This is a genomic window from Nisaea denitrificans DSM 18348, assembly GCF_000426505.1.
GTDB lineage: Bacteria > Pseudomonadota > Alphaproteobacteria > Thalassobaculales > Thalassobaculaceae > Nisaea > Nisaea denitrificans.
This window is the reverse complement of sequence record NZ_KE384531.1, coordinates 415,519-473,189: the sequence shown is the minus strand read 5'-3', so window position 1 is coordinate 473,189 and position 57,671 is coordinate 415,519. Positions and strand designations below refer to the sequence as shown.

Genomic DNA, 57,671 nt, shown 5'->3' with positions numbered 1-57,671 from the left:
CTATTCATATGGGGGGCCCGGCCGCCAAAGCCGGGCCCTGCCGGAACCTGCGAGCCTTCCCATGCAGCTGATATTGAACGGCATCAATCATCGCTATGGCAGTATGCCGGTTCTGAGCGATATCGACCTCGAAATCCCCGCCGGTGAAATCGTCTGTATCGTAGGACCTTCCGGCTGCGGGAAATCGACCCTGTTGCGCCTGATCGGCGGCCTGGAACGCCCGGACGAAGGCGCGGTACTTGAGCATGGCGCCCCACCGGCCGACAGCCTCAACCCGCTGACCTATATATTCCAGGATTTCGCCCTGCTGCCCTGGCGCAGTGTCGCAGGAAACATCTCCCTCGCTCTCGAAGATCACGGGCTCGGCAAGGCAAAGACCGACGCCATCATCGATGACGTGCTGGCCCGCACCAAGCTCTCCGACTTCAAGACCGCTCTGCCCCGCCAGCTTTCCGGTGGCATGAAGCAGCGTGTGGCCATCGCCCGTGCCCTCGCCGTCCGCCCTGCGGTCCTGCTGATGGACGAGCCGCTCTCGGCTCTGGACAGTCAGACCCGCGAGCTGCTGATGGACGATCTCGTCGGCCTCTGGTCGAAGACGCCATTCACCGCTGTCTATGTCACCCACAACCTGAACGAAGCGGTCCGGCTCGGTCACAAGATCGTGGTGCTGTCCCGCCGCCCGGGACGTATCCGGGAGGTTGTCTCCATCGACATGCCGCTTGCCGAACGTGCCGACCGCGTGGGCGAGCTCGCTTCAAAGCAGGAACAGCTCTGGTCCCTGATCCGGGACGAAGCCGCTGCCGCCGACATGGAGCTGATCGATGCCTGAGAACCCCACTTCTCAACCCGTTCCGTTCCGGGGTGGCGGCTTCAACCCGCGCCCACGCGCTTTGATCGGTCTTGCCGTCATGGTGGTCCTGATCGCCGTCTGGGAGACCGGCTGCCGGACCGGCATCATTCATCCGCTTGTCCTGCCCGCCCCGAGCGAGGCTGCCACGGCCTTCATGGAACTGGTCGACAGCGGCTTGCTCTGGACGCATCTCGGCGCCTCGCTCTCGCGTCTGGTGATCGGCTGGACCGCGGGAACCATTCTCGGCATCACGGTTGGCTTCGCGATCGGGCTGTTCTCCCTCGCCCGGGCCGGAATGGTGCCGCTGGTGGCCGCGATCTTCCCGATACCGAAAATCGCGCTGCTGCCGCTCTTCATCATCTGGTTCGGCATCGGCGAGGGCTCGAAGGTCGCCACGATCCTGTTCGGCACTTTCTTCCCGACCGTGGTCGCGACCTATGGCGGGGTGGATAATGTCGACCGGGGCCTTATTCGCATGGGCCAGTCCTTCGGGCTGTCCTGGGTCTCCATCGTCCGCAAGATCATTCTGCCCGGCGCTTTGCCCGCAATCCTGCCGGGCTTCCGGATTTCCGCCGCCATCGCCATCGTGCTTCTGGTGGCGGCCGAGATGATCGGCGCGGAATTCGGTGTCGGGGCTTATATCCTGATGGCCGGCAGCCTGATGGCGATGGACCAGCTCATCGCCGGTGTCGCCATTCTCTCGACAATCGGCCTTACCGTGTCCTGGATCATCGGCCGGGCGGAAAAAGCGTTGCTGCGATGGCGGGTTTGAGCCGTCAGGGCGATACCGTTCCGTTCAGGCGCCAGTCGTAGCTGTCATCCGCGATCCGCGAAATCCCGGTCAACGCCCCGGCAAGTTCCCCCTGCGCATACGCTTTCAGATGCGCGATGACACCAGCGTCGTTCCCTCCGAAATCAACGTCGAACCAGTCGTAGATACTGGAGACATAAAGCTTCCCGTCTTCAATCCGGGCGCCACGCGGATGGTTGATGAAAGCGATTGCCGCTTCCTCCAGGAAAGCTTCCGCATTCTCCGCCGTCATGGCGCGCGTATGCAGGTTCGGGCAGCCGAGAGAAGCGCAGTTCACCGCATAGTGGATGCGCGGATCGCTCCAGATGGGGCGCAGGATGCGGTGCTCGATATCGTCGAGCGAGACCGCTTCGCCTTCCACCGTGACCAACTTCTTCCCCCACGGCCCGTCGGCGAAAAAACCGGGTGATATGTCGATGTCACGGATCGAGGCAACCGGGTAATGCTCAAGCACCACGCGAACGGTCAGCGCGTTGTAGAGATTGACCCAGAGCGGCAGTTGTTCGGCCTGTGAGAGGGATCGCACAGGCACCGCGGCGAGAGCATCGATATAACCGTCAAGCGCCTTCCGGTCCGCCGTCGTGACCTCGTCGTAGGCGACGCGGTTCACACCGTCGCTTCCGGGCCGGACATATTGTCCAAGAAACCGATCCCAACCCGCATGATCCATAGTGATAGCGCTGGCCGGATCATGCGCCGCCCAGACATCCCACAGCGCGGCTTTCGGCGCCGCGCCGGCCGGCATAATCCAGACAGCCACAACGACAAGCAGCGCAGCAACCCGCGTCAGAAAACTCATGTCCGCACACTCCGTTCAAGCATTCGCGTCAGCACCGCTGGATTCAGGAGACAATGTGCGTATGGTATTGCCTCGCGGCAATGTCCCGCGCCCTCATCCTTCTTCACGTCGCCGTAAGATGCCTGGCGCGAAGCACAAGAAACGACAGACTGAAAAGACCATCGCAATGGACCAGATCTCCCTTCGCGGCTCCGCCTATGAGCTCGGATACGGCCTTGGAAAACAAGCGGCAACAGCCATCGCCGAGGCATCCTTCGCCACACCGCAATTCCGGGCGCTTGAACCATGGCTCGGCTCGAAGCGTCTGAAAGGCCTCGAAGCCGCCGCCCGAAACGCCTTTCCGGAATATGTCCGGGAAATAGAAGGCATCGCGGACGGAGCGGCCCAGCCATTCGAGAGCGTCTTTCTCTGGAATTGCCGGGGCGACCTTCGGGATCTGGTGCGCAGCGACGAGGATGCCTGCACCAGTTTGATGCTGCCACCGGAAGGCGATCGTCCAGCGACCCTCGCCCACAACGAGGATGGTGCGCCGGAACTGGCGGGACAGGGTTTCATTGCCCATTTCGAGCCCGAGACCGGCCCCGCTTTCTCCGCTTACTGCTACCCGGGCATGCTGCCGGGTCACGCCTTTGGCTGGAACGCGGCGGGCATCGTCCAGACCATCAACAATATCCGCCCGCATGACCTGACCGTCGGCATCCCCCGGCATGTCATCACCCGCGCGGTGTTGTCCGCCACGACACTTGAGCAGGTGCTGGAAATCGTCGGACGCGACGACCGGGCCTCCGGTTTCCACCACAATTTCGCGGACGGCAGCGGACGGATGATTTCAGTCGAAGCCCCGGCAAGCGGGATGGTCGCTCTGGAAGTGACTGCGCCGCATGCTCACGCCAACCATCTGGTCCGCCCCGCTCTCGCGACGATCGACCAAACCGTCTCGGATTCCTCCCGGCAGCGGCAGACCCGCGCGGACGCAATGCTGCTCGCCGGAGAGCGCGATGCTCTGACAATCCTGTTCGACCGCACGGTCCAGGAATTCCCGATCCTGTGCCGCGGAGAGCATGATGCGAGCGACAGCTACACGCTCGCGACCTTCTCATGCACTTTCGGCGCGGCTGGCATGGAATGGGCGGTACATCACGGACCGGACCGCAATCCGGTGGCCTCCGGCACCGTCTCCTGACAAATAGCCACACTATGGAAAACCGGTAACCGCATGCGCCTCGACAAACCCATAGCTCTGCTCGCCGTCGCGGAAACCATTGTCTGGGCCGGTCTCTATTACATCTTCCCGGCCCTGCTTGTGCATTGGGAGGCCGATCTCGGCTGGTCGAAGACAGAGCTGACCGGCGCCTTCACCGCCTCCATCGCCATGAGCGCGCTCTGCTCTCCCATCGTTGGCAATCTGGTCGACCGGGGACATGGGGCTGCGGTTCTCAGCGGCGGAACGCTGATCGGCGGCATCCTGATCGCCCTGCTCTCCCTGGTCGACAGTCTGCCCGTCTTCTACGCCGTCTGGTGCGGGCTCGGCATGGCCATGTCCGCCTGCCTTTACGAGCCCTGCTTCATGCTGGTCACCCGGACCCGGGGCATCTCCGCGAAGCGCGGTATTACACTCATCACGCTGGCGGCCGGGTTTGCCGGCACCGTGTCCTTTCCAAGCGCGCATGCCCTTGTCGCTTACGCTGACTGGCACCTCGCGGTTCAGGTTGCGGGCGCCGCCGTCTGCCTTGTCGCACTGCCGCTGATGATCGCAGGGACGCGCGAGCTGGAACGCACCAGAACGACCCATGTGCCCCCGCCAGCAGCGAGCTCCGGCGCACACGCTGCCGTACAGCCGAAGAAATCAGCTTTCCTCGCCAACCCGACCTTCTGGCTCCTCGCCATCGGCTTCTCCCTGATGGCGATTTCCCATGGCGTGGTCATCAACCACCTGCTGCCACTGCTGAAGGAACGGGGTGTCGATGCCGCCATCGCCGTCGCGGCCGCATCAATGATCGGCCCGATGCAGGTGCTCGGCCGGGTGGTAATGATGGCGGTCGAGCGCTACATCTCGAACTTCGTTGCCATGTGTTACTGCTTCCTCGCCGTTTCCGTTGCCTGCGTTCTGCTGATCGGCGCCGGGTCCTGGCCGATCCTGCTTGTCGGGTTCGTCTTCCTGCAGGGCAGCGGCTACGGGCTGACGAGCATCATGAAACCGGTCGTCACCCGGGAGATCATGGGCGAGATGAATTTCGGGTCCATCGCCGGCGCCATGGCGCTGCCCTATCTCGCCTGTTTCGCCGCCGCACCGTTCCTCGGCTCACTGTTCTGGGAGATCGGCGGCTACGACTTCGCACTCGAAGTCGTCGTCGGCACCTCGATCATTGGGTTTTTCTGCTACCTGCGGGCGGCCATGCGGGCCGGGAAAACAGCGTAACCATAAGATAACGCTGACAGGACTTGACCTCTGCCGCAGGGGCGATAGAACCGACGGGACCATCCGCCGAACAGCCGGGAATGTGGCCATGGAGACCGGGACTGTGAGACCCTTGATCGGACCCTTTCCGGCTTGGCTGGTTCCAGCCGGACTCGCCGCTTTCGCCTCATCCATGCTCGGTGGCGCGTTTGCCTTCCAGTATGTCGGCGGCCTCGCCCCCTGCGTCCTCTGCCTCTATCAGCGCTATCCGCACGCGGCCGCTATCGTTCTCGGCCTTCTGGCCCTCGCTTTCGTTAACCGCATCCCAAAAGTCTCACAGTGGCTCTGCGTACTGGGAGGCCTGGCCCTGCTCACAAGCGCCGGGATCGGATTTTTCCATGTCGGTGTCGAGTATCTCTGGTGGGAAGGCACAGCCGAATGCGGCGCGACCTCAATGCCGGACAGTCTGGAAGCGTTGAAGGCGCAGCTCATGAACCAGCCGATCGTCCGCTGCACGGACATTGCCTGGGAAATGTTCGGCATTTCGATGGCCGGGTACAACTTCCTGCTTTCCGCCATCGCTGGCTGCGTTGCCATCTTACTCAGCCTGCCGCGCCGGACCTGATCATGAAAACTGGTGCAAGCGTTCCAACGGCAGAACGCACATCCTGGTTCGACATTCTGATTATTTTCCTGAAGCTTGGCTGCACCAGCTTCGGCGGGCCGGTCGCCCATATCGGCTATTTCCGTACCGAGTTCGTCGAACGCCGCAAATGGTTCGATGACGGGGCCTATTCGGAGTTGGTGGCGCTCTGCCAGTTTCTGCCCGGCCCTGCCAGCAGTCAGGTCGGTTTCGCAATTGGCCTGCTGCGCGGCGGTGTCCCCGGTGCGCTGGCCGCCTGGATCGGCTTTACCCTGCCGTCGGCCGCTCTGCTGATTGCTTTCGCCTATGGCGTCACTGTCGCGGGTGGAGCGGAAGGCCAGGGCTGGCTGCACGGTTTGAAACTGGTTGCCGTCGCCGTGGTGGCGCAGGCCGCATTGCAGATGGGACGCTCGCTCTGCCCCGATGCACCCCGCGCGACCCTCGCCGTCTGTGCCGCCGCCTTCATGCTCATGGCGGCCCCGGCCTATGGCCAGTTGCTTGTGATCCTTGTCGGCGCCATTGCCGGGTTGCTGTTGCCAAAATCCGGTGATGGCCCGCCGGCCGGGACCGCCATGAAACCGGGGATCGGCACGAAGACCGCGTTGACGCTGTTCGCAATATTCGCCGCACTGCTTGTCGGTCTGCCGTTACTGGCCGCACAATCAGGACATCCGCTGCTCCAGCTCACAGACATTTTCTACCGGGTCGGCGCGCTTGTTTTCGGTGGCGGCCATATCGTCCTGCCGATGCTGCAGGCCGAAATCGTACCGCCGGGCATTATCGGCAACGATGCATTTCTGGCAGGCTATGGCATGGCGCAGGCTGTGCCGGGGCCGCTCTTCACCTTTGCCGCCTATCTCGGCGCCGTTATCGCCCCGCCCGGCAGCGAGATCGCCTATGCCGGAGCTGCGCTGCTCGCAATCTTCTTCTCCAGCTTCCTGCTGGTCCCCGCCGCCCTTCCCTTCTGGGCAAAACTGAGAGGCAACAGCAAGGCGCATGCGGCCCTGCGCGGCGTCAATGCCGCTGTTGTCGGCCTGATCCTGGCGGCGCTTTACGATCCGATTTTCACCGGTGCCGTTACATCGCCGGCAGACTTCGCACTCGTCGCGGCAGCCTATCTCGCGCTGACGGGCTGGAAACTGCCGCCGTGGCTGGTTGTGCTGCTCGGTGCGCTTGTGGGGTGGGGTTTGGGCGATCTTGCAGGCTGGCTCGGCTAGATCCCGGACCGACGATCAGAAACCCGGGCGGTTTTCGAACTCGTCCTGATCCAGCTCGCTATCCCAATAGAGATAATCGCGCCAGCTTTCATGCAGATAGTTTGGCGGGAAGGCCCGGCCGTTTTCCTGTAGCAAATAAGTCGACGGCTGCACCGGCTTCACGATCGGCATATAGCCGCGCGGCGTCGGCATCTTGTTGCCCTTGTGCAGATTACAGGCACCGCAGGCCGTCACGACGTTTTCCCAACTGGTCCTACCGCCGCGAGAACGCGGGATCACGTGATCGAAGGTCAGTTCCTGGGTCGGGAACCTTGTGTCGCAATACTGGCAGCTGAACCGGTCCCGCAAGAACACATTGAACCGGGTGAAGGCCGGGCGCCTGGACTGGGGAACGAACTCCTTCAGCGCTATCACGCTCGGCAGCTTCATCTCGAAGCTCGGCGAGCGCACCACGTGATCGTACTCGGAGAGGATATTAACCCGGTCCAGGAACACCGCCTTGACGACGTCCTGCCAGGACCAGAGAGACAGAGGGAAGTAGCTGAGCGGTCTGAAATCAGCGTTCAGGACAAGGGCCGGAGAGGGATGAGCAGCTGATAGGGCGTTCACGCGTTTCTCTCCGTCCTGCCGAGGGATTACCGACTAGGAAACTGACGGGGGCGCGCCAAGCCCGGCCACAATATGTTGTGGGGTATAACGATGTTCATTTCTCGTCGACCTCAGTTTCCAACGTCTTGTGCTTCAAGAGCACCCGCTTGATATCAATATATTGTTACGGTTTTTCGAACTTGTCACCGGCGAATTTTCCGGCCTCTTCCCGGATCGCGGGAAAGCCTTGTCGCCTGTCGTTATTGAGGTAGTACCCGCTGCAGGAAGGCAAGTCCCCGGGCAAGCCCTTCCTCGTCGATGCCATGGCCGAGACCGGGCCGGGAGAGCGATTCGACCTCGATACCGACCGCCTGCAATGCCGCCTCCGCGGCCGGCATTGCCGCATGCGGTACAATCTCATCGGCCAATCCGTGGATCAGCGAGACAGGCGGCTTTCCAACACCTTCGTCAGCCAGCAACCCACCTGCGACAAGAGCACCGGAATAGCCGACCACACCGGCGGGTGCCTGTTTCAGGCGGGGTGCCAGGTGCAGGGACATCATGGTTCCCTGGGAAAACCCGACCAGCGCCAGACGGTCCCAACCGAGCCCGGTCCGGGCCAGCTCACCGGCCAGGAAATTCTCCAGGATCGGTGCGGCCTGCCGCACGCCTTCAAGCATCACCTCTTCCGTCCGCACCTGCAGACTGAACCATTGCCGGCCGAACGGTGCCATGTCGCAGGGGTACGGTGCGTTCGGCGAGACGAACTCGACATGCGGCAAATGCAGCGCCCAGACCGGCGCGAGGCCGATCAGGTCGTTACCGTCGGCGCCAAGTCCATGCAACAACACCACCAGTGCCGTCGGGGCCTCTCCGCTCGCAGCCACCATACGCGGCCCATCAAGTTCGGTCATCTCAGTCTCCCATGCTCCGTCGCGGGAGACCGGTTTCGCTCCCTCACCTGCTACGCTACCTATATCAGGAATGGCTCCTCGCCAAGTTTTGGAGACACACTCTGTCCGTTCCATCCATTTCGCCATCGCCGACGGGAACTGTCACCCGTTTCGCGCCCTCTCCGACAGGCGACCTGCATCTGGGTCATGCCTATTCGGCCCTGTTCGCGGCGGATCTCGCTGCACGCGAAGGCGGCACCTTCCTTTTGCGGATCGAGGACATAGACATCACCCGTTGCCGTCCGGAACATGAAGCGGCAAACCTCGAGGATCTCCGCTGGCTCGGCCTGTCCTGGCCGGAGCCGGTGCGCCGCCAGTCAGAACATTTCGGGTTTTACCAGACGGCCCTCGACCGATTGGAAGAGATGGGGCTGCTCTATCGTTGCTTTCTGTCACGACGCGAGTTGAACGAGACGCTCTCGGCGCCGCACGGCGCTCCGACGGAGGCTCCCACGGACACCGACAAGCTGCTCACCGAAGCCGAACGCCAGCGGCGCTTCGAGGCGGGTGCGCCCTTCGCTCTTCGCTTGCGGATGGCGCATGCGCTTGAACGGACTGGCCCGCTCGTCTGGACGGACAGGAAGCGGGGCGTGCAACAGGCCCGCCCGGAAATGTTCGGCGATGTGGTGCTTGCCCGCCGGGATATTCCGACGAGCTATCATCTCGCGGTGACGCTGGACGACGCGCTGCAGGGCATCACGCTGGTCACCCGGGCCGAGGATCTGCTGGACGCGACCCACATTCACCGGCTGCTGCAGGCCCTGCTCGACCTGCCCACACCCGACTACCAGCATCACGGGTTACTGCGGGACGAAGACGGCAAACGGCTCGCCAAGCGGCACCAGTCCATCGCCATACGGGATTTGCGTGCCGCAGGGCACAGCCCCGGGGAAGTGTGCGCAATGGCCCGGAACCAGGGCTCGGACTGACGCCCGTTCGGAACCTCCGAATGGTTGAATAGGCCCCTTGTCGCAGGCCGGCACCGTGAGATTAAATTGCAGTAACGCAAAAAAACAATCACACGGGAGGAAGAGATGGCTCAGTCCAGACTGGCGGAGCAGACGCTCGACATCAGACCGATCGCCGGCGCCATGGGTGCGGAAATTCATGGCGTGGATGCATCTCGGGAGCTTGATGAGGTCACCGTCGCAGCCGTCCGCAAGGCCCTGCTCGATCACCTGGTGATTTTCCTTCCGGCCCAGACATTGAGCCCGGAACAGCAACTCCGCTTCGCCCGCCGCTTCGGAGAGCCATTGATCTATCCCTTCGCGAAAGGCCTGGACGATTTCCCAGAGATCACACCGATCCTGAAAAAAGAAGACGATCAGTTCAATTTCGGCGGGGTCTGGCACTCGGACACGGTCTACCAGGAGAACCCGCCGATGGGCACGATGCTCTATGCGCGGGAACTTCCGCCCTTCGGCGGCGATACCCTCTTCGCCAACCAGTATCTGGCCTATGAAACCTTGTCCGACGGCATGAAAGCGCTGCTCGCCCCTTTGAAAGCCATCAACATTTCAGGCAAACGCAAGGTGCAAAGAACGCGAACGCACATGATGGACCGCGCCTCGGCAGGACTGACGGGAGACGAGTTCGAATCATGTCATCCGGTGATCCGGACGCACCCCGAGACCGGGCGAAAAGCACTCTATGTAAATGTCGCCCATACGGTCCGGTTCGAGGGCATGACCGAAGAGGAAAGCGCTCCCATTCTGGAGTTCCTGTTCGAGCACCAGATCCAGCCCGAATTCACCTGCCGGTTCCGCTGGTCGGAGGGCGCTGTCGCCTTCTGGGACAACCGTGCGGCGATGCACTATCCAGTGAACGATTATCATGGATATAGGCGTCTTATGCACCGGATCACACTCGCTGGCGACCGTCCGTTCCAATAAAGCAATAGCTTAGGTAATTGCCACCCCAAACTAGATAAAATTTCACTAAACCCACCACTAAATCATGTAGCGCCGCCAACCAATTACACTTAGTCTTGTGATGTGGCGGCGAAGAATTAGCTGTCGGTACCATGCTCAAAATGGGGGAGGGCATGGCCGATTTTGTTCAGATAAATCATCCGGGAACGACCACATTGCCTCATCCGACCCTCCGGGGCCTAGGAGACTTGGAAAAGGACTCAGAACAGCCGTTCGCCGGCTATGTGGGCGGCGTGAGCCAAACCGATCTGCCGATTCCGATCGACGCAGTGCCGGATCCCCTTGTCGTTTTCGATGCCGAGGGCATCATTCGCGGCGCGAACCGGCTATTGAGCCAACTACTCGATTACAACGCGTCCGAGCTTATCGGCCAGCCGGTGGAAATTCTCTATCCCGATGCGGATCGTTCCGCGCACCGCTCGGTACGTCAGACCTTTCTGTCCCAGGCGGCAGAGCCGGCGCAGACAATGCGGCGAGAGGTTTTTGCCCGCAAGCGCAACGGCGCGCTGATTCCGATCGAACTGTCGATGATGCTGGTGCCGACGACGGTTGGCGTCATGTTCACGGCAAGCATGCGGGACGGATCCCGCCATGTCGAAATCGAGAAGGCCCTGACCGAAGCGGCGGACGAGGCTGATGCCGCCAACGTCGCCAAGAGCCGGTTCCTCGGCACCATGAGCCATGAGTTGCGCACGCCACTGAACGCGATCATCGGTTTTTCCGAGATGATCCAGCATGAAACGCTGGGCCCGCTGCCACATGAGAAATATGCGGACTATGTCCAGACCATCGGCGTTTCCGCACGCCACCTGCTTGACCTGATCAACGAGTTGATCGATCTGTCGCTGATCGAGGACAACAGCCTCCGTCTCAAGCTCGAGCCCTCGGACATCAAGGAAATTCTGGAAGAGTGCCAGGCGGTCATAGAACCGAAGTCCCGCTCGCAAAGCCTTAAAATGCGACTCCTTCTGCCACAAGGGCCGGTCGCGCATCCGGTCGATCCGCAACGGTTGCGGCAAGTGGTGCTTAACCTTCTCAGTAACGCTATCAAGTTCACGGATTCCGGCGGCACCATCAGCCTTGCCCTGAGCAAGGACTCCACCGGCATGAAGGTGCAGGTTTCCGATACCGGCACGGGTATCGCACCATCGGTTCTGGAGAACATATTCGATCTCTATGTTCGCTCGGAGACCGACCGCAACGTCACCGCCGGCGGGCTCGGCATCGGGCTTCATGTCTCGAAACGGCTGACGGAAGCCATGGGCGGCTCCATCAACATCACAAGCACCCTCGGAGAAGGCACCGCGGTCACCCTCTCCTTCCCGCCGAAAGCCGCCATTCCAGCGAACGAGCGTTAACTAGTTCATGACAAGCCTCCGCATCCCTGCCTGTTTCATTCGAGGTGGCTCCAGCAAGGGGGTGTTCTTCTCACTGGAAGATCTGCCGCCGGACCGATCCTTCTGGGATCCCCTGTTTCTGTCCGTCATCGGCAGCCCCGATCCCTATGGGCGCCAGCTCAACGGCATGGGCGGCGGGGTTTCGTCCGTGTCGAAAGTAGCCGTGATCTCGCCAAGCGATCGGGACGATGCCGATCTCGATTTTACCTTCGGACAGGTGGCCGTTGGCAATCCGCTGGTGGATTACAGCTCGAACTGTGGAAACCTGTCTTCCGCCGTCGGGCCCTTCGCGCTGGAACGCGGCCTGATCCGGCTCGCCGACGGCCAGCGCTCCGTCCGTGTCTACAACACCAACACCGACAAGATCCTGATTGCCCATTTCGCCGTCGAGGACGGTCTTGCGACCGAAACCGGCGCTTTCGCCATCCCCGGTGTCGCCGGCACAGGCGCCCCGATCCGGCTCGAATTCCTCGATCCCGCAGGCGCTGGAACCGGCAGCCTGCTTCCGACCGGCAACCTGACGGACCAAATCAGGACCAACGACGGCCGGAGTTTCGATGCGACGCTGATGGATGTCGGAAACCCGTCAGTCTTCATCGACGCAGCAGCTGTCGGCCGCACCGCGAATGAGTCCATCGCGGAACTCGAAGCCGACCGGGCGCTGATGGACCTGCTTGATGAATTAAGGCGCAAGGCTGCCGTCATGATGGGGCTGGCCGAGGACGAAGCATCCGCGCCCGCCGCCGTTCCCAAGATCGCCATCGTCGGCGCGCCGCAAGCTGCCCGCGACCTCGCCGGTAACATGATCGATCCGGAGATGGCCGACCTGGCCGTCCGGATGCTGTCCATGGAGAATGTCCACCGGGTTTTGCCCCTGACCGGCGCCATGTGCACCGGCGTCGCCTGCCGATTGTCCGGTACCGTTCCCGCGGCACTGACGAAGATACCGGACGGGGATGTTCGCCTCGCCAATCCATCGGGCATCCTGCCGGTCGGCGCGGACGTGACCGCGAATGACGGCCCCTCGGTCCGCTCCGTCACGGTCGTGCGCACGGCACGCCTGCTGATGAACGGTGAGGTAGCTGTACCGATCTAGCCCCAACCGTTAGCGGTTCAGTGCAATCAGGATCACAGAGCCACAGACCACCAGCACCGCAGCAGCAATCCGCAGCGTCAGAACTTCGCGCCGGAAGACGATCAGGCTCAGCATCATGCTGAAGATCGGCGAAGCGGCAATGATCGGCACCACCGTCACGACTTTACCAATCAGCAGCGCTTGGTTGAGGCAGACAACCGCGCTTCCGAAGGTCAGCCCCGCCAGCGCAAACCAGCGCGGGCCCGACGCGTTCCAGGTGAAAGGCACATCGGCCTTCTTCACGAACCGGGCCCCCGTTGCGACAACCGCCGAAACGGTAAAGCCGACGACCGTGGCGAAATAGGGATCGGGAATGAATTCCATACCCACCTTGGAAAGCACATGCGCGGCCGAACGGATCGCCGCGGCGGCGACCGGGAACAACAGCGCCCAGACCGGCCAGGAAACCTCCGTCATTTTACCCCGGCGGGACAGCATGACGACGGCCACAACGATGCCAACCGTGCCAAGCGCAGTTTGCCAGGTCAGCACCTCACCAAGAACGAGAATACCGAGGGCGAGACCGAACAACGGTGATGTCGACGACAGGGTGGATGACAGGGTCGGGCCGAGATAGCGGATCCCGACGACCGAAAAGTTCGCGGAAAGTGCCGGCCGGAAGATGCCGACAGCCATGAAAATCAGTACCGCCGGATGCGCCCATGCAGACCAGTCCATGAAGAACGGCGCGGCGCACCAGCACATCAAGGCTGAGGTGCTGATCGAAATCGCGGTGCCGGTCCGGGAGTCGACCGTTTTCACGCCAAGATTCTGCAACTGCCCGCCGATGGCAAACAGGAACGCCGCGAACAGCGCGAGAAGTAGAGGCGTGTATTCAGACATCCGGAAAGCCCGCTGCAAAGGATTGGCAACGGGTCTGGTATTCCGTGCCTGAACACTGATTCTGCTAGAAACTCCCCCTCGTCGGTAGCCCTATTCCACGCACTGATCTATGCTAGATCGCGGCGCCAATGCTGAGCTGTCAGGGACTGGCCATAGACCTGTTCGTCTTCTTCTGCATAAAGCGTGAACCCGGCCACCTCATAGACCCGGCGGGCTGCGGTCAGCATGCTGTAGGTCGAGAGCACCATCTCCCGATAACCGCGCGAACGGGCAAAGTCGATACAGGCTCCGACAAGCTTGTGCCCGAGTCCCAGCCCGCGTGCGGCCGGCTCGACATAGACGATCCTGAGACGCGCCGTTTCCGGCCCGTCGCGCACCACAGCCGCTGATCCGGCGACCCGATCATCCACCTCTGCGATCCAGAGACAATCATCGTCCGGATTGTAGCGCTCGAGAAACTCGCGTCCGATTTTCAGCAGCGTCAGCTCAAAACCGCCGTCCCAACCGTATTCCTGCTCATAAAGCATGGCTTGCCGGGCAAGCGCCCAGGACAGCTCGCCGACCCGATGCGGCCGGATCACCGGCACCGGGTTTCCGACGGCACTCTCACCACCGAGCAAGTGCTCAGCCTTGCGCAAGGTGGAGACCAGATCTCGTCGCGCGTCCTGCCCCAGCGGCGCCAGCACAGCGGAAACCTCCGCACGCGATTTTGCCTGAAGTGCTTCAAGAGCGCTGCTTCCGACCTCGGTCAGCGCAAGGACATGGCGCCGCCGGTCCATATCGGATACCGACCGGGTGAGGATACCGCGACGCTTCAGGCCATTCAGAAGGCGGCTGAGATACCCCGGATCGAGCCCCAACATATCCGCCAGATCGCGGGCACTCATCCCGTCGCAATGGCCAAGCTCGAAAATCACACGGGCTTCCGGCAGCGAGAATTCGCTCTCCAGCAGACGGTCCGCCAGGACATTGATCCTGCCGGTATAAAAACGGGAAAAGTGGCGGACAGCCTCCACCGGGTCATGCGTATCAGTCACCATGTTCCTCCCTGATGAGGGAACATGGTGACCACATTAAAGGCCAAAAGCAATCAACTGATTGCCAAAAGCAACTATCTTGCTTTTGGCGCCCGCTGAGAGAAGCGTTTCTCAAATACGCCTTCAGCGATCCGGTTCTTCATCATCTCAAGGCTGCCGCCGGCGATTTGCCAGCCGCGCGTCCGGCGCCAGCAATATTCCACCAGACTTTCCTCCGTGTAACCGAGGGCGCCCAGCACCTGCATGGCGTCATTTGCGGCCCGGAAACCCGCCTCATTGCAAAGAAACTTGGCGATAGCCGTGTCATAGGCGGACGGCAGTCGTTCGGCAGCTTCCGTCGCGACTTTGTAGAGCATGAGCTGGGCCGCCTCGATCTGGGCTGCAGCTTCCGCGAACTTCCACTGAATGCCCTGAAAGTCCGCCAACTCCCGGCCGAACTGTTTGCGTGTCAGGGCATGTTCCCGGGCAATCTCGAACGCGTGCCGGCCAAAGGCCAGCGCCCGGGCGGAGTTGCCGATCCGCTCGATGTTGAAAGCCGCGATCTGCTTGCGGAACCCGCCCTCGCCGAGCAACACATTCTCCGCTGGAACGTAGACATCCTCGAAATAGAGCTGGCACCAGTGTTCGCCGCCGACATAGCGCACCGGCTTGCCCATTGTGAAGCCGTCCTGCCCGCGCTCAAGGATCACCGACCCAATCCCATCCAGCCCCGGCCCGAAGCGCACATAGATCAGGAAAATTCCCGCTTCCGGGCTGTGGGTGGAAAAGACCTTCGTGCCGTTGACCCGGAAGCCGTCTCCGTCCGGCGTGGCCGACGTGACGAGATCGGTCGCGGCGGAACCTGCTTCCGGCTCGGACATTCCGAGTGAGATCGCCATCTCACCGGCCAGAAGCTTGCCCAGCCACTTCTCCTTGTGAGCGGGGCTGGCATATTCAGCGAAGGTGCGGATAGGGCCGAAATTACCAGCCTGGATGACATCGGCGCTGCGTGGGCAAATCTCGGAGACGGCCTGAATAGCAAGCACCGCGTCCATCACCGAGCCGCCCTGCCCGCCGTCGGCTTCGTCGAACGTGATCCCCATCAAGCCTTGCCCGGCCATCAGTTTCGCCACATCGAACGGGAAACTCTCTTCATGGGCCCGGGCGAGCGCGCCCTCCTGCAGGTGACGCTCCGCAAAACCGCGCACGGCATCCTGGAAGAGACGCTGCTCCTCACTCAAATTGAAATCCAAAACTTCCTCCTGTAAGGCGCGGTTATTCCGCTGCTGATTTTGCCGCAATTTCGCCGAATGGCAGATCGGACAGGGATGCCAGGGCATCGGTCCGCCAGAGCGCATCCCGCAATGGCTTGGCCGCCGTGCCCAGCACGCCGCCGGTCAATTCAAAGAATTTCTCATCCAGCTCCGCGTCACTAAGCGGCAAATCGGGATCTCCCTTACGGGTCCGCGCATAATGGCTGAAACGCTGGCCATCCGCGGTCTCGATCGTGACTTTTGCTGAGCGCCGGCGCGGGAAGGCCGCATCGCATTCAGGGTCGACCGTATGCTCGACCTTCGCCGCGATGTCGCGGATCACCGGGTCGGCAAGCGCCTCCGGAGAGAAGGCCGCGATCCGGACCGCACCGGTCGCGATGACCGCGCCGAGGCAATACGGCAGAGAGAACTTCGCTTCGAAAGCCGTTTTGGGATCGGCATTGCCACAGATCTCAAGCGACTTCTGATAGGAACCAGCTTCGATCCGGCGGATCGACTCTGCCGTGAGGTTATTCGCGGTGACGATTTCCCTCACAGCATCGACCGCCGCATGAACATGCCCGCAAGCAGCGTGGTTCTTCTGCGTGGTCCGCTCGATGGTCCAGTCGGAACCAAGCCCCTCAACAGCGGCCTCCCAGTCCACATCCCGGCTCATCGCCGCTCCGAACCCGGCGGCGCCTTCCAGAATATCGAGCGCGCCGGTGATGCCGGCTTTTGCCATCCGCGCCGCCAGCACGCCGCCTTCCGACGCCCGGCCGGCATGCAATGGCTTGCTCATGGCCTCAGCCCGGAAAGCCTGCTGCAATCCGGCCGCCATGGTCCCCGCAGAGGCAAGCGCATGCGCCGCCTCGGAAGCGGTCAGGCCGAGCAGGACGGACGCAGACGCCGTGCCACCGAAATACCCGATGGTCGCCGTTGTGTGCCAGTAATCGTAATGCGCCGGATTGACCGCTGCGGCGATCCGGTTGGAGACTTCGTATCCGGCAACGACCGCACGGAGAAAAAGCGCGCCATCCGCTCCGGTTTCCTCGGCAAGCGCAAGCGCAGCGGGAATGACGGCAACGCCGGGATGATAGAGCCCGTCCCGGTAAATATCGTCGAACTCAACCGTGTGAGAGCCAGCACCATTGATCAGGGCCGCGGCCCGCGCTGTCGCGAACCTCCCAGACGGGATCAGCCGCGCGCGCCCACGATCAAGATCCTCAGGCACCGCATCGGGCAGCAACGTCGCCGGCGGCAGCACGCCTCCCGGAACGGCCGCCGCAAACCAGTCGAGGACACAACGTTTTGCATGATGTTGTGCCGTCTCCGGCACGGGCATGCCGCTCATCGCGGCAATGAAGTCTCCGTATGTTTCGGTCGGGCTCTTGTCGGCCATTCCGCTTCTCCCTTTTAAAACAGCTTCAGCAGCCGAGCTTGTCGGCAACGCCCTCCATCGACTCCGCGATGACATCGAAATCGTGCTCGGCTTTGAAATCGACCGTCTGCTCCGGTCCGTACTCCGTCGGCCGCGCAATGAAAGCCGTTTTCAGCCCGAGTGCGCGGGCAGCGACCAAGTCGCTGTTGTGGGCAGCGACCATCATGCATTCCTCTGGAGCGAGGCGCAGCATGCGGCACCCGGCGAGGTATGTTTCAGGGTCCGGCTTGTAGCTCTGCGCGATCTCGGCCCCGAGAATCATGTCCCAGGGCAGTCCGCCATGCTTCGCCATGTCGACCATAAGCTTCACGTTACCGTTCGACATGGTCGCCAGAATGAATTTGGTCTTCAGCCGGGTCAGCCCCGGCACGCTGTCAGGCCAAGGGTTAAGACGATGCCAAACCATATTAAGATGCTCGACGTCGGCGTCGCTCAGGTCCGCGACCCCAAACTCCTCCAGCACCTCGATAAGGTTTTCCCTGTGCAATATGTCGAGGTCAATGAAACCGCGCTCACCACTGCGTATCCGCGCCATTGCCGGGACGTAACGCCGCCTCCAGGAGAGCGCGAAGGCCTGCCCGTCCAGCCCCAGGCCCTTTTCATCAGAAAAGCGGTCTACTTCCGCCGCAATGCTATTCCGCCAATCGACAACGGTCCCAAAAACATCAAAAAAAAGCGCTTTAACCACCGTCATTTTGTTTCCATTCCCTCGACATGTTCCCGTAGTCCGGAAAAGCACGTCCCGTTATGCAGTGTTTCCTTGACCGGAAATCGAAAGGCGGGACAATGATATTCAGTTCGATCAGCTGAAAGACCGGAAAACAACGGTTAGCAGACTGACGAAAGGGTAGGCGAACGGAGGAACTTCAGACAACGGTCCAATTGGTAATGAGTCCGTTCTTCGCTAGGCGAAGAATGCAGTGACGTTCATTGCCGGCCGAGCCTATTCAAAAAACAATAAACAAATTCGCTACTAGGGAAGGAACACGTCTATGAAAATGCTTTGGCGCTCTGCAGCCACAACAGCGTTCGCGCTGGGTGTTGCTGCCATCTTCGGGCCCGCCAGCCCCGCAACAGCGGAAACGCCGCAATATGGCGACGAGCTGCGGTTGGTTGTCGGTTCGAAAATTCCGTCTTACGACGCACACATCGAATCCACCTTCGGTATGATCCACCCGATCCGCCCGTTCTACAGCGTGCTGATGCGGGTTAACCCGGACAATCCCTCCTCGCCGACAGACTTTGTCTGCGACGTTTGTGAAGGCGATGTTCCGAAGCCGACCGACGGCGGTACCAAGTACACCTTCAAGATCCGCAAGGACGTGAAGTTCCACGACGGCACGCCGCTGACCGCGCACGACGTCAAGGCGACCTTCGACAAGATCGCCTTTCCGCCGGAGGGCATTGCCTCGAACCGGCAGGCATATTTCAAGACCGTCGAATCGATTTCAGCTCCTGACGATTACACCGTCGTCTTCAAGCTGAAAAACCCGACAGGCACCTTCTTGCCGTCTGTCGCCATGCCGTACAACTTCCTCTACGCAAAGAAGGATCTGGACGCGCACGGTTACACCTGGCACCAAAAAAACATCAACGGATCGGGCGCTTTCCGGTTTGTTGAGCACGTACCGGGCAGCCATGTGAAAGGCGTCAAGTACGAGAACTACCATCACAAGGGCATGCCTTACCTGAACGGTTTCACTGCGATTTCCGCGCCGAAAATGTCCGTTCGCCTGCAGGCGATTCGTGGTGGCCAGGCCGACATCGAGTTCCGCGGTTTCCCGCCGAAAGCGCGTGACGATCTTGTCAAAGCCCTTGGCGACGCCATCACGGTTCAGGAAAGCGACTGGAACTGCGTTCTGATCGTGACCCCGAACCACAAGGTCAAGCCGATGGACGACGTGCGGGTGCGTAAAGCACTGTCGCTCGCCATCGATCGTGAGGGCGGCTCCAAATACCTGTCCCGTATTGCGATCGTGAAAACCGTTGGCGGCGTTGTCTTCCCGGGTCACCCGCTCGCAGCAACCGAAGCCGAACTTTCTCAGCTTGCCGGCTATGGCAAAGACGTCGAGGCGAACCGCGCCGAAGCGAAAAGACTGCTGAAGGAAGCCGGTCACGAAAACCTGAAGATTACCCTGCACAATCGCGGCGTCGACCAGCCGTACAAGGTTGTGGGCACATGGCTGATCGATCAGTGGAAGAAGATTGGTGTCCAGGCGGACCAGTGGGTCCAGCCGACCACGCCTTTCTACGCCACACTGCGTAAGCAGAAAGACTTCACCATCTCGCTCGACTTCAACTGTCAGTCGATCGTGAACCCGATTGCCGACATCTCGAAGTTCCTGCCCGGCGCCGGCAACAACTACGCCGAGTTCCAGGATGAGCAGTTGCTCAAATGGTATGACGAGCTTCTGGCCGAAGGTGATGAAGCAAAACAGCGCGCCATCATCCGCAAATATGAAAAGCGGGTACTGGACGAGCTGGCATCGCAGTTCATTACGCTCTGGTGGTACAAGATCAACCCGCACCGTTCCTATGTGAAGGGCTGGAAGATCGCACCAAGCCACTACCTGAACCAGGCACTCGACAACATCTGGATCGACCAGGCCGAGAAGAAAAGACAACTCGGCGGTTAATCGACTGCTAAAGACGTCGGCCGCCCCGCCTCCGGCGGGGCGGTCGCCCTTTTCCAGCAAAGGTTTTACGGCAAGGCATGTACGGATACATCGTCAAACGCTTGCTCATGCTGCTTCCGACCCTGATCGGAGCGGCTATCCTCGTCTTTCTTCTTCTAAGGCTTGTCCCGGGCGATATCTGCCTGATCAAGTTCGGTGGCGAAGGTGCGTACGCGGACCCAGAGCAAATCAGGCAATGTCAGGTAAATCTCGGACTTGAGAACCCAATTTATGTCCAGTTCTGGGACTATATGAAGGGGTTCTTCGTTCTCGATCTCGGCACATCCATGTGGACAGGCAAGGATGTTACATACGAAATCGGCGTCCGGTTCGAGCTGTCGTTGCAGGTCGCAATCATGGCAACACTGACTTCCATCGTAATCGCCATTCCGCTCGGGGTTATCTCCGCAGCGAAGCAGAACACGATGGTCGATTATGTCGTCCGCGGTTTCAGCATCGCCGGCATCGCAATGCCGTCCTTCTGGCTCGGCATTCTCATGATCCTGGGTCTGCTCATTGGAACGCAGGAATTCATGGGAAGACCCTGGATGCCGCCGATCAGCTTCAAATCGATCTTTGATGATCCGGCACATAATATATCGCAGCTCATCTGGCCTGCACTGGCAACGGGATATCGATATTCCGCTGTCGCGACCCGTATGACCAGATCGGCCATGCTCGAAGTGCTCGGGGAGGATTATATCCGCACCGCCCGGGCCAAGGGTCTGATCGAGAAAGTCATCGTCAACAAGCACGCGCTGAAAAACGCGATGCTGCCAGTGGTGACCATCATCGGGATTGAATTCGCGTTCCTGATGGGTGGCCTTGTCGTGACCGAGCAGGTGTTCAACCTGAACGGCCTCGGAAAGCTGTTCGTCGAATCCGTGACCCAGTCCGATTACACACTGACACAGGCGCTGGTGATGCTCGTGGTGACGATCTTCGTCTTCATGAACTTCGTCGTCGATGTGCTCTATGCGTGGCTTGATCCGCGCATTCGCTACAGCTAGGGGAGATGCAGGACATGAGCACCATGGATGCAAGTCCCGAAACGAACACCGGCTTCAAGCGAGTCCGGGTTATCGATCACATCAGCCGTATGGTACGGCGCCAGCCGCTGGGCACCGGCGGAGCCATTGTCATCATTCTGATGGTCTTCATGGCTGTCTTTGCCGAAGTCATTGCTCCATACGACCCGGAGGCCAATAGTTTCGAGCATATGCTGGTGGCGCCGAGCCTGGAATTCCTGCTCGGCACCGACCAGTTCGGACGGGACCTCTTCTCGCGCATCGTGTACGGCGCCAGGACGGCTCTCTTCGTAGGGTTCGCCTGCGCCTTGGTCGGCGCTTTCGGGGGCCTCATTCTCGGCGTCGCGAGTGCCTATTTCGGCGGCTGGTTCGACCTGATCATGCAGCGCATCATCGATGTCTTCATGGCATTTCCGCTAATCATCATGGCTCTGGCCATCGTCTCGATCTTCGGCACCGGCACGGACAAGGTGATCATTGCGATCACCATCCCCTTCGTGCCGCGCTGCGCTCGTGTCGTGCGGTCCAGTGCACTGGCGATCCGTGAGATGCCCTATGTGGATGCGGCCCGGTCCATCGGATATGGGCATATGCGCATCATCATGAAGCACATTGCGCCGAACGTACTCGCGCCGTTCCTGATCATGCTGACAGCCTTCCTCGGTGAAGCGATCCTGCTGGAAGCCTCCCTCTCCTATCTTGGGATGGGTGTGCAGGAACCGACACCGGCCTGGGGCTTGATGCTGCAGGGCGGAGCCGAGGAATATGCGGAAAGTGCGCCTTGGGTTCCGATCTGGCCAGGCCTCGCGATTACCATCGCGGTCTTTGGCTTCAATCTCTTCGGGGACGCGGTCCGGGATATCCTGGATCCAAAACTCAGAACCCGCTGATTAGACCAATACCTTCAGCAAAAAGTCCCGCCATTGGCGGGGCTTTTTCTTTGTCTGGGGATTCACTCAGACAATCAAAATAAAGCTCAAGCGCGGACAGCTTACTGCACAGCCACATCGCCCAGCGTTCCGCAAAACTGCTCGAAATCGATATTCCCGCCAGTAGCCATCACGACGACGCGATTGCCTTGAATATAATCTGGCCGCTGCAGCAAGGCCGCCAGCGCCACGGCTCCCGACGGTTCAAGCACAAGTTTCAGGGTCTCGAACGCAACCCGCATTGCCGCACGGACAGAATCGTCACCCACCGCTACATGATGCTGCATACCCGTTGCTCTGGCGCAGGCGAATGGCACCTCCCCAGGAGCCGTTGCCTGCAGCGCATCGCAAATAGATGAACTGTCGCTGAGGATCCGGGTTACCGCATCCGCTTTGAGGGACTGCCCAAAGCTATCAAAGCCTTCCGGCTCCACTGCGACGAGCCGTGTCGATGGGGAGAAACGGTTGAAACCCGCAGCAAGGCCTGCAATCAAGCCGCCGCCGCCAACGCATGAGAAAACAAAATCGGGCGCCTCTTTCCCACCGCGCCGCAGCCCCTCGATTATCTCCGCTGCCGCGCTGGCATGTCCCGTCACAACAAGCCGATCATCAAAGGGATGCAGCAAAACCTTGCCTTCACGCTCTGAGATTTCCCTGGCCAGTGCGCTGGCAACCTCCTCGCGCGGGCGGTCACCGTGTTCACTCAAAACAACTGTCGCGCCATAGGCTGCCGTCTTGCGGCGCTTTGCCTCCGGTGCGTCCACGGGCATCACAATCGTGGCCGGAACCCCCAAGACCATCGCCGCGGCGGCAAGCCCCTGGGCGAAATTCCCGGAAGAATAGGCGACGACACCCGCCTGTTTTTCCGCATCGGTCAAATTGCAGCACCGCCAATACGCTCCCCGGAATTTGAAGGAACCCGTTCGCTGGAGCGACTCAGCTTTCACATAGACCTCTGCCGCTCCCGACAAGCTGGCTAGGTCCGGAGCCGCCATCAGTGGTGTCTCCTCGGCAACGCCCGCCAGCGCGGCTACAGCCTGATCTATATCCGTGCCGCTGGGTACCGCCTGTCCGAGGTCTGTCATTATCGCTCTCCCGCCTGAATGCCGGCAGACTATATCCGGATTTCACACACCGAGACGGCAACAAAAAACGGCGCCCGAAGGCGCCGTTTCTGATTCCCGGTTAAATCGCTTCCAGATCAGCTCTCCAGCACGAAATGCCCTTCTCCGACCTGCCGGTACACCTGCTTCGGCGGCTCGTAGCCGATCGGCTTCAAAGGGCTCGGGATCTCATCCGTCATCAGGTTGAGGTCACGCTTGCGGCGCGAAGGATCGGCGACCGGAACCGCCGACATCAGCTTTTTCGTATAGGCATGCTGAGCATTCTCGAACACTGCCGCACGGGGGCCGATCTCTACAATCTCACCGAGATACATAACTGCAACCCGGTGACTGACACGTTCGACCACGGCCATGTCGTGGCTAATGAAGAGATAGGCAAGACCGAACTCTTCCTGAAGATCCATCATCAGGTTCACGACCTGCGCCTGGATCGACACGTCCAGAGCCGAGACCGCTTCGTCCGCAATGATCAGCTTCGGACCAAGACCCAGAGCCCGGGCGATGCAAAGCCGCTGACGCTGACCGCCAGAGAATTCGTGCGGATATCGTTCCGCATGCTCGGCATCAAGACCGACACGGCGGAGCAACGAAACAACGCGTTCATCCGCATCCTTGCCGGAAGCGATATTGTGCACGATCATCGGCTCGGCAATGGCCGAACCTGCTGTCATGCGCGGGTTCAGAGAGGCAAACGGATCCTGGAAGATCATCTGCATGTCGCGGCGCAACGGGCGCATGGATTTCGAGTCGAGGTCCATCAACTCCTCGCCCTCGAACTTGATACTGCCGCTGTTCGGCTCCACCAGCTTGATGATGGACCGCCCCGTGGTCGACTTGCCGCAACCGGATTCTCCGACCAATGCCAATGTCTCGCCAGGCTGCAAAGCGAAGGATACGCCCTCAACCGCGTGAACCCGTGCCGTCGCAGATCCGAACATACCCTTGCGGATATCAAACCGGGTGGTCAGGCCCTCGACCGTCAGCAGCGGCTTCGCATCACGACGGACCGTGTCCTTCATTTCCTGCAACTCGTGCCCGGCGGACGCGTCCTTGACCGCATCGCCTTCGGCCCTGTTCACATCTACATTGGAGAACTTGGCCGGGAAGGTCATGCCCTTCATGGAGCCGAGTTTCGGCACGGCGGCAAGCAAGGCCTTGGTGTAAGGGTGCTGCGGCGAATGGAAGATCTGCTCCGCCGGCCCCTCTTCGACCTTCTTGCCTTTCAGCATGACGACAACGCGATCCGCAACCTCGGCCACCACCCCCATATCGTGGGTGATGAACATGACGGACATGCCGATTTCCTGCTGCAGCATCTTGATCAGATCGAGGATCTGCGCCTGGATCGTCACGTCGAGCGCGGTGGTCGGTTCGTCCGCGATCAGCAGACTTGGGCGACAACTCAGCGCCATAGCGATCATCACCCGCTGGCGCATACCGCCGGACAACTGGTGCGGATACTGGCTCAGCTGCTTTTCCGGCTCCGGAATACGGACCAGCTTCAGCATCTCCAGGGCCATGTCGAGCGCTTCCTGCTCGCTCTTTCCCTGGTGCAGCATGATGGTCTCGGCGATCTGGAACCCGATGGTGAAGACAGGGTTTAGCGAGGTCATCGGCTCCTGGAAGATCATCGAGATATCGTTACCCCGAATATCCCGCATCGTGCCCTGGCCGGCCTTGGCGATATCGATCACCTCACCGTTCTTGCGCCGGAAATCGACCTTGCCGGACGCTATATGCCCGCCGGCATAATCGGTCAGCCGCATCAGCGACATCGCAGTCACGGACTTGCCGGACCCTGACTCGCCGACAACTGCCAGCGTTTCGCCCCGGTCAATATGCCAAGAGACTCCATCAACCGCCTTGACCGTCTGGTCATCCAACGGAAAGTGAACCCGAAGATCGTCGACTTCGATCAGTCGGTCATCATGCATTTACACGGCCTCCCATGGCTCGCCTGTTCTGTGCGGTGCTTAAGTTTTTTTTTCTTTTTGCACCATTTTCAGCGGGGCAGTCTGTATGCTTTTGGTAGTCAAATCCAGACGCAATCTGTCAAATTTCGCACCCCGGAAGAGTTAAGACGTATGAGGCGGCCGTGAGCGAACGGAAAACCGAGAGCGAACATAGCCCCAACCGGAAACAAGCCTTTCGTGAAGGCGTCCGTCACGGTCTCGCGGTCCCGTCGATTGTCGTCTTCGCAACCATGCTCGGTTATGGCTCTCTCGCGCATGCCAACGGCTTTTCCGCCTTCGAGGCTTTGCTCTCGACAGCGCTTATATGGGCCATGCCGGGTCAGGTTGCGATGGCGGACCTGCGGGCCTCCGGTGCAGATCTGTTCGTAACGCTGCTGGCGGTCTCCATGGCCAGCGTCCGGTTCTTCCCGATGGCGACGATCCTGGTCGGCACCTTCCGCGATGCCGTCAAACATCCGCTGAAGCGGATCTTCATCGCACACCTGATGTCTGCATCGACCTGGCCGATGGGCATGGCCGCGGCTCAGCGTATGAATAGAGAGTCGGCTCTGGCTTATTATTGGCCCGTCGCGGGGCTCTGCATCACCATGGGCTGCATTGGCACGCTTGCTGGATACTGGCTTTCAGCGGACATGCCGGCAATTATCCGCCTGACGCTGGTCTTCCTCAATGTTGTGTTTCTGTCGTTGCTGTTTGCGCTGAACCGGGACCGACTTGTCATTCTTGCCGTCTGTGCCGGCGCCGTCATCGGGCCGCCCCTGCACAGCATCGAGCCGAATTACGGGGTCATCCTGACAGGCCTGATCGGCGGAACGCTTGCCTACATCGTTCTCGGGAGGCGCCGATGAGCACCGCTGCGGTTTCGCCGCTCGCGCTGGTCCTGCTGGCGGCCTCGGTCACCTTCATATGGCGCGTCCTCGGCGCCCTGCTTGCGTCGAAGATAGACACGGACGGCGCGCTGTTCCGCTGGATCGGCTGCGTTTCCTACGCCACCGTCGCCGGTCTGATCTCCCGCATGGCGATCCTGCCGACCGGCGATCTGGCCGACACCCCGCTCATGCTCAGGGTCGGTGCAGTGGCGATCGGCTTCGCGGTGTTCTTCCTGGCAAAACGCAACCTGCTGCTGGGCGCTGCATTCGGCGCAGGATGTTTTGCCGGAGGACTTGCAATACTCAGCCTCTGATCTGTATTGCCTGTCCACTCAGTTTTCGATCAAAGTCGGCAAAAACGCAGCCGCTCGCGGAACGGCGATTCTCATGTCAAATCTGTCGTCACGACGGAGCATCGGGTGGCAGTTCCCAAACACGACGTCGTGCTCGTCAGCACAATGAAACCGGCACCATCCCAAATGAATCACTTCCACACCGACTGCCGATGCCAGAAGTATGGGAGCGGCCCCCATACCGACAACACAATCAAGCGCCGACAGCATTGCTGCAACGCGGTCCAGTTCATTGCGCTGATCTATCCCCTCGGGGACATGAATCCGGCACCCGTATAGGGATTCAACCTCATCCAGTTCCTCGTCCCGCGCATCATAAACGAGGCTCACATAATCTGCGTCATCTGGACCGAGGGCGCCCACCAAGTTTGCTGCGCTTGTGAAAAAAGCTTCGCGTATTTTTGTAACCAAGCCACTACGCCAGCAGATCCCAATTTTCGGCTTGTTGCCGAGTCGGTCGAATTTCGACTTCCAGGCAGCCTTCTCAGCCTCATCGACCTTGAGATAACCGCCATGAGGCCCCGGCACCTGCGCATCACGGACAAAAAGACCAGGCAGAGAACCCGCGAAAATGGCATGATCTATATCATGGCGGCCTGACCAGTTGCTATAATCAAAAATCGCACGACCATGCTCATCGGCGTGGATATGGCGCCCGACAAAAGCCACACCGGGAAAACTTCGAACATAGAGCGGAAGATTGCGTTCGTCGCACTCGACCGTAAGTCGATCCACCTTCTCGGCGAGCGCCGGAAGAAAACTCAGGAATACGTACTCATCGCCAATACCCTGCTCTGCGGCGACAAAAAGCTGCCCCGGATCCTCCGCCCTGTTTTCCCACAAGGGCGGCAGCGCGATCCGCGCGGGTGACATTCTCGGATCAAGACGCTCCTCGAACAGAGCCCAGCCCTTTTCAAAATTACCGCGCCAAAATTCCGTTTCAGCGGCGATCAATTTCAGTTCGGCAATATACGGGTAAGCGACAAGTCCACGGTAACATGCCCTTCGCGCCGCTTCGTGATTTCTGTTGCGGTAAATATCCGCAGCAAATCCGTTATGGGATGACTCGTTCAAAGGGTCGAGCACTTGTGCCCTAATGCCCGCGCGGACTGCCGCATCGACTGATTGCTCGCGCGAACATTCGACGGCGAGCTTCGACCAGAGATTAGAGGCTCCAGGACGCAGTCGGGTCGCATACCGGGCCCACTCCACATAATCGATCCGCTTACCTGGGGCAGCATTGGAGCCAGAAAGATGCAGGTAGAACTCGAAAGTACCCGGCGCAATGATAATTCCCCGGCGTACCGCTTTTTCAGCAGTAATCCGATCTCCGGTCGCCTTCCATGCCAAGGCGGTATGCAGATAAGCCTCAAGAGCCAACGGATCGGCCCGATGCACCCCGGCCAGCGCAGACAATGCCGCCTCTGCCTGCCCCACTTTCAGCAGAAGCGCGCCCAGTCGGCCCAAAGTGACGGCGTGGGCCGGCAGAATATCCACCGCTCGACGGGCCGAAATGATCGCTTCATCAAGCCGATTGAGCTGTTCAAGCGCCTGCGCCCGGCTCAGCCACCCTTCCGCATTGTCTGCATCTACTGAGCAAACGATCTGGAATTCTTTAAGCGCATCGGCCGGGTTTCCGGCGGCCATCCGCGCGGCGCCCAAATGGAGCCGGGCGGAGGTGGACTCTGGCGCAACGGCGACGGCACGCTCCAGGAATTCGAGAGCCCTTGCGATCTCACCGGTTTGGTGAAGCAAAGTGCCGTAGAGGTCTAGTGTGATCGCATGATTGGGGAACCGGTCAAGAATCGCACGGTACCCTTCTGCCGCAATCTCCAGCTCCCCTTTCTGGTGTGCGCCGAGCGATTTTTCGAGCAGATCGGAAAACTGCCGGGCGCTCTGCTCTGAAGTCATCGACATCCGACGCTCCCCTCGCACGATCCCGCACAACGATCCCGAGAAGACCGGCAAGCCTCATGTCGTTCACAAACCCGGCCCAAGTAACTCTCTGCACGCATTTTAAACCTGTTGTACTGGCATTCTTGAGGGCGACCGGCCCCCAAAGAGAATAGCACCGAAGAACTTCATCGGTCTTCAAGCGTAGCACGGTAAAATATAGTGAGCTATCCGGTCCTCTGTCAGCCGGAGGCCCCAACTCAAGCAAGATTTATGAAAGAACGAAAGCGTTTAGCGCTATTATGTTCGGAATTCCGCCCCCGTTCTCGGCAACGTTGACACGCCTAGGGAAGAGGATGAAGCGACGGAGAGGATCCGATCATGGCCAAGCCACTCAATCCGATCGACACCGATGAAGACCGCGTAGATGCGCTCAACCCGGAGGAAGATACCCCAAGTGAGCTTGAGGAAACGACCCACGCAGAATTCCTCGCGATCTATGCCGATGCCTCCGAAAACCTGCGCTTCGCGAAACATCAGCAATGGCGTGCCGTGCTCTATTTTTCCATCGGTGCCGCAGTCGCGACGGGCTACGGGGAATGGACCCACTGGAAAGATCCGACACTTGCGCATCTGCTTATGGTCATGGTCTGGATTTTCAGCATCGCCAGCGCTGGCGTGATCCTCAGCTTGCAGTGGTGGCAGTCAGCGGAGGCTCGCAAGATCGACTATGTCACGTCCAAGTGGGGCAGCTTCAGTACCGCAGCCCGCAAGCGGAAATCAAAACTGATCAGCGACTTGCAGCGCTACGGCATGATGATCGCAATGGTGCTCTACCTTGAGCTGGTAACGATCGCGGTGACCAGAATCTTCCTGCTGAATATTTAAACTACTGGCCGATGCGCAGGGCAGATGACTCAGGCCCTCCTTCGGAGCGCGGTACCGGAACCATTAAACTTGCCATCAGCAAAAGCCCGCCCACAACGGAAATAGCGAGGCGGACATAAGCCATCCCGGCGAAATCCGCGCCCCATCCAGCAAGAATACTAAAAAGCGTCGTGCCGCTGAGAGAGCCGCTGGTCATGGCGACAGATACAGCAGGAACCGGCGGCGTAGAAAGTGGTCAACCCTTAAGACGGATAGCTGTCTCCACCATGATGGCCGAGTTTCTCCGACTTCCATCTCCTTGCTCGCGGCTGACAAGTTCAGTGAGGCATAGGCAACCGCTGCTAAGGCAAAACACCCGGACGAAATCAAAGCCACAGACCACAGGTCAAGCCTGTGAACGATGGCTGAGGCCATCAACCCCGCCACAGCCATTCCAATCACAAAAGATGTCGAGTTTATCGAAAAAGCTTGCTTGAGCCGCTCCCCCGGAAATTGGAGACGTAGCACGATAAGACGTCCTGACTTTACTGCGACATCGATAAGCCCACGGACCACCAGAAGTGGAAATATTGCGGTAATGCCCGTGATCTCAATTGATCCGATCACGCACACCAGCAGAACGCCCCCGAGCTCGCACGCAATTAATACCAGACGCGGCGAGCTGTAATTGAACAACCAGCTCGTAACCGGAGCCAGGAAGAGCGGCACCAGCCACTGCGCCGCATAGACAAGCGCCGCATTCATAGCCGGGTTGCCGTCAGCTTACCCCGCCCCGCCATTCCGAAGGCGAACAGCCACAGAACCGGCGGAAAGCCGCCGCGAACTTGGCCGGGTTTGAGTACCCGACTTGCAAGGCGATCTCCATGATCGTCTCCTCTGTCCGAAGCAGCTCCTTCGCCCGCTCGATCCGCCGGAAGGTCAGATATTCATACGGCGCGTAGCCGGTCGCGGCGCGGAATGCCCGTGTCAGGCTTCGAACGTCGCGATCAAGTACACCGGCGATATCCGCGACAGTGAGATCCGAGCCTATACGGCTGTCGATCACATCAACCGCCTGCTGCAATTCCCGCGGAGACAAGGGCCTCACCGGCCTGACGGAAGAGAATGAAAGCGGGCGGTCTATCTCAACCAGACGGCGCAGGATCAGGTCCAATCCGTGATCCAGGAATACCGAGGAAAGTCCATGCACCTGAGCATCGCGCCAGAGCGCGGTCATGACGGAGCTGACGAGCGGGTCATCGCCCAGGCTTCCGGCAGCGGGCGCCAGCACGTCTATCCCGCCAACATCCGCCAATGCTTTTTGCGCGCGCTCCGGACATATGTTGATACCCATGAGACGCGCCGTTGGGGAAAAGCCCTCAGCCCTGGAGTTAGGAAGCACAACCGTCTGGCTCCCGCCGCGCAGGATGCCGTCAACCTTGCCCCAGTCTCCTGATCGCCGATAGCTGCCGGCCTTGCCAAGGCACTGGACCAGCGTCAGGTAAGGCGAGACCTCATACGCGCCCTCTGCCGCGTCCAGCGTGGTGACGGTAAGCAAGATCGTGCCATCCCTGTTCGAGAAGTACTCGGTCGGCCCTATGGCGCGATTTTCAACACGCTGCTTGAATTGGCTACGTTCGTCTGCCCAGTCAGTCTGAACCATGGCTGTAAAACCCTTATTGAAGCACGCTTTTGGATTATCCCGCCCGCATATGGAGTAGACAGACCCTCCATATTTCTATGATTTCACACTCACAAACAGGAATGATTATCAGTATTATTATCGAAATTTGGGAATTCTGGCGATGTACAACGGAATGCGGGGCTGTTTTTCGGCTGCAATGGTACTTCTTCTCTCTTCCGTACAGGCCAACGCGCAGGAAACGGATGGGAATGCTGTCCAGCTTGACGCCATCACCGTTTCCGGCGGGTTGATCGAGCGCACCCAGCAGCGCACCGGGACCAGCGTTGATGTCCTCGATGCGGAGGAGCTTGAAAAACGCCCGGCCATGACGAATGTGCGCGATGTGCTCGAAAACACGGTCAACATGACGGTCCCGACCGGCACCGCGAAAGCCCCGACCATCCGCGGCGTGGACGGAACCGGGCCTGCCGAGAATGCAAATGCCTTCTTCGCTGGCAGCCGCGCCCGCATGGGCCTCCGGATTGACGGCCGGCCGGCCAGCTACAACGAGATTGTGTTCGGAAACTCCTCGCTGTGGGATGTGGAAAAAATCGAGGTCTTGCGCGGCGCGCAAAGCACCCTGGTCGGTCGCAATGCCATCGCAGGGAACGTCTCCATCACCACGGAAAACCCGACTTTCGAGCAATCCGGGGCGATCCAGACCTCTGTCGGAAATTACGAAGGGCGCCGCTTCTCCGGCGTGGTCAACACACCGATCATCGAGGATCTTCTGGCCGCACGCTTCTCTGCCGACTGGCAGGCGGGAGAATCCGCCGTGAATTACCAGCCCTTCCCCGGCACCGACAACCCGGGGGAAATCAGCGCTCTCTCCCTGCGCGGGAAGCTGCTTGCCCGGCCTAATCTCGGACTTGATTCAACGCTGCTTTTCACCGCGTCGCACAGCAGTCACAAGGCTCCGCAAGGCGAATTCATCGTGCGGCCGTTCGAGGAAAGGAATTCCAACTTCCCGCGACAACCGGTCCACAAACCTTCGACGACCAGCCTTGGCGGAGAGTTCGAGGTCGATCTGGACGAGAACTGGCGGCTGGAACTGGATGCCTCCGTCACGGATTTCAGATTCACCCGCACGGTGTCGCCGAACACATCCAACGCCCGGATCGATTCACTCGAATTCGCCATGGACCCGCGTGTTCGCTATTCCGGGGACAATGGCTTCGAAGCCCTGATCGGAACGCATCTCTACCGGTCGCGTCAGGATGAGTTCATCGAGTTCGTGGCCCGTCAGAATTTCGACGACGAGGTCGACACTTACGCCATCTATGGCGAGACGATCATTCCCCTCGCAGATGCGTGGGAGCTGACCATCGGCGCCCGTTACGAGCAGGAACAGCACCGGCGCAGCGGCGGCGACGCGAAAGGCTCAGTTGCAACCATCGACAGCGACCGGGCCTCCGACGCCTTCCTGCCGAGGATCGGCGTGAACTGGGAAGCGGCGTACAACCAGAATTACGGTGTGCTGGTTTCAAAAGGCTATAATGCAGGCGGTGGCGGTATCGCCTTCGGCTCGCCCAACCCCTTCCCCGTCGTGCATTACGAATACGATTCAGAGACGGTCTGGAATTACGAGCTCTATGGGCGTCAGACCCTGATGGATGGAAGGCTCGGGCTCACCCAGAACCTTTTCTATGCCCGCTATTCCGACATGCAGCTGCCATTTGACCTGACCCCGCTCGACACACGGGACGAGCTGTTCGTCGTCCGCAATGCCGATCAGGTTGTGACCTATGGTGCGGAACTGGGCGCCACATTCGCTCTTTTCGAAAATATCGATCTGTTCGGTAATGTCGGCCTGTTGAAGACTGAAGTGGAGAAGAACCCGGGCTCAGGCATTGAGGGGAACAGCCTGTTTGGCGCTCCCAACCTTACCGCCGCCGCGGGCATTTCCTGGCAGCAGGACGGCTGGAACGCCAGTCTCGCCGCCCGCTATTCGGACAGCTACTTCACGGACATCAACAACCGGCCCCGCGGCAAGACCGACGCCTATATCGTGACGGATGCCGAAGTCGGCTACACGTTCGGCACCTTCCGCGTATTCGGTGAGATCGAAAACATTTTCGATGCTGACACCGCCGTCGGCTTCTATCCCGGCGCCACCGAAGCCGCCGACACTGCCGTCTTGCTCCAGCCGCGTACATTCCGCGTCGGCGTCAGCGCCCGGTTCTGATTCCTCACCCTGATCATCAAGCTCCACATAACATCCGAGGCCATCATGTCCCGAATAGCGTCCGACGATACGCTCTGGCCCCTCAGCATTCTGATGCTGGAGGGCTCACAGAGCCTGGAGCAGCATGATCAGATGTTAGGCATCTGGAATGCCTGGTTTGACCGCAACGAGCGTTTCATCTCGTTGCGGGTTTATCTCGACGAAAGCTCCCTTGATCAGGTTCCGGGAGTTGGTCGCGTCACGAAACAATGGCTCAAAGCCGGCGCCTCCGAAAACATGCGCCGGCTGGTTTCCTGCATGGCCATCGCGGTGCCTCCGTCCCGCTTCGAGGCAATGAATCGCCAAAGCGTCGAAAAGGCCTTCGGCATTCCGGGCGGCGTATTTCCAAACCTGGACGATTCTCTGGACTGGCTGAAGGGGACCGATCACCTCAAGACCGAGACCATGATTGCCGCGCGCACTATCGTAAAATCGTTTCAAGACACGCGGCTCTGACCCAGACAAGAAGCCAGTCCGGCTAGCCCGCCGCTACTGCTGCAGAACGTAGGCGCCCGGAGCGTCACAAAGCGGCGCATACCCCTTGTCCGGCGCCCCCATCTCCGGCAATGCGGCGCTCTCCGTCGACTGCCCGGTCAGCCAGGCCTGCCATTCCGGCCACCAGGAGCCGTCTTTCGAAGGGGTCTCCGCCATCCAGGTGTCCGGATCGATATAGCGTTCGCCCGCCTTCTTGGTCGCTACCTGATAGCTCCGGCGCGGGTGGCCCGGCTCGCTGACGATCCCGGCATTGTGCCCGCCGCTTGTCAGCAGGAACGTGACATCCGTCGCCGGATGGAAGGTGATCTTGTGCACCGACCGCCAGGGCGCGACATGGTCCTTCACTGTTCCGACAGCGAAGATCGGTGCACGTATATCCGCCAGATTGATCGGTCGCTCTCCCACAGTGAACCGTCCCGAGGCGAGGTCGTTGTCAAGGAACAGGCTGCGCAGATATTCGGAATGCATCCGGTAGGGCATCCGTGTCAGATCCGCGTTCCAGGCCATCAGGTCGTTCATTTCCTGACGCTCGCCCAGCATGTAGTCATGCACCATGCGCGACCACACCAGATCGTTCGTGCGCAACATCTGGAAGGCTCCGGCCATCTGGTAGCCGTCGAGCACACCCTGGTCCCACATCATGTTTTCCAGATAGGCGACTTCGCTTTCCCGGATGAACAACATCAGCTCGCCGGCCTCGGTGAAATCCACCTGGGTGGCAAAGGTGCTTATGGATTTCAGCCGGTCGTCGCCATCCCTCGCCATGGCCGCTGCCGCGATCGAGAGCAGCGTGCCGCCGAGACAATACCCGACGGCATGAACCTGTGTGTCAGGGATGATTGCCGAAACCGCATCCAGGGCATCCATGACACCGAGTTCGCGGTAATCCTCCATACCGAAGTCACGGTCTTCCGATGTCGGGTTGCGCCAGGAGATCATGAAAACCGTATGGCCCTGCTCGACCAGATATTTGACCAGCGAATTATGCGGCGAGAGATCAAGGATGTAGTACTTCATGATCCAGGCGGGCGTGATCAGAACCGGCTCCCGGTAGACCTGCTTCGTGGTCGGCTCATACTGGATCAGCTCGATCAGGTGATTGCGGTAGACCACCTTGCCCGGCGTCACGCCGACATCCCGCCCGAGCTGGAAAGCATCTGCGCCGGACGGCTTCTTGCCGGCAATAGTGCGCTGCCAGTCGTCCGCCATATACCCGGCACCGCGCATCAGGTTCGCGCCGCCCTGCGCAGCCGTCGCCTTCAATGCCTCGGGATTGGCCCAGAGCATGTTCGACGGCGCATAGCGATCGAGCATCTGCCGGGCCATGAACGACACCGCATGCTCGTCTTCCTTCGAGAGGCCGTCGATCTCCGTTGTGGCATTATGCCACCATTGCTGGGTCAGCAGAAAAGACTGGGAGATCATGTTGAAAGGCCACTGTTTCCAGGCCTCGCCCGAGAAACGGCGGTCCTGGGGAAGCGGTTCGATACAGGGGGGCGCTTCCGCGTTCATCCCGGCCGTTCCGGCATGGATCATAATCCGTGCAGCTTTGCGGGCCGCTTTCTCCACCAGCTCCATATGCTTGCCCGGGGACAGCGCGAGATGTGAGAACCAGTTGAAATAGGATGTCGCAAGCCCGGCGGGAGAGATACCGAGGGTCAGCCGCGCCAGATTGGCCTTGAACGCATGGTCGATCGCCTGCGCCGTATAGTGACCCGGTGTCGGCCGGTCACATTCGGGGACAAGCGGGGCGCTGGCGGGGGCGCTGAATGTCCGGGGCTTACGCGTGCCGGTATCCGTGCTCCGACGGGTCTTTCGCGTGCGTGACTTTACGGTATTGGCCTGCATGGCACTGAGCTCCATCAGAGAAACGCGCCCGCCACGGGACGAGTGAGGCAATCGCCATGAAGCGGACTGCGGAGAAAACCGGCTGAGTTCAGCCAGCGTTCACCGTCTTGTCCGATCCAATAGCGACTCATGTGCAGTGCAGCATTGATTCAGGTCAAAAAAAACCGAGCCGATGTATGATTGTCCGATGGTCGCTGCATATCTCATATGATCAGCCCGGGGCTTCCGCTCAAGCCCCCCGCACTCGACCTTTGACCCGCCACCGCCATCGTCATGGTCATTCCCGCGCATGCGGGAACCCAAGGGATCGGGCCGCTGAACCGGCGGATCCTGGGCCGGCTTGCGCTACTGATAGGCGACGCAGGCTTCGCACGCGGTCCCGGCGACGGACTTTCTCAGATGGGCCTCTCTCAGATCCCGGAACCGGTCGGAATGCCAGGCATCGAGGAACGGTGTCGTCGTCAGGTCTCCCATGTGGAATCGTCCGTCATGGTCGAAGCAGCAAGCGCTCAGCTGCCCGTCCCAGGTCACGTGCCCTTCGGTAAAGATCGACCAACACGGCAAGGCCTCGCGAAGCGCGCCTACTCTGCCCCGGTTGCCGGCCGTCGGCGCCCATCCCTGCGCTATTTCACGTTCGGTCACCAGGGATGCCTGATTGTAAAGCGGCAACGCATAGACCTCGTCCGCGATCCCGGCAATGCGTTCAACGGTTTCCCGCATCCGCTTTCCCTGGGCCCCGTCATATTCGATATAGCTGGCATAGATCCCGCAACGGTGCCCCGTCTCCTCGTACACCCGATCGCGAACGGCAACAGAGCTCAAAAGATTGCGTTCGATCGAGTCGTACAGCTTCGGCTTCACCTGGGCCACGCTCTGAAACTGGTCCGCATCGGCGTAGTTCATGGAGAATTTCAGGCTGTCGAGCCCGGCCCGGATAGCCGCCTCGACCCGCTCCGGCGTGCTGACGGTGCCGTTGGTGGTCAGGAAGACATACGGGAACCCCGCCTCCTGCTTTGCAAACCGGACCGCGTCTGCGAGCCAGGGCAAAAGGAAACTCTCCCCAAGATAAAACAACCCGAGCTCCTCCACCCCGGCCTGCCGCATCTCGACAGTCAACCGCTCGAAGAAGGACCGGTCCATGTCCGCGTGCTGCCGCAGGGACATCGATCGGGCGCAGAAGGTACAGGCAAGATTGCAGCGCGCCGTCAGCTCGACCTTCACCGACCGCGGCGCCGGCGGCGCGACCGTCCGATAAACCGGATCGATCCGCGTCACCTGGTCAATTCGTTCCGTAATTCCCATTTCCGGCCCCTTTGGCACCCTTCGGATGTGGTCTCCGAAACCGCATGTCGCGGGCCGGAAAACTCCGAACCGTATTAAGGCCTCGCGCGGTGTATCGATGATATATGTCAAGGCACGCGCCGGTGCGGCGATATGCGCCATCTGCGCCCGGCGATGCCGGAAGATGGGAGGCGCACTTAACTTTTTGGGAATCAGGGAGAATTAAGAGGGAATTAAGGGGACATGGATCACAAGCACCACTCTCCGATCCCCTGAAGAATTAAGGGGACACACGACTTAATTCCGTCCCCGCCCCTCCCATGACACCGGCATGGCACGTTTGGCGCGCGTGGTCATGCCCGGTCTCGCCAATCATGTGACGCAGAGGGGCAACCGGAGACAGACCACCTTCTTTTCCGATGCGGACTACGCGGCTTACCTGGAAATCCTGGCCGAGGCGCTGCCCCGTGCCCGCGTTGCGCTCCAGGCCTATTGCCTGATGCCGAACCACGTCCATCTCGTCCTTGTGCCGGAAACGGCTGGCGGTCTGGCAGAAGCTCTGGGTGAAGCACACCAGCGCTACACACACCGGGTCAACCTGCGGGAACGCTGGCGCGGTTATTCATGGCAGGGCCGGTTCGCCTCCTTTCCGCTCGACGACGCGCATCTGATCGCGGCGGTGCGCTATACCGAGCTGAACCCGCTGCGCGCCCGGCTCGCGGCCCGGCCGGAAGACTGGGTCTGGTCGAGCGCCCGCGCTCATCTCGGTCTCGATGCAGCGGAGCGAAGAGGTGCCGCCGACCGCATCCTCACGTCAGATCTGCCGGACATGATCGGGGACTGGCGGCGCTTCCTCGATGGCGGCATCGCGCCGGAACTGACGGATCTGATCCGGCGCCACGAGCTGACAGGGCGACCGCTCGGGAGCGACGGGTTTCTGAAGAAACTGGAACAGCGGCTCGGCAGAAGACTCAGAAAGCGGAAACCGGGCCCGAAGACGGACGCGACAGACCTGTCATGAGATGCGGAATTAAGGTGTGTGTCCCCTTAATTCCTGCGTGCCCCGCAATTGGGAACACTCCGGACAGCCAAATATCTGGAAAAGTAATTGGAATTAGATAATCTCGACTCACTTTCAAATCCTCACACCAGCAAGAAATAAAACACAACAATTACAGATAAAAACGGCGCGAATGTGAGTAACAACGCACCGTATTTCAGAACCCGCCCACCTCTCACAACAAAAAACAAACTGACAAACAACACGATAACGCAATAAACAACCCACAATATGAAATATTGCCAATTAAAATCTTCATCGTTGGCATATTTTGCAAATAAAACTACACCGCCAGAACCATAATAAGTTACCATTGATAAAAACCATATTATTATATGGTTAGTATAATAATAAAAATAAGCCAAAATATAAATCAAAAACATACCCATGCAAATAAAAAATTCTCTTAATTTTATAAAAATCAATACATCAATAAACTTCTTCATCGCTCCCGCATCCCTTCACTTGCATAGCGCAGTACAGGCTGCAGCACGTATTCCAGCACCCGCCGCTCCCCGGTCAGCAGGTCCGCCGTCACGGACATGCCCGGCACCAGACGCACGTCCCTGCCGTCCACGGTCAGATGTTCCCGCTCGATCTCGATCCGCGCCGTGTAGGACAGCATTTGCGGGGCCGCCTGCGGGCCGGTCGTTGCCGCCCCCGCCGCGCCGGCGGCGTTGTTCACGTCCTGGGGCACGACGGCGTCGGCGCTGAGGCTGACGATTGTTCCCTCGATGCTGCCGTAGCGCATGTAATTGAAGGCATCGACCTTCACCGCCGCCCGCTGGCCGATCTCGATAAAGCCGATATCCCGGTTCGTCACCGTCGCCTCGACCGTCAGACGGTCGCCGTCCGGCACGATCCGCATCAGCGGCGCACCGGGCTGGATATAGCCGCCGAGCGTATGCACCGAGAGGCCGGTGACCTCCCCCGCCACCGGGGCCGCGAGGGTCAGGCGGCCGACCCGGTCACTTGCCTTGATCCGTTCCTGGGCTGCCGCACTCGCCTTCTGCCGGGCTTCCGCCAGGGCGCGCTGGCGCTGTGCCTCGAAGGCGAGCAGCAGGTTCTCCGCCGTCGCCTCCGCGCTGGCGAGCGTCGCCTGCGCCTCCTCGATCTGCTTGTCCAGCACCAGGCCCTGATGACGGGTTTCCAGCAGGGCCTGCTCATGCTCCAGATAGACGGATTTCTGGGTCAGCTGTTTTTCATAGAGGATGCGCTGGCCGTCGACCCGTTCCGTCAGCAGCGGCAGCACCGCCGCCACCTTGTCATGCTCCGCCCGGAGCGAGGCCAGGGTCGCCCGGGCGCGCGCCGCCTCGCGGCCGGCCCGTTGCCGCTCGCCCATCAGCGCCGCCCATTCCGCCCGCAGCACCGCGATGCTATCCGCCACCTCATGCGCGGGCGCGCCCTCCGGCACCTCGAACAGTTCTTCCGGCGGGATCGGGGCGCCGCCGGATGCCAGGGCCACGGCGCCGATCAGATGACCGAACAGGGGCGTATCAGCGAAACACAAGACAAAACTCCGATGCACTTTCTTTGCACCGGATACTATGCATCCGCCCCCGTCGAATCACGCAAAAAACACCTACTCCGACGCCGGCACCCGCGCCTCTTTCAGCGCCGCCGCCTGCCGCTTCGCCAGCGCATCCACATCGAAATCCGCAATCAGATCCTGGAACAGCCGGTACCAGTTCACTTCCGCCTTCAGATGCAGGAACACCGAGCCGAGCCCGATCGCCGCGCGGTCCATCAGGACGAATTCGCGGGGTGGTTTGACGCCGCGCAGGCGGCGGAGTTCGACATGGACCTTTTCCGCCACCTCGCGGCCATACATACCGGTATTGGTTTCCTGGATGCGGCGGGCCTTGTCCTCCATCAGCGGGGCATAGATGAAGCGGGCCCACATATTCAGGACTTCGACGGTTTCCTTGTCCAGCCCCTGGAACCCCCAGCTTTCATAGGCATGCACGGCAAGCGCCTCGTCGTCGGTCGAGAGGGCGTTGTAGAGGTCGATCACGCCCTTGACGAAGCTTGGCGGGAAGACGCGGATGCAGCCGAAATCGAGCAGATTGACGGAGCCATCCTCGCGGACCGAGTAGTTGCCGAGATGCGGGTCGCCGTGGATCACGCCATATTCGTAGAACGGCACGTACCAGGCGCGGAACATGTTGAGGGCGACCTGGTTCCGGCTTTCCTGATCGTCATGCGCGGCGATGAAGTCGAGCAGTTTGGCGCCGTCCAGCCAGTTCATGGTGAGCACACGGGGCGTGGTCAGGGTGTCGACGCTTTGCGGCACATGCACGCCCGCCTCGTCCTTCAGCATCAGGCCATAGAGCGCCATGTGCCGGGCCTCACGCTGGTAATCCAGTTCTTCCCGCAGCCGGGCGGAGAGTTCCTTGTAGATCTCGTCCGTATGGATCGCCTTGTCGTAGCGGGCATAGATCGAGAAAATCAGCCGGAGCTGGCGCAGGTCGGCCTCGACGGCTGACTGCATGTCCGGATATTGCAGCTTTACCGCCAGCGTGTTGCCGTCCGCATCCGCTGCCTTGTGCACCTGTCCGAGGGAGGCCGCCGCCGCCGCGTCATGCTCGAAATGGCCGAATTTCTGCTGCCAGCCGGCGCCGAGCTCCCGGCTCATCCGGCGTTTGACAAACAGCCAGCCCATGCTCGGCGCGTCGGCCTGAAGCTGCACCAGCTCGTTTGTGTATTCCTTCGGCAGCGCGTCCGGGATGGTGGCCAGGATCTGCGCCACCTTCATCAGTGGCCCCTTCAGGCCACCCAAGGCCTCACGCAGCTCCGCCGCGTGGCTGTCCTTGTCGAGCTTGAGCCCGAGATAGCGCTCACCGGCGACCCGCGCCGCGAGGCCGCCGACCGCTCCCGTCACCCGGGCATAGCGCTTCACGCGGCCGCCCAGGGAATTGCGTTCCTGATCTTTCATGATAACGGAAATGGCATCAAATTGAGATTTAGCAATGTCCCTCAATTGCGATCATCGAAAAAACAAACTTGGAGCACAATCACCACGGTCAAATTCTCATTTTACTTCGAATACTACTACAGATTGAATCCAAACCCGGAAACAAGCTACTTTCATCCACGCCCATTACTTCCAGTTCTTGGCGAATTTTCTTCACACAGTCCGCTGGAACGAACCATTTCTTAAGCTTGCTTCCACTTTGCCATCCCTCTCCAATATCTTTAAAAACCGGTTCGGCGGTGAAGATCGAATTTTGGAGCGCAACTCGTTGAGATAGATGAGGAGGTTGGAAAATTTCTATTCTATCAATCGACATTGGATCGTCGTTCGATGACACATCAATTGGCTCCCTACCATGATGATATGCGTACACAATCCCATCACGATCTTCAGAGCTACTCCAAACGGCAAAGAATAGCGCATACAAAGGATTTTTCGTCCAATCTAACAATCGCGTTGGTAGACCGTAGTGTTGACCGACGCATAACCACTCCCAATCACTAGACGGAACCCTATTGAACTCCAGGTATGGAATCGCTCGGAGTTTAAATTGCTCTAAGAGCACTCTCTCCTCATGTTCTCTGCCATTTGGAAAGGCATGTTTTCTATTATATCTCTCCACACCACTCTCTAGATTCCAAATCGCATCTCTCTGCCCCCTGTACACCCAAGAACGCGCGTCATTCAAAAACTGCACTCTCGAAGTAAAATCAGAAACAGAATAAATTACCTCCTCTCTTTTTTCAGATTCACTACCTCCCCCATAAACCTCTTCGAATGCAGCAATGGAGTAAATTTCTTCATTATATTTATAACTATACCTACCATTATAATATATGCACTCTACTCCCATCAATGAGTAAATCCAATCATCTGCATGATTAGGCCAAACCATTTCAGCCGACCAACTTTTTCCTATATTCTCTTCCAACTCATTTAATTTCAGATCTCTCCGCTCCGATTCTAATTCTTTATTCAGCTCATTCAGTTTGTTTTTCAGATAACCTTTGTAATGCAGATCGAAATTCTCGACGATATGATCCGGAATTTCTCTTACAAATTCGGCGTGAATGTCACCAAATCCTTCTCCATACAAGGAGTATTCAACTGAACGGGCGCTGCGAGCAGTCTTCGCCACAACGAAGCAATCCTCAGTTCGGTCAAAATCATTCGTGACCCAATAAAGCTTCCACTTCGCCATCGAAAACAGACCCCTCAACGGATTTTTACTATCGGGCAATTGCATTTTGGACGTTCTGCCAAAACTGATACGACAGCGGCTTTGCACAGCAATATCGATCAGCATTTGCAACAAGAATTGTTAGCAAATATTGTCGCCATGCCAATAATTTTTGGCCAAGTTCTCGGGGCGGGGTGGAACTCCCCACCGGCGGTAACATGAGGAAACTCGTGAAGCCCGCGAGCGCCCGGCTTTGGCCGGGGTCAGCAGATTCGGTGCAACTCCGAAGCCGACGGTCACAGTCCGGATGATAGAGAACAGCATGGGATCGGAAACTACCCTCGCGGGTTTGCGTCCCCTGTTTGTACTCGGCCTCGATTCCAGTAGTTAACGCATGGAGTTGGAACCGATAATGACGACCTCAACAACCACTACCGGCACGGCGCCCGGTGACCGCATCGCCTTCATCCAGGCGAGCTGGCACAGCGACATGACCGACCGAGCCCGGGACGGCTTCACCGACGAGATGAAACAGCGCGGCTTCGATACAGCGAAGATCGACTGTTTCCGCGTTCCCGGCGCCTTCGAAATCCCGCTGACCGCCATGAAACTGATCGCCAGCGAGCGTTATGCAGCCGTCATTGCCTGCGGCTTTGTCGTCGATGGCGGCATCTACCGGCACGATTTCGTCGCCTCAGCCGTGGTCGACGGGTTGATGCGGGTGCAGCTCGATACCGGCGTACCTGTGTTTTCCGTCGTGCTGACGCCGCACCACTTCCACGAAACCGAGGACCATACCCGGTTCTTCCGGGAGCATATGGTCGGCAAGGGCCGGGAAGCCGCCAGCGCCTGCCTCGACGTGCTCGCCCTGGAAGAAACACTCGCGGCTTAGGCCGTTCCGGCACCTCCTGGACACGGCTCTCTCACCGGCACGTGAGTGGCTGTGTCCGGCTCCCTGCCCTATGTCTGTTCCTGAGGTTAGGCACTGCCGGAGGAACATCATGCTGTTGAAGCGACTGAAGGGCTGGGAATTGCCGGAACGGGCGGTCACGCCTGAATCCGTCTTTCACAACAGGCGCGCGCTGCTGAAAGGCCTCGCAGCCGGGCCGATGATTCTCTCGGCAGCCGCATTGGCCGGTTGCAGCGACGAGGCGAGCGCCGAGGCGGATGCGGCGAGGCAGCTCGCCTCCGTGGAGCCCGATCCCTCCTCCCACCTCTATCCGGTGAAACGGAACCCGGCCTTCGCCGACGGCGGACCTGACCGGCCGATCACCGATCCGGACCTTGCCACCAGCTACAACAATTTCTACGAGTTCGGCAGCCACAAGAATATCAGCCGCGCCGCCCAGGCCCTGAAAATCCGGCCCTGGACCGTGACTCTCGACGGCGAGGTAGCCAAGCCGAAGACCATCGATATCGACGATCTGCTGGATCAGATGCCGCTTGAAGAGCGTGTCTACCGGCTTCGCTGCGTCGAGGCCTGGTCCATGGTCGTGCCCTGGAGCGGATTCCCGCTGTCAGCGCTGGTCAAACTGGCGGAGCCGCTGTCCTCGGCGAAATATATCCGCATGGAAACCTTCATGGACCCGGATAATGCCAAGGGCCAGAAGCAGCATTGGTATCCCTGGCCCTATATCGAGGGGCTGAGCATCGAAGAGGCGATGAACGATCTCGCCTTCATCGCCACCGGTATCTACGGCAAGCCGATGCCACGGCAGAACGGCGCACCGCTTCGGCTGGCGGTGCCGTGGAAATACGGCTTTAAATCGACCAAATCCATCGTCCGCTTCACCTTCACCTCGGAGCGCCCTGTTTCCTTCTGGGAAGAGTTGCAGAAGAGCGAGTACGGGTTCTGGGCGAACGTGAACCCCGAGGTTCCGCATGCCCGCTGGAGCCAGGCTTCAGAACGGCCGCTTGGCGGGGGCAACGAACGGATACCGACCCTGCTCTACAATGGCTATGCCGAGCAGGTGGCGGGTCTCTACAAGGGCATGGAGGGTGAGCGGCTGTTCACCTGAGACGGTCAGCACTTCGACAGGCAATATTTCTGAAAGCCTGACATTTCATGGAAACTGGGAAACACTAGGTTAACGTTTCCCTGTATATGTTCGAGCCTCATCTGGGCTTCGACTCTTCCATGACAAACATGACCTCAAAAAACAGAGCGCTGGCGGAGTTCCGCAGACGTATCCCGGATGCGAGCCCCAAGATTCACAGTTTTTTCGGGGCGTGGCTCGATGCGCGTGGGGATGCCCTGGTGCCGCGTCGGAAGTCATTCTCCCCCATGACCATCCCGACCCTGCTGCGCTTTGTCTGGATGTATGAATTTGATCCAAGGCGGCAAGACTTTGTCTGCCAGCTCGCCGGCGAGAGCGTCAACGAAGCCTGGGGAGGAAGCATCCGGGGGCGGACGATCCGTGAAATCGTCGGCAAAATCGATTACCCGGTGTTACGGAGCCGATGGGATATCATCATCAGCCAGCCCGCCATTCAATATGGCGCGGTGGAAGAACGCCTGACATCGATGGAGGTCTGGCAAGCTGAACGCCTGTTGCTTCCGATGGCCTCCAAAGACGGGGCAATCAATGTCATGCTCGGCATCAGTCTCTACAGACTGCAGCGCGGCACACTCGGAGGAAAGCAGGAGATTCCCGAATCTGTAATCCGCATCCCCTGCGCGGAGCTTCTGTAGCTCCACCACGTAGCCCGCGCTGCGTCAGGATGCTTTCTCGCGCCGATACATCACCAGATCGGTATCCGCGATATGCATCAGAGGCAGCGTCTTTGAAAGCTCGTTCAGGAACGCGAATACGTCCGGTGCATCCGGCTTGTAGTCGTGCCACAGGATGACGCCGTCATCTGTCAGCATGTTCAGCGCCTTGCGGGTGTCGCTCTCGACGTAGGAACGGGTGTGGGCGCCATCGACAAAGATCAGGTCCACGCTGCCCCGAAGCGGCTCCTCGTCATAGGATTTGCTGTCGGAAAAGATCTGCCGGATGTGCTTTTCCGAGAGTTGTCCGTTGTAATAGAACGTCTCGAACGAGGATTCAGCGACCGCGATATCCCGATGTTCCTTGTCGTCGCCTAGCCCGAATTCCGTCGCGGCCAGATCGTCGGGATGCAGCGTCAGAGTGAAGATTTCCGAGTCCGGCGCCGCGTTCTGTGCAAACAAATGCGCGGTTTTGCCGGAGCAGGTGCCGAATTCGAAGACCCGCTTCACGTTCTTCGCCAACGCAGCCATGACCCAGGATTCACGGTCCGAGAGTGACGCGACGACGCCCTCCCCGCCAATAAACCGCACCTCCGAGTCCGGGCTCGGCCCGTAACGGGTCATCTCGAAACAGGGCGCAACCTCTGCCAGTTTCACTTTCCGAACGGGATATTCCGAAAAGGCAAAGGCACGTTTTTTCTGTCGCCGGAGCTTCAGCATCCGGCGGGTGACGAAAAAGAGCGCTACCAGCGACAGCAGATTGGTCGCGAGAAGAAGGGCTGTCAGCCAAGCGGGCCAATCGGGCATGGATTGCATTCCAATGCTGGGGCTATTTTTGGATCCAGATGAGACATGACGGCGTGGTTGATGGCTGTCAAGAATCAGCTTTTGAACAATCACGTAACCGTGGAGCATGGGCATGGCGAATGCTGGGACCGAACAGAGAGGGCATTGCCTCTGCGGCGCGACCCGATACACATTTTCCGGCCCGGCGAACTGGGTCGGCCATTGCCATTGCGAAAGCTGCAGGCGACAGACTGGCTCTGCCTACACGACCTATATCGGCGTTCCCTGCGAAGCCGCGCATTTCACAGGAACGCCCCCTGCAGTTTTCGCATCCTCGCCCGGCGTGGAGCGCCTGTTCTGCGGGCATTGCGGAACTCCTATTGCCTACCGCTCCGACCAGTTCGCCGATGAAATCCATTTCTTCGCGGCAACACTGAAAGATCCGGATTCGGTCACTCCCGCATTCCACGTTTACTGGGATGAGCGGCTTTCCTGGACGTCCTGCGACGACGAACTGCCTAAACATGCAGGATCTTCTTATGAATGACCTTCGGACGGCTTGTTCCGCTCTCGCCTGTTGCTTATGTTCGAAGGAACCCTCAGAGACCGGCCGAGACGCCCCCAGATAGCAGGACTGCCCGCCCCCATGACCGAACACCGCGAGAAAATTGTCATCATCGGATCCGGCGCCGCCGGACTGACCGCCGCCATCTACACAGCCCGCGCCAACCTCAAACCGGTTGTGCTCGCAGGCCTGCAGCCTGGCGGTCAGATGACTATTACCTCCGAGGTGGAGAATTATCCGGGTTTTGCGGATGTGATCCAGGGCCCCTGGCTGATGGAGCAGATGCAGAAACAGGCCGAACATGTCGGCGCGCGGATCGTCTACGATCTCGTAACCTCCGTCGATTTCTCCAAACGGCCATACACGCTGTCGATGGATAGCGGCGACACGTTCGTCGCCGACGCCGTGATCATCGCCACTGGCGCTCAGGCCCGGTGGCTGGGTCTGGAGAGCGAGCAGAGATACAGCGGAAAAGGCGTGTCCGCCTGCGCCACCTGCGACGGGTTCTTCTTCCGAAACCAGGAAGTCATCGTGGTCGGCGGCGGCAACACGGCGGTCGAGGAAGCCCTCTATCTCGCCAACATCGCCTCCAAAGTGACGCTGGTGCATCGCCGCGACACACTGCGCGCCGAAAAGATCATGCAGGAGCGTCTGTTCCGGCACGAGAAGATCGAAATGGTCTGGGACAGCGTCGTCGAGGAAGTTCTCGGCGGAGAAGGTCCGATGGCTGGCGTAGAAGGCGCCCGGATCAAGAACATCAAGACCGGTGAGGTTTCCGAGATCGCCGCGACCGGGTTTTTCGTCGCCATCGGCCACGATCCGGCGACGAAACCGTTCGTCGAAGCGCTTGAAGCGGATGATGAAGGCTATCTGATCACCGAAAACGGCAGCCCACGAACCTCGATTCCCGGCGTCTATGCGGCCGGAGATTGTGTCGACAAGGTTTACCGGCAAGCCGTGACAGCAGCAGGAATGGGCTGCATGGCGGCGCTGGAATCAGAGAAATATCTCGCGGCACTTGAGGACCAGGCTGCCGAAGCGGCGGAGTAATTCCGGCCCCTCCCGGTAACGATCCGATAACCCTTTTGCCCTAAAGTGCTTTTTACATCGCGTTCCTCTGGTCCATAGGACTCCTCTGGCTTAGACTGACGCACGGAACGTTGAGCTAAAAAGGCGAGAGCGGTTCATCATGGCCATGGACTGGGACAAACTCAGAGTGTTTCATGCCGTTGCTGAGGCAGGGAGCTTCACGCATGCGGGTGAGACGCTCAATCTCAGCCAATCCGCTGTCAGTCGGCAAATCAGTCAGCTCGAAGACTCTCTCAAGGTCGCGCTGTTCCACAGACACGCGCGCGGCCTGATCCTGACAGAGCAGGGCGAGACCCTGTACCGGACGGCGCGAGATGTCTTCGCCAAGCTCGCCGCTGCTGAAGCCAGCCTCTCGGAAGGCAAGGAGTTGCCGCGCGGGCCGCTGAAAATCACCACACCTGTGGCGTTCGGTTCAACATGGCTCGCTTCGCGTATCGGCAAATTCCTGGAGCTTTATCCAGAGATCACGGTCAACCTGATCATCGATGACGGTGAGTTGGACCTTGGCATGCGTCAGGCCGATGTCGCCATAAGGCTGACACCGCCCCGCCAGCCAGACCTGATTCAACGTCATATCAAAAACATCAAACTGCACCTATACGCCGCCCCGTCCTACCTGAAGCACGCGGGCATGCCGCAGACAGCGGAAGACCTTCAAGACCACCGCCTCGTGCTTTACGGTGATACGCCGCATCCCCCTTTCCCCAACGTGAACTGGTTGCGCGAGGTTGCAACGGGCGGCAACCGGCGCGCGCACACGAACACCTTCTCGGTGAATAATTACTATGCGATTCTGCGCGCCGTTCAGGGCGGTGTCGGCATTGCCGCGATACCGGATTATCTGGCCCAGGAAGACAGTAGCCTGGTGCGCATCATGCCGGATATCGAAGGCCCTCAGGTCCCGGCCTATTTTGTTTACCCGGAAGAGCTAAGACACTCAAAAAGAATTACCGTATTGCGCGACTTTCTCATTCAGGAAGTCGCACTGACGCAGTTTTGAGCATAATGAAATAACGGCCGACCCCACATTGGCGTAACGATATTAAAGCCGAATGGGCATACGGGTTTTGATTCGCGATTTATTTCATTTCACTAATTTGACATATGAAGGCAAATGGCTATGCAATTTTTGCATATCGGAACTGAACAAAAATGCATGGTCGTTAACGTCTTATAGACATATCTAAATCATTATCACGGTGCTGCTTTGCAGCATCTGACCTTCAGGCCCCCGCCTGAAGTAGAGGGTCCTTCGGGATCCTACGTCTCCCAGACGTGAAGCCTCCCTGTTCAACTTGCCGGGAACCTATGGGTTCTCGGCAATTTTTTTTGGAGGATGGCGTATTTAATCCCTGTTCCACTCCGCAGCAAGATCAAACGACCATATCCCTCAAGATCAAACGGCCATATCCCTGCTGCAACGCACAGCCCAACATCGCACCCTCATTCTTCCGCCCCTGCGGGGAGCAGGACACGGATTGTCGTGCCTACTCCGAATGTGCTTTCAACATTCAGACTGCCGCCGTGCAATTCAACGAACTTCTTGGATAGAGCAAGCCCGATACCCTTTCCGTCCGGGTTATGCTTTTTACCGTCCTTGAGCTGATTGAAGGGTTCCAAAGCCTTGGGAATATCAGCCTCGGCCATCCCGATACCCGTATCCGTAACGCTGATTTCCAGAAACCCGTCGGCATTCCTCTTCAAGGCAACGTCAATCCTCCCGCCCGGCAAGGTGTAGTGGATTGCGTTGTTGATCAGGTTGATCAGAACCTGACGCAGCTTGAGGCGCTCTGCCGAAATGATCAGCGGGGCGCCATCCCCTGCAGGCACGACATGCAGCTCGACACCGCCCCTTCTTGCCAGTGGAGCCAGCAAATCCCGGCAGAAGACCATGATCTCCTCGACGTCCACAGGCTCCTTATCGATCGATGCCTGAAGGCTCTCGTTTTTCCCCAGGTTCAACATTTCGTCGATCAGGTTCGACAAATGTTTTCCACTCTCTGCGACGAGTGATCCGTATTCCTTGTATTTGGCATTCCCGATTGGACCAACAGCCTCAGTGCCAATGATTTCAGCGAACCCGATAATGCTGTTGAGCGGCGTTCGCAATTCATGCCCCAGCTTGTTGAAGGTTTCCTGCTTCAGCTCCTTCTCGAGTTCCGCCTCCCGATGCGCCAGCTCGAGGTTGGCAAGCAAGTGCTCCTTCTCGGCAGCGAGCATCAGGCGCTCGTCTACCGCCTTTGAAACGGTCCACCCCCAGATCAACACGACAACCAGAAAGACCACCGCCATGAGTGCCAGAACAAGACCGGCATCTCCGTCCATGAAGGCGAGCCCGGTTGTCGGGCCGATCCCGGCCGGCAGAACAAAGGCCCGGAAGACCTTCTGACTGCCCGTCATGGTGAAGGTCGCGCCTGCCAGCATTCCGCAGGCTGCCATCAACACAACGCCAAGGACTTCGATTGGCATCGGAAAGATCGCTATGGCAAGACCGATCGCCGCCCAGATGCATCCTTGCGCAGCCGCACACAGGAACATGCGCTGCTCCCACATCGGCGCGTCAGAGCTGCCGACTTCCGAGCGGCTAAAGCGTCCGTTGAGAATGATCCGGTATGTGGAGACGCCCCCCATCAACAGGAGCCATCCGAAAAGATACTCAAGCGGGACATGGTCTTTCGCGGCAATGCAGATCAAAGCCGCAATGGCGATATTCGATAAGGCAGGGAATCTGGAATAGAATAGCGGCTCGATACGCCGCAGCACCAATTCTCCACCAGCGTCGTGGAAGTCGGATTCTTTCAAATCCGGAGATGATTTCTTCATCGATCTTCCGCCCCATTGCTCTTTTCTCAAAGCCTATGGGGCGACTAAGCCTGCACGCAATCCAAGAGTCGAGGCCGAATAGAGTTCTCTCAACTCCACCTTCCAGCCATTCCGGTCTCTCAGAGCGCCCCGGAAGCCCCTGATCATAGGTCAGCAATGTTGCCCGCCACACGGTGTTCGGTCCAGCGATACGCAACCTGGCGGTGCATATCGCTGGATGGCGCAGCCAATGAGGCTACCCCTTGTAGCCAAGCAGGCGCGGCAGGAAGAGCACGAAGTCCGGCACGAAGGTGATGACGCCAAGCGCAACCAGAAGAGCCGCCAGGAAAGGCAGCAGATCCTTGACGATCCGGATCAGCGGTTGCTTCGTGATCGAGGCCACGATGAAGAGCAGCAGGCCGTAGGGCGGCGTGATCAGGCCGAGCATGGCATTGACTACGGCAACGACGCCGAAATGCACCAGATCGATGCCCAGCGCCTGGGCCGTCGGCAGGAAGATCGGCACGATAATCAGCAGGATCGCACCGGATTCAAGAATACAGCCGAGCACAAGGAACATCACGTTGATGGCCAGCAGGAAACCCACACGCGAGAGATCATACTGCGCGAGGAAATCAGCCATCATCTGCGGCACGTTCTCCCGCGTCACCACATAGTCGAATGTCAGGGCTCCAGCGATCAGGATACCGACCGTCGCCGTCGAACGGGCTGAGCCGAGCAGCGCCTGATAGAAGCCTTTAAAGGTGACCGAACGGTAGAGCAGGATCGATATCGAGAGGGCGTAAAACGCGGCCACGGCCGCCGCTTCGGTCGGCGTCATCACGCCGCCATAGATCCCGCCCAGCAGGATGACGGGGAGAAGCAAAGCAGGGATAGCGCGGAAAGTCGTCGCCGGCAGTTCCCGCAACGGGATGGCCTCATCGGTCGCAAAACCTCGGCGGTGCGCGATGATCATGTTCATGATGATCAGCACGACGCCCATCAGCAGCCCCGGCAACATGCCGGCGGCGAACAGGTAGCCGACCGACTGGTCCGAGACCAGGGCATAGAGCACCATGGGGATGGAGGGCGGAATGATCGGCCCAATGGTGGCCGAGGCGGCGGTGATGGCAGCGGCATAGGAGCCGGAATATTTCCCGTCCTTGGTCATCATGGTGATGATGATCTTGCCCATGCCGACGGCGTCGGCGACGGCGGAGCCGGACATGCCGGAGAAGATCAGCGACGAGACCACGTTCACATGGCCGAGCCCGCCCTTGAAGCGTCCGACCAGCGCCTGGCTGAAACGCAGCAGCCGGTCCGCCAGCGTGCCGATATTCATGATGTCGGCGGCCAGGATGAAGAGCGGGATCGCAAGCAGCGTGTAACCGTGGAAAAGGCCCTGCAGCAGCGTCTCGGAGGCGATCGAGGGATCGTAACCGCCGAGCAGAAGGTAGGTGAAGGCGCCGCAGATCATCGCCAGGCCCATCGAGAGCCCGCCGAAAGCCAGGAACAGGATGAGCAGGAGCGCGACTGTAAACGGATCAATCATAGTCATGGGTCTCCGCCCCGTGCGTAGGGCTGAAGGCGGGGCCTTTGCCGGAAAGGCCGTACCAGACACTGCGCAGGGACCGGAAGATCACAGCCAGCGCAAAGGGAACGTAAATGGCGAAGACATAATCGAAGCGCAGCCGGATATAGGCCGTCTTCTCGATCTTCATGAAATCGATAAATTCCCAGGCCTTCGGCAGCGTCCAGGCAAAGAGGCCGGCGCAGATCAGGCCCGTGATCACATCGAGGGCACGGCGTCCGCCGCGCGGGAACATGTCATAGATGATGTCGAGCCGGATGATGTCGTTGTCTCGGACGACGAAGGCGTAGCCGAAGAGAATGCCCCACAGCCAGCAGATCGAGACCATTTCGACCGTCCAGCCCAGCGGCAGGTTCAGCACGTAGCGGAAAACAATCTGTATGAGAAAGCTCGCGAACAATGCAGCGAGCACCAGCGCGAGAAAATTCTCGGCGCGACGCGATAGCCAACCCAGCAAAGCGGTCCCTCCGGAAAAGACGGCCGCACCGGCGCCGCACGAGCGCCGGTGCCGTCTCGGATATTAGGTCTTATTGATCTTTTCGAGGAGTCCGGCGGGCCAGTTCTTCGAATAATCGGAGTTTTTGTACATATCGAGCGCGTGGTTGCGGAACGCGTCGATGTCCGGCTTGTAGAGCTTCAGGCCTTCCTTCTCGAAGAAGTCCGCCATTTCCTTCTCAAGCCCGAGCGTGCTCTTGTCCATGCCTGCCTGGAATTCGAGTGCGCATTTCTGCACCGTCGCTTTCTGGGCGTCGTTCAGGCTGTTCCACTTTTTGCCCGACATGGCGAAGATGTTGGTGGCGACCCGGTGGCTGGTCAGGATGATCTGGTTCGTCACCTCGTAGAACTTCATCTGCTTGTTGGTCGGCAACGGATTGTCCTGCCCGTCCACGGTACCGGTCTGCAGCGCCGTATAAACCTCCGTGAAGGCCACCGGCGTCGGGTTGGCGCCAAGTGCTTTGCCGAGGAACTGCCAGCCCTCACCGCCCGGCATACGCAGCTTGATGCCGGCCATGTCCGCCGGCGTCATGATCTTCTTGTCGCCTTTGATGTTGACGTGACGGGTGCCGATATAAGGATTGGCCAGGACCTTGACCCCGGTCTTCTCCTGGATCTCACCGAACAGGCCGTCCATCACATCGCCGTCGAACACCTTGCGCATGTGCTCGTAACCCCGGAACAGATATCCGGTGCCGAGGATCGAGGCGGACGGAACCTGGTTCTCGAAGTCATAGCTGGCGAGGTTGGCCATATCGAGATTGCCGCGCTGCATGGCGGTCAGCTCGGTGCCCTGCTTGAACAGAGTGGCGCCGAAATAGGGCTTGAACTCAAAGCCATCACCCAGACACCCGGCGAAATGTTCCTTCAGGATACCGCTGCGGCGGTCCGTTTCCTGAACGGTGTCGGAATAGATGATCTCGACCTTGTCGGCCGCATTGACGGCTCCTGCCGTGACCAGAAGCGCCATTGCGGCAACGGCACCACGAAGGGTGCCTTTCATCGTTTGACTTCGCATTGTTTCCTCCCTTTTTTGCGAATTTTGCGGACCCTGCGTCCCGCGACGGTCAGTCGAACGAGTCGAATACCGCCTTCATCCGGTCGGCATCCGGCGTAACGCCGGTGAACAGCTCGAAAGCCCGGACTGCTTGAAAGAGCGCCATACCGGCACCCGACAAAACCGCACAGCCCTTTCCGCGGGCATGTGCAAGTAACTTTGTCTCCAATGGAAAATAGACAATGTCCGCGACCCAATGACGGGGCTCGACAAGTGCGCCGTCGATCGGCATTCCCGGCATTTTCAGCATGCCCACCGGGGTGGCGTTGACGATGCCGTCGGCAGCTTTCGCCGCTTCCGCGACATCCTCTACAAGCTCGGCGCGCCCGGCTCCGGCGCGCTCATTCAGCTCGGAGACAAGGGACGTGGCCAGCTCCCGGTTCGTATCGCAAACCAGCAGCGTTCCAACGCCGGAATCCACCAGGGCATGCGCGACCGCATGGCCGGCGCCCCCCGCCCCCATCAGCAGCACCTTATCGCGCGCAACATCCGGAAGGCCGCGTCGCAGGCTTTCCGCAAAACCCCAATAGTCTGTGTTGTGCCCGATCCTGCCGTCCTTGGTGAACAGCACGGTATTGACGGCACCCACTGCATGCGCGTCATCGGACAGCGCATCGAGATGCGTCAGAATGTCTCTTTTGTACGGTACGGTTACATTGACGCCGCGATACCCGGCATCTTCCAGATCGGCAAGGATCCGGGCAAGCGCCGCCTCTTCCAGATCGCGGGGCAGATCGATCAGCCGGTACTCGTAAGGAAACCCGAGCGCGGTCCCTTCATCCATATGCATTCTGGGCGTTCGCGAAGCCTGAATGCTGTTGCCAATCAGGCCAGCCAGCACACAATCCGGCAGCGAGGCTCCACCGATACCCTCGACTTCAACTTCCACAACGCCCATCCCTTATGTCCACAACCGTTAACAGTCGGGCTCATTTTTCTCGATATTGTTCATCGCGGTTAAATATGTCAATAGTGATGCGCTCAACCCCTCACGACAGCCCAGGGGAGGCTCGGCACGAAGGGGCGCACCCGGTGCAGTACTCCGTTATGCTGAGATCAACGAAAGAAACTGAAGAACACGATGGGAGGAAATGTTGGGCGAGGTTGAAACGTCATCAGACCAGCCGGGGGACCAGCCGGGAGAATTGTTCCGCAAGGGATGGAAGCAGGACCCCGACGCGGTTCAGGCCAACATTCTTCAGATTGCCCGCGAGATTTTCGCGGCGAAGGGGCTCTCTGGCGCGCGCATCTCGGAGATTGCGGCCAAGACCAAGACCTCGAAGCGGATGATCTATTATTATTTCGGCGACAAGGAAGGCCTCTACCGGGCCGCTCTGGAAGACGCCTATCAGGAAATGCGCCGGTCCGAGGATGCCCTCGACCTGGCACAGGTCCCGCCGGTCGAAGCGCTGCGTCAGCTTGCCGAATTCACCTTCGACCACCATCGCAACGCGGTCAATTTCGTCCGCCTTGTGACCATCGAAAACATCCATAACGGAGAGCATATGTCCCGGTCCGACGGTATCGTCGGGCAGAACAGCTCAGCGATCCGGCTACTCGAGAACATCTATGCACGCGGCTGCGAGCTTGGCCTGTTCCGGCGCGGACTGACGGCGCTTGAGCTGCACTGGCACATCTCGGCTCTCTGTTACTTCAACGTTTCCAACCGATCGACCTTCTCCCGGATTTTCGGAGATGACCTGTTCAGCCCCAGAGGTCAGCAGATGCTGCGCCGGCATGTCGGCGACATGATCCTGCGCTTCGTCATGCGGACCGATACAGACAAAGGACGCAGCGTGCTTAATTCATTGGATGAAACGCGCCGGATTCTTCCCGGCATTGTCCGGTTTCTTGATGTCTGGGACAGCAAGTGGGCCAGTCTGGCACCGGGTGCCACACCGGCTGATCGCCGTGTCAGGTTCGAGGCCATCGCCCGCGAAATGCGGCTGGAGACGCCGGAGGGTGTGGAGACGGACGAGGAGCACTGGATCGACAGTCCCGGTGGCCCCGTTCGCGTTCGGGTATTCCGTCATGCCGACAGCGCGCCGCAATCCGCCCTGATCTACATGCATGGCGGCGGCTGGATGCAGGGCAGCCCGGAAACCCACTGGGACATTACGGCTCGCATCGCTGACTGGAACAGGCAAACGGTGATCAGCGTCGATTACGCACTCGCACCGGAACACCCCTACCCCGCCGCTTTCCAGCAGTGCACCTCGGTCGTGGAATGGGCACACCAGAACGCCGGGAAACTCGGTATCGACCCGGCCCGTATCGCCGTCGGCGGCGATAGCGCAGGCGGCAACATCGCCGCGGCGGTCGCCCTGAAATGTAGGGAGCTGAACATACCGCTCCGGGCGCAGATGCTCGTCTATCCTTCCTGCGATTTCGACCGCACCCGGCCTTCCTATGTCGAGAACGCTAACGGGCCGTTGCTGAAAGTCGCCGGCATGGCGGAAAATAACGCGCTCTATTGCGCCGACGCGGAGCAACTGAACAGCGACCCCTATATCGCCCCGCTCGCCGCCAGCAGCCATGCCGGGCTGCCCCCGGCATTCATGGCGGTCGCCCAGTACGACCCGCTGCGCGACAGCGGCACCGCCTATGCGGATGCGCTTGAGGCGGCCGGGGTGACGGTGGACCGCGATCCGGGAGAGGGCCTGATCCATGGCTACCTGCGGGCGATGGAATATTGCCCCGAGGCCGAAACGTCTCTGCGCCAGATGTGCGCCTGGCTCAAAGCCACATGCGCATAAATGACGGCGGACACCGCATGACAACTCCCGGACACATGGAGAAGTGACTTCGATGAAAACATCCATCGCCACCGTCTCGATTTCGGGTGACTTCGAGGAGAAAATGGCGGCCATCTCCGCCGCCGGGTTCGACGGGATCGAGATCTTCGAGAACGATTTCCTCGCCTTCGACGGATCGCCCCGGGATGCCGGGCAGCTTGTGCGCGACCATGGGCTGGAGATCACACTGTTCCAGCCGTTCCGCGACTTCGAAGGCATGCCCGAGCCGCAACGCGCCCGCACCTTCGACCGGGCAGAGCGGAAGTTCGACCTGATGGGAGAGCTCGGTGCGGACCTCGTGCTGATCTGCTCCAACGTCTCTCCGCTCTCGCTCGGCGGCATCGATCGGGCGGCGGCGGATTTCGCCGAACTTGGAGAGCGAGCGGCCAAACGGGGAATTCGTGTCGGTTATGAAGCGCTCGCCTGGGGGCGGCATATCAACGACCACCGGGACGCTTGGGAGATCGTGCGCCGGGCCGATCATCCGAACATCGGCCTGATCGTCGACTCCTTCCACACACTCGCGCGGGAGCTGGACCCGAATTCCATCCGGTCCGTTCCGGGCGACAAGATCTTTTTCGTTCAACTTGCCGACGCACCGGCGATCGACATGGATCTCTTTCACTGGAGCAGGCATTACCGCTGCATGCCGGGGGAAGGCGATCTCGACGTCACCAAGTTTATGAGCGCCGTCGCCGCCACCGGGTACGACGGCTATGTCTCCCTCGAAATCTTCAACGACCAGTTCCGTGGCGGCTCCCCCAAGACCATTTCCATCGATGGGCACCGCTCCCTCGTCTATCTGATGGACCGGGTGAAACGCTCCGAGCCCGGGATCGCGATGGACGTTCCGGACATGCCGGACCGGGTCCGTGCCTCGGGCATCGAGTTCATCGAATTCGCGGCGGACGAAAAAGAGGCCGAGGAGCTCGGCTCCCAACTGACGGCGCTGGGGTTCAAGAAAGCCGGACGGCACATCGCAAAGGACGTAAGGCTCTGGCGCCAGGGCGATATCAACATCGTCATCAACACCGAGCGCGAAGGCTTTGCCCATTCGTCCTATCTGGTTCACGGCACAACCGTCTGCGATATCGGCCTGAAGGTGGAAGACGCAGCCGCCACAGTGGAACGGGCCCACCAGCTCGGCGCGACGCTGTTCGAGCAACCCGTCGGCCCCGGCGAGTTGAGCATCCCCGCCATTCGGGGGGTCGGCGGCGGGATCATGCATTTCCTCGACAGCCACAGCGACCTTGCCCGGGTCTGGGAGATTGAGTTCAAGCCGGAAGACGATCAGGCTGCGGGCCTGGATGTCGGCCTGACCGGCATCGATCACCTGGCCCAGACCATGAACTACGAGGAAATGCTGACCTGGCTGCTGTTCTACACATCCATCTTCGATACCCGCAAAACGCCGATGGTCGATGTTGTCGATCCCGCCGGGCTGGTCCGCAGCCAGGTAATTGAAAACCCGGAAGGCTCGCTCCGCATCACGTTGAATGGCGCGGAAAACAACAAGACCCTTGCCGGACATTTCATTTCCGAAAGCTTCGGGTCCGCCGTACAGCATGTTGCCTTCAAGACCGACGACATTTTCGCCACCGCTGAGCTCTTGAAAAAAACCGGCTTCGCCCCCCTCGCCATTTCACCGAATTACTATGACGATCTGGATGCCCGTTTTGCACTCGACGAGGATCTGCTCACGCGCCTTCAAAGCGCCTGCATCCTCTACGACAGAGACGACCAAGGCGAATACTTCCAGATCTACAGCCCCAATTACGGCGAAGGCTTCTTCTTCGAAATCGTCGAGCGGAGAGGCCGATACTCAGGATACGGCGCAAGCAACGCGCAGTTCCGGATAGCCGCCCAGAAGCGGGCACTCGAAAGCGGGTCCGCAACAATCAGCGGGTAATCCTGATCTATCGTTTCGCGAAAACTTGACACCGGCCATGAAATGCAAATGATTCTGCGAATAAATCTCATTATTAAATCCGGCCACAGTACGCCGGGATCGGCGCAGGGTCATGCAAGCAGAACTTTCGGTCTCGGTGGGAA

Annotated in this window: 53 protein-coding genes and 1 riboswitch (1 of these 54 running past the window's edge); of the genes, 28 read left to right on the top strand and 25 right to left on the bottom strand. The window is 59.7% G+C overall.

Annotated elements, in window-relative coordinates; translation table 11 throughout:
• Nucleotides 1-61 precede the first annotated feature (61 nt).
• Both K328_RS0119185 and K328_RS0119180 read left to right on the top strand, forming a co-directional pair.
• Nucleotides 62-829 (top strand): ABC transporter ATP-binding protein, encoded by a 768-nt coding sequence (locus K328_RS0119185; RefSeq protein ID WP_028467357.1) that lies wholly within the window; start codon nt 62-64, stop codon nt 827-829.
• A complete protein-coding gene (locus K328_RS0119180) occupies nt 822-1,622 on the top strand; it encodes an ABC transporter permease (protein WP_028467356.1) in 801 nt (266 codons plus the stop codon). The genes K328_RS0119185 and K328_RS0119180 overlap by 8 nt, the downstream gene beginning before the upstream one ends.
• A gap of 4 nt (nt 1,623-1,626) precedes the next feature.
• Here K328_RS0119180 and K328_RS0119175 read toward each other — a convergent pair whose 3' ends face one another.
• A complete protein-coding gene (locus K328_RS0119175; RefSeq protein ID WP_028467355.1) occupies nt 1,627-2,460 on the bottom strand; it encodes a DUF547 domain-containing protein in 834 nt (277 codons plus the stop codon).
• A 166-nt stretch (nt 2,461-2,626) separates the two neighbouring features.
• Here K328_RS0119175 and K328_RS0119170 point away from each other — a divergent pair, with 166 nt between their 5' ends.
• From K328_RS0119170 to chrA, 4 genes are all read left to right on the top strand, one after another.
• Complete coding sequence (locus tag K328_RS0119170) at nt 2,627-3,643, top strand: C45 family autoproteolytic acyltransferase/hydrolase (protein ID WP_036554934.1); 1,017 nt, start codon at nt 2,627-2,629, stop codon at nt 3,641-3,643.
• A 33-nt stretch (nt 3,644-3,676) separates the two neighbouring features.
• Nucleotides 3,677-4,879 (top strand): MFS transporter, encoded by a 1,203-nt coding sequence (locus K328_RS24960; RefSeq protein ID WP_051285170.1) that lies wholly within the window; start codon nt 3,677-3,679, stop codon nt 4,877-4,879.
• A 103-nt stretch (nt 4,880-4,982) separates the two neighbouring features.
• On the top strand, nt 4,983-5,483 hold the full coding sequence (locus K328_RS0119160; RefSeq protein ID WP_245577595.1) for a disulfide bond formation protein B: 501 nt from the start codon (nt 4,983-4,985) through the stop codon (nt 5,481-5,483).
• Between the two features lie 2 nt (nt 5,484-5,485).
• A complete protein-coding gene (gene chrA / locus K328_RS0119155; protein ID WP_028467352.1) occupies nt 5,486-6,718 on the top strand; it encodes a chromate efflux transporter in 1,233 nt (410 codons plus the stop codon).
• 15 nt (nt 6,719-6,733) lie between these two features.
• Here the strand turns inward: chrA and K328_RS0119150 are convergent, their stop codons facing one another.
• Complete coding sequence (locus tag K328_RS0119150; RefSeq protein WP_028467351.1) at nt 6,734-7,327, bottom strand: HNH endonuclease; 594 nt, start codon at nt 7,325-7,327, stop codon at nt 6,734-6,736.
• Between the two features lie 239 nt (nt 7,328-7,566).
• On the bottom strand, nt 7,567-8,220 hold the full coding sequence (locus tag K328_RS0119145; RefSeq protein WP_028467350.1) for an alpha/beta hydrolase: 654 nt from the start codon (nt 8,218-8,220) through the stop codon (nt 7,567-7,569).
• 11 nt (nt 8,221-8,231) lie between these two features.
• On the opposite strand from K328_RS0119145, the gene gluQRS reads away from it, so the two are divergent.
• From gluQRS to K328_RS0119125, 4 genes are all read left to right on the top strand, one after another.
• Nucleotides 8,232-9,188: a tRNA glutamyl-Q(34) synthetase GluQRS gene (gene gluQRS / locus K328_RS0119140; protein ID WP_084608413.1), complete on the top strand. Its 957-nt coding sequence runs from the start codon at nt 8,232-8,234 to the stop codon at nt 9,186-9,188.
• Between the two features lie 105 nt (nt 9,189-9,293).
• Nucleotides 9,294-10,151, top strand: a complete 858-nt coding sequence (locus K328_RS0119135; protein WP_036554932.1) for a TauD/TfdA dioxygenase family protein — start codon at nt 9,294-9,296, stop codon at nt 10,149-10,151.
• 227 nt (nt 10,152-10,378) lie between these two features.
• Nucleotides 10,379-11,548 (top strand): sensor histidine kinase, encoded by a 1,170-nt coding sequence (locus K328_RS0119130; protein ID WP_169721239.1) that lies wholly within the window; start codon nt 10,379-10,381, stop codon nt 11,546-11,548.
• 7 nt (nt 11,549-11,555) lie between these two features.
• The gene (locus K328_RS0119125) at nt 11,556-12,683 is read left to right on the top strand and encodes a 2-methylaconitate cis-trans isomerase PrpF family protein (RefSeq protein WP_028467346.1); all 1,128 of its coding nucleotides are present in this window, start codon (nt 11,556-11,558) and stop codon (nt 12,681-12,683) included.
• 9 nt (nt 12,684-12,692) lie between these two features.
• Here the strand turns inward: K328_RS0119125 and K328_RS0119120 are convergent, their stop codons facing one another.
• From K328_RS0119120 to K328_RS0119100, 5 genes are all read right to left on the bottom strand, one after another.
• On the bottom strand, nt 12,693-13,565 hold the full coding sequence (locus tag K328_RS0119120; protein WP_156901492.1) for a DMT family transporter: 873 nt from the start codon (nt 13,563-13,565) through the stop codon (nt 12,693-12,695).
• 107 nt (nt 13,566-13,672) lie between these two features.
• Nucleotides 13,673-14,602, bottom strand: a complete 930-nt coding sequence (locus K328_RS0119115) for a bifunctional helix-turn-helix transcriptional regulator/GNAT family N-acetyltransferase (RefSeq protein WP_028467344.1) — start codon at nt 14,600-14,602, stop codon at nt 13,673-13,675.
• Nucleotides 14,603-14,676: 74 nt separating this feature from the next.
• Nucleotides 14,677-15,834: an acyl-CoA dehydrogenase family protein gene (locus K328_RS0119110; RefSeq protein WP_028467343.1), complete on the bottom strand. Its 1,158-nt coding sequence runs from the start codon at nt 15,832-15,834 to the stop codon at nt 14,677-14,679.
• Between the two features lie 22 nt (nt 15,835-15,856).
• Nucleotides 15,857-17,233 (bottom strand): MmgE/PrpD family protein, encoded by a 1,377-nt coding sequence (locus K328_RS24955; RefSeq protein ID WP_051285168.1) that lies wholly within the window; start codon nt 17,231-17,233, stop codon nt 15,857-15,859.
• Between the two features lie 25 nt (nt 17,234-17,258).
• Nucleotides 17,259-17,966 carry a haloacid dehalogenase type II gene (locus tag K328_RS0119100; protein WP_028467342.1) on the bottom strand — a complete coding sequence of 236 codons (708 nt, stop codon included), beginning with the start codon at nt 17,964-17,966 and terminating at the stop codon, nt 17,259-17,261.
• Nucleotides 17,967-18,264: 298 nt separating this feature from the next.
• Between K328_RS0119100 and K328_RS0119095 the strand changes: the two genes are divergently transcribed.
• The 3 genes from K328_RS0119095 (at nt 18,265) to K328_RS0119085 (ending at nt 21,865) form a co-directional block, all read left to right on the top strand.
• Nucleotides 18,265-19,908, top strand: a complete 1,644-nt coding sequence (locus K328_RS0119095; protein ID WP_051285166.1) for an ABC transporter substrate-binding protein — start codon at nt 18,265-18,267, stop codon at nt 19,906-19,908.
• Nucleotides 19,909-19,985: 77 nt separating this feature from the next.
• Entirely contained in the window at nt 19,986-20,957 is a 972-nt protein-coding gene (locus tag K328_RS0119090) for an ABC transporter permease (RefSeq protein ID WP_028467340.1), read from the top strand.
• 14 nt (nt 20,958-20,971) lie between these two features.
• A complete protein-coding gene (locus K328_RS0119085; protein WP_028467339.1) occupies nt 20,972-21,865 on the top strand; it encodes an ABC transporter permease in 894 nt (297 codons plus the stop codon).
• A gap of 101 nt (nt 21,866-21,966) precedes the next feature.
• Here the strand turns inward: K328_RS0119085 and K328_RS0119080 are convergent, their stop codons facing one another.
• Nucleotides 21,967-22,989, bottom strand: a complete 1,023-nt coding sequence (locus K328_RS0119080) for a threonine ammonia-lyase (protein ID WP_028467338.1) — start codon at nt 22,987-22,989, stop codon at nt 21,967-21,969.
• A gap of 116 nt (nt 22,990-23,105) precedes the next feature.
• Nucleotides 23,106-24,962 carry an ABC transporter ATP-binding protein gene (locus K328_RS0119075; RefSeq protein ID WP_028467337.1) on the bottom strand — a complete coding sequence of 619 codons (1,857 nt, stop codon included), beginning with the start codon at nt 24,960-24,962 and terminating at the stop codon, nt 23,106-23,108.
• A gap of 161 nt (nt 24,963-25,123) precedes the next feature.
• Between K328_RS0119075 and K328_RS0119070 the strand changes: the two genes are divergently transcribed.
• Nucleotides 25,124-25,849, top strand: a complete 726-nt coding sequence (locus tag K328_RS0119070; protein ID WP_028467336.1) for an AzlC family ABC transporter permease — start codon at nt 25,124-25,126, stop codon at nt 25,847-25,849.
• Entirely contained in the window at nt 25,846-26,184 is a 339-nt protein-coding gene (locus K328_RS0119065; RefSeq protein WP_028467335.1) for an AzlD domain-containing protein, read from the top strand. Before K328_RS0119070 ends, K328_RS0119065 begins: the two co-directional genes overlap by 4 nt.
• Before the next feature lie 18 nt (nt 26,185-26,202).
• Here K328_RS0119065 and K328_RS0119060 read toward each other — a convergent pair whose 3' ends face one another.
• Nucleotides 26,203-28,140, bottom strand: a complete 1,938-nt coding sequence (locus K328_RS0119060) for a tetratricopeptide repeat protein (protein ID WP_028467334.1) — start codon at nt 28,138-28,140, stop codon at nt 26,203-26,205.
• Nucleotides 28,141-28,497: 357 nt separating this feature from the next.
• Here K328_RS0119060 and K328_RS0119055 point away from each other — a divergent pair, with 357 nt between their 5' ends.
• Nucleotides 28,498-29,004, top strand: coding sequence for a hypothetical protein (locus K328_RS0119055; protein ID WP_028467333.1), 507 nt, complete (start codon nt 28,498-28,500; stop codon nt 29,002-29,004).
• A 192-nt stretch (nt 29,005-29,196) separates the two neighbouring features.
• Here K328_RS0119055 and K328_RS0119050 read toward each other — a convergent pair whose 3' ends face one another.
• Together K328_RS0119050 and K328_RS26085 are read right to left on the bottom strand one after the other, a co-directional pair.
• Nucleotides 29,197-29,748 (bottom strand): MFS transporter, encoded by a 552-nt coding sequence (locus K328_RS0119050; protein WP_028467332.1) that lies wholly within the window; start codon nt 29,746-29,748, stop codon nt 29,197-29,199.
• Between the two features lie 13 nt (nt 29,749-29,761).
• Nucleotides 29,762-30,646, bottom strand: a complete 885-nt coding sequence (locus K328_RS26085; protein WP_051285164.1) for a helix-turn-helix domain-containing protein — start codon at nt 30,644-30,646, stop codon at nt 29,762-29,764.
• Between the two features lie 142 nt (nt 30,647-30,788).
• Between K328_RS26085 and K328_RS0119040 the strand changes: the two genes are divergently transcribed.
• Nucleotides 30,789-32,852: a TonB-dependent receptor gene (locus K328_RS0119040; protein ID WP_051285162.1), complete on the top strand. Its 2,064-nt coding sequence runs from the start codon at nt 30,789-30,791 to the stop codon at nt 32,850-32,852.
• A 45-nt stretch (nt 32,853-32,897) separates the two neighbouring features.
• The gene (locus tag K328_RS0119035; protein ID WP_028467330.1) at nt 32,898-33,347 is read left to right on the top strand and encodes a hypothetical protein; all 450 of its coding nucleotides are present in this window, start codon (nt 32,898-32,900) and stop codon (nt 33,345-33,347) included.
• 33 nt (nt 33,348-33,380) lie between these two features.
• On the opposite strand, the gene K328_RS0119030 is transcribed toward K328_RS0119035, so the two are convergent.
• Together K328_RS0119030 and K328_RS0119025 are read right to left on the bottom strand one after the other, a co-directional pair.
• Nucleotides 33,381-35,234 (bottom strand): PHA/PHB synthase family protein, encoded by a 1,854-nt coding sequence (locus K328_RS0119030; RefSeq protein ID WP_245577593.1) that lies wholly within the window; start codon nt 35,232-35,234, stop codon nt 33,381-33,383.
• Nucleotides 35,235-35,579: 345 nt separating this feature from the next.
• Complete coding sequence (locus K328_RS0119025; protein ID WP_028467328.1) at nt 35,580-36,536, bottom strand: radical SAM/SPASM domain-containing protein; 957 nt, start codon at nt 36,534-36,536, stop codon at nt 35,580-35,582.
• A 310-nt stretch (nt 36,537-36,846) separates the two neighbouring features.
• Between K328_RS0119025 and K328_RS0119020 the strand changes: the two genes are divergently transcribed.
• A complete protein-coding gene (locus K328_RS0119020; protein WP_028467327.1) occupies nt 36,847-37,536 on the top strand; it encodes a transposase in 690 nt (229 codons plus the stop codon).
• A gap of 122 nt (nt 37,537-37,658) precedes the next feature.
• Here K328_RS0119020 and K328_RS0119015 read toward each other — a convergent pair whose 3' ends face one another.
• The 4 genes from K328_RS0119015 to K328_RS26480 all read right to left on the bottom strand — a co-directional run bounded on the left by K328_RS0119015 (nt 37,659) and on the right by K328_RS26480 (nt 41,750).
• Entirely contained in the window at nt 37,659-38,021 is a 363-nt protein-coding gene (locus K328_RS0119015; protein WP_028467326.1) for a hypothetical protein, read from the bottom strand.
• Nucleotides 38,018-39,085 (bottom strand): HlyD family type I secretion periplasmic adaptor subunit, encoded by a 1,068-nt coding sequence (locus tag K328_RS24945; protein WP_036554927.1) that lies wholly within the window; start codon nt 39,083-39,085, stop codon nt 38,018-38,020. Before K328_RS24945 ends, K328_RS0119015 begins: the two co-directional genes overlap by 4 nt.
• A gap of 72 nt (nt 39,086-39,157) precedes the next feature.
• Entirely contained in the window at nt 39,158-40,510 is a 1,353-nt protein-coding gene (locus tag K328_RS0119005) for an ABC1 kinase family protein (RefSeq protein ID WP_028467325.1), read from the bottom strand.
• Nucleotides 40,511-40,598: 88 nt separating this feature from the next.
• Nucleotides 40,599-41,750, bottom strand: coding sequence for an FRG domain-containing protein (locus K328_RS26480; protein ID WP_169721238.1), 1,152 nt, complete (start codon nt 41,748-41,750; stop codon nt 40,599-40,601).
• Between the two features lie 155 nt (nt 41,751-41,905).
• Nucleotides 41,906-42,052: riboswitch (FMN riboswitch) on the top strand.
• An 89-nt stretch (nt 42,053-42,141) separates the two neighbouring features.
• Between K328_RS26480 and K328_RS0118995 the strand changes: the two genes are divergently transcribed.
• The 3 genes from K328_RS0118995 (at nt 42,142) to K328_RS0118985 (ending at nt 44,421) form a co-directional block, all read left to right on the top strand.
• Nucleotides 42,142-42,621, top strand: a complete 480-nt coding sequence (locus K328_RS0118995; protein WP_051285160.1) for a 6,7-dimethyl-8-ribityllumazine synthase — start codon at nt 42,142-42,144, stop codon at nt 42,619-42,621.
• A 109-nt stretch (nt 42,622-42,730) separates the two neighbouring features.
• On the top strand, nt 42,731-43,747 hold the full coding sequence (gene msrP / locus K328_RS0118990; protein ID WP_028467323.1) for a protein-methionine-sulfoxide reductase catalytic subunit MsrP: 1,017 nt from the start codon (nt 42,731-42,733) through the stop codon (nt 43,745-43,747).
• A gap of 86 nt (nt 43,748-43,833) precedes the next feature.
• Nucleotides 43,834-44,421: a PAS domain-containing protein gene (locus K328_RS0118985; RefSeq protein ID WP_028467322.1), complete on the top strand. Its 588-nt coding sequence runs from the start codon at nt 43,834-43,836 to the stop codon at nt 44,419-44,421.
• 24 nt (nt 44,422-44,445) lie between these two features.
• On the opposite strand, the gene K328_RS26080 is transcribed toward K328_RS0118985, so the two are convergent.
• Nucleotides 44,446-45,246, bottom strand: coding sequence for a class I SAM-dependent methyltransferase (locus tag K328_RS26080; RefSeq protein WP_028467321.1), 801 nt, complete (start codon nt 45,244-45,246; stop codon nt 44,446-44,448).
• Nucleotides 45,247-45,358: 112 nt separating this feature from the next.
• On the opposite strand from K328_RS26080, the gene K328_RS0118975 reads away from it, so the two are divergent.
• From K328_RS0118975 to K328_RS0118965, 3 genes are all read left to right on the top strand, one after another.
• Nucleotides 45,359-45,772 carry a GFA family protein gene (locus K328_RS0118975; protein WP_036554924.1) on the top strand — a complete coding sequence of 138 codons (414 nt, stop codon included), beginning with the start codon at nt 45,359-45,361 and terminating at the stop codon, nt 45,770-45,772.
• 99 nt (nt 45,773-45,871) lie between these two features.
• The gene (gene trxB / locus K328_RS0118970) at nt 45,872-46,840 is read left to right on the top strand and encodes a thioredoxin-disulfide reductase (RefSeq protein ID WP_028467319.1); all 969 of its coding nucleotides are present in this window, start codon (nt 45,872-45,874) and stop codon (nt 46,838-46,840) included.
• 145 nt (nt 46,841-46,985) lie between these two features.
• Complete coding sequence (locus K328_RS0118965; RefSeq protein WP_028467318.1) at nt 46,986-47,879, top strand: LysR family transcriptional regulator; 894 nt, start codon at nt 46,986-46,988, stop codon at nt 47,877-47,879.
• 443 nt (nt 47,880-48,322) lie between these two features.
• On the opposite strand, the gene K328_RS26075 is transcribed toward K328_RS0118965, so the two are convergent.
• The 5 genes from K328_RS26075 to K328_RS0118940 all read right to left on the bottom strand — a co-directional run bounded on the left by K328_RS26075 (nt 48,323) and on the right by K328_RS0118940 (nt 53,722).
• Nucleotides 48,323-49,702 carry a sensor histidine kinase gene (locus K328_RS26075; protein WP_051285158.1) on the bottom strand — a complete coding sequence of 460 codons (1,380 nt, stop codon included), beginning with the start codon at nt 49,700-49,702 and terminating at the stop codon, nt 48,323-48,325.
• A gap of 235 nt (nt 49,703-49,937) precedes the next feature.
• Nucleotides 49,938-51,239 (bottom strand): TRAP transporter large permease, encoded by a 1,302-nt coding sequence (locus tag K328_RS0118955; protein ID WP_036554922.1) that lies wholly within the window; start codon nt 51,237-51,239, stop codon nt 49,938-49,940.
• The gene (locus K328_RS24925) at nt 51,226-51,729 is read right to left on the bottom strand and encodes a TRAP transporter small permease (RefSeq protein ID WP_205620708.1); all 504 of its coding nucleotides are present in this window, start codon (nt 51,727-51,729) and stop codon (nt 51,226-51,228) included. Before K328_RS24925 ends, K328_RS0118955 begins: the two co-directional genes overlap by 14 nt.
• 63 nt (nt 51,730-51,792) lie before the next feature.
• Nucleotides 51,793-52,785 (bottom strand): TRAP transporter substrate-binding protein DctP, encoded by a 993-nt coding sequence (gene dctP / locus K328_RS0118945; protein ID WP_205620707.1) that lies wholly within the window; start codon nt 52,783-52,785, stop codon nt 51,793-51,795.
• A gap of 49 nt (nt 52,786-52,834) precedes the next feature.
• A complete protein-coding gene (locus K328_RS0118940; protein WP_051285156.1) occupies nt 52,835-53,722 on the bottom strand; it encodes a shikimate dehydrogenase in 888 nt (295 codons plus the stop codon).
• 196 nt (nt 53,723-53,918) lie between these two features.
• Between K328_RS0118940 and K328_RS26070 the strand changes: the two genes are divergently transcribed.
• The 3 genes from K328_RS26070 to K328_RS0118925 all read left to right on the top strand — a co-directional run.
• Nucleotides 53,919-55,580 carry an alpha/beta hydrolase fold domain-containing protein gene (locus tag K328_RS26070; protein ID WP_205620706.1) on the top strand — a complete coding sequence of 554 codons (1,662 nt, stop codon included), beginning with the start codon at nt 53,919-53,921 and terminating at the stop codon, nt 55,578-55,580.
• 52 nt (nt 55,581-55,632) lie between these two features.
• Nucleotides 55,633-57,528, top strand: a complete 1,896-nt coding sequence (locus K328_RS0118930) for a bifunctional sugar phosphate isomerase/epimerase/4-hydroxyphenylpyruvate dioxygenase family protein (RefSeq protein ID WP_028467313.1) — start codon at nt 55,633-55,635, stop codon at nt 57,526-57,528.
• Nucleotides 57,529-57,640: 112 nt separating this feature from the next.
• Nucleotides 57,641-57,671, top strand: the beginning of a protein-coding gene (locus K328_RS0118925) for a siderophore-interacting protein (RefSeq protein ID WP_028467312.1). The gene runs 1,010 nt beyond the window's last position; only the first 31 of its 1,041 coding nucleotides appear in the window; it begins with the start codon at nt 57,641-57,643; its stop codon lies beyond the right edge, outside the window.

Excerpts from the sequence above, each read along its gene's own strand:
- chrA (WP_028467352.1), top strand. The coding sequence starts at position 5,486 with ATGAAAACTGGTGCAAGCGTTCCAACGGCAGAACGCACATCCTGGTTC.
- K328_RS0119145 (WP_028467350.1), bottom strand. The coding sequence starts at position 8,220 with ATGACCGAACTTGATGGGCCGCGTATGGTGGCTGCGAGCGGAGAGGCC.
- K328_RS0119060 (WP_028467334.1), bottom strand. The coding sequence starts at position 28,140 with ATGTCGATGACTTCAGAGCAGAGCGCCCGGCAGTTTTCCGATCTGCTC.
- K328_RS24955 (WP_051285168.1), bottom strand. The coding sequence starts at position 17,233 with ATGGCCGACAAGAGCCCGACCGAAACATACGGAGACTTCATTGCCGCG.
- dctP (WP_205620707.1), bottom strand. The coding sequence starts at position 52,785 with ATGCGAAGTCAAACGATGAAAGGCACCCTTCGTGGTGCCGTTGCCGCA.
- K328_RS26080 (WP_028467321.1), bottom strand. The coding sequence starts at position 45,246 with ATGCCCGATTGGCCCGCTTGGCTGACAGCCCTTCTTCTCGCGACCAAT.
- K328_RS0119120 (WP_156901492.1), bottom strand. The coding sequence starts at position 13,565 with ATGTCTGAATACACGCCTCTACTTCTCGCGCTGTTCGCGGCGTTCCTG.
- K328_RS0119170 (WP_036554934.1), top strand. The coding sequence starts at position 2,627 with ATGGACCAGATCTCCCTTCGCGGCTCCGCCTATGAGCTCGGATACGGC.
- K328_RS0118940 (WP_051285156.1), bottom strand. The coding sequence starts at position 53,722 with ATGGGCGTTGTGGAAGTTGAAGTCGAGGGTATCGGTGGAGCCTCGCTG.
- K328_RS0119125 (WP_028467346.1), top strand. The coding sequence starts at position 11,556 with ATGACAAGCCTCCGCATCCCTGCCTGTTTCATTCGAGGTGGCTCCAGC.
- K328_RS0118965 (WP_028467318.1), top strand. The coding sequence starts at position 46,986 with ATGGACTGGGACAAACTCAGAGTGTTTCATGCCGTTGCTGAGGCAGGG.
- K328_RS0119065 (WP_028467335.1), top strand. The coding sequence starts at position 25,846 with ATGAGCACCGCTGCGGTTTCGCCGCTCGCGCTGGTCCTGCTGGCGGCC.
- K328_RS0119015 (WP_028467326.1), bottom strand. The coding sequence starts at position 38,021 with ATGAAGAAGTTTATTGATGTATTGATTTTTATAAAATTAAGAGAATTT.
- K328_RS26075 (WP_051285158.1), bottom strand. The coding sequence starts at position 49,702 with ATGAAGAAATCATCTCCGGATTTGAAAGAATCCGACTTCCACGACGCT.
- K328_RS0118955 (WP_036554922.1), bottom strand. The coding sequence starts at position 51,239 with ATGACTATGATTGATCCGTTTACAGTCGCGCTCCTGCTCATCCTGTTC.
- K328_RS0119075 (WP_028467337.1), bottom strand. The coding sequence starts at position 24,962 with ATGCATGATGACCGACTGATCGAAGTCGACGATCTTCGGGTTCACTTT.
- K328_RS0119090 (WP_028467340.1), top strand. The coding sequence starts at position 19,986 with ATGTACGGATACATCGTCAAACGCTTGCTCATGCTGCTTCCGACCCTG.
- K328_RS0119135 (WP_036554932.1), top strand. The coding sequence starts at position 9,294 with ATGGCTCAGTCCAGACTGGCGGAGCAGACGCTCGACATCAGACCGATC.
- K328_RS0118930 (WP_028467313.1), top strand. The coding sequence starts at position 55,633 with ATGAAAACATCCATCGCCACCGTCTCGATTTCGGGTGACTTCGAGGAG.
- K328_RS0119095 (WP_051285166.1), top strand. The coding sequence starts at position 18,265 with ATGAAAATGCTTTGGCGCTCTGCAGCCACAACAGCGTTCGCGCTGGGT.
- K328_RS0119085 (WP_028467339.1), top strand. The coding sequence starts at position 20,972 with ATGAGCACCATGGATGCAAGTCCCGAAACGAACACCGGCTTCAAGCGA.
- K328_RS26480 (WP_169721238.1), bottom strand. The coding sequence starts at position 41,750 with ATGGCGAAGTGGAAGCTTTATTGGGTCACGAATGATTTTGACCGAACT.
- trxB (WP_028467319.1), top strand. The coding sequence starts at position 45,872 with ATGACCGAACACCGCGAGAAAATTGTCATCATCGGATCCGGCGCCGCC.
- K328_RS0119185 (WP_028467357.1), top strand. The coding sequence starts at position 62 with ATGCAGCTGATATTGAACGGCATCAATCATCGCTATGGCAGTATGCCG.
- K328_RS0119030 (WP_245577593.1), bottom strand. The coding sequence starts at position 35,234 with ATGCAGGCCAATACCGTAAAGTCACGCACGCGAAAGACCCGTCGGAGC.
- K328_RS0119050 (WP_028467332.1), bottom strand. The coding sequence starts at position 29,748 with ATGAATGCGGCGCTTGTCTATGCGGCGCAGTGGCTGGTGCCGCTCTTC.
- K328_RS0119180 (WP_028467356.1), top strand. The coding sequence starts at position 822 with ATGCCTGAGAACCCCACTTCTCAACCCGTTCCGTTCCGGGGTGGCGGC.
- gluQRS (WP_084608413.1), top strand. The coding sequence starts at position 8,232 with ATGCTCCGTCGCGGGAGACCGGTTTCGCTCCCTCACCTGCTACGCTAC.
- K328_RS26085 (WP_051285164.1), bottom strand. The coding sequence starts at position 30,646 with ATGGTTCAGACTGACTGGGCAGACGAACGTAGCCAATTCAAGCAGCGT.
- K328_RS24960 (WP_051285170.1), top strand. The coding sequence starts at position 3,677 with ATGCGCCTCGACAAACCCATAGCTCTGCTCGCCGTCGCGGAAACCATT.
- K328_RS0119080 (WP_028467338.1), bottom strand. The coding sequence starts at position 22,989 with ATGACAGACCTCGGACAGGCGGTACCCAGCGGCACGGATATAGATCAG.
- K328_RS0119035 (WP_028467330.1), top strand. The coding sequence starts at position 32,898 with ATGTCCCGAATAGCGTCCGACGATACGCTCTGGCCCCTCAGCATTCTG.
- K328_RS0118985 (WP_028467322.1), top strand. The coding sequence starts at position 43,834 with ATGTTCGAGCCTCATCTGGGCTTCGACTCTTCCATGACAAACATGACC.
- K328_RS0119100 (WP_028467342.1), bottom strand. The coding sequence starts at position 17,966 with ATGACGGTGGTTAAAGCGCTTTTTTTTGATGTTTTTGGGACCGTTGTC.
- K328_RS0119005 (WP_028467325.1), bottom strand. The coding sequence starts at position 40,510 with ATGAAAGATCAGGAACGCAATTCCCTGGGCGGCCGCGTGAAGCGCTAT.
- K328_RS0118975 (WP_036554924.1), top strand. The coding sequence starts at position 45,359 with ATGGCGAATGCTGGGACCGAACAGAGAGGGCATTGCCTCTGCGGCGCG.
- K328_RS0119055 (WP_028467333.1), top strand. The coding sequence starts at position 28,498 with ATGGCCAAGCCACTCAATCCGATCGACACCGATGAAGACCGCGTAGAT.
- K328_RS0119025 (WP_028467328.1), bottom strand. The coding sequence starts at position 36,536 with ATGGGAATTACGGAACGAATTGACCAGGTGACGCGGATCGATCCGGTT.
- K328_RS0119175 (WP_028467355.1), bottom strand. The coding sequence starts at position 2,460 with ATGAGTTTTCTGACGCGGGTTGCTGCGCTGCTTGTCGTTGTGGCTGTC.
- K328_RS0119020 (WP_028467327.1), top strand. The coding sequence starts at position 36,847 with ATGGCACGTTTGGCGCGCGTGGTCATGCCCGGTCTCGCCAATCATGTG.
- K328_RS0118995 (WP_051285160.1), top strand. The coding sequence starts at position 42,142 with ATGACGACCTCAACAACCACTACCGGCACGGCGCCCGGTGACCGCATC.
- K328_RS0119040 (WP_051285162.1), top strand. The coding sequence starts at position 30,789 with ATGTACAACGGAATGCGGGGCTGTTTTTCGGCTGCAATGGTACTTCTT.
- msrP (WP_028467323.1), top strand. The coding sequence starts at position 42,731 with ATGCTGTTGAAGCGACTGAAGGGCTGGGAATTGCCGGAACGGGCGGTC.